The following is a 57671-nucleotide window of genomic DNA, read 5'->3' on the forward strand; positions in this document are numbered from 1 at the left end:
TACTGTTCTACGGTGTCCTTCGAGACACTACCCGCCGTTCCGACGTAGTACGAGCGCGTCCATTTGATACGGTCGTCGTATCGCTGATTGTAGTACCGCGCGGAGATGCCCTTTAGCCAATTGACGAGCAACGACGGTTCGTTGCGCGGCGGACTTCCCACGAACAGGTGTACGTGGTCGGGCATGATTTCGACCTCTACGAGTTCGAGGTCTTTGTCGTCGCATATCTCCGCGAAGATGGTTTTGAGACGTTCTTTGGTTGCGCCCATCAGACGTGGCTCCCGGTACTTCGGGATGAACACTATGTGGTAGTAGAGTTCGTATTTCGCGTGACGGGTACTCTTCACCATCTATGCATACTATAATCAGATTGATACTTAAACGTGCCGACAGAACCCCGGCAGTGCTTTCGACGGCGGAAGATTAACGAGAATTACGGCGCGCATCCCCGCCCTGAAGGGCAAGGCTTTGCACCTGTTTCACGTAACCACGTGTTTCCCGACTCGGCCGGGTGATTCGACGACTGATTCACTAGCTGTTACCGTGTTGAATGTTACCGCTATTCAGAAAAGTAATATTACCCGCTACGCTTATTGAGTGGGGCTCACAGTGGCGAACATGGGCGACGAGTGGCGAGCAGTCGAAACCGAATCCGAGGTGATCTCGGACGAGCGGAGCGAACTCGAAGACGCGTTCGCCCGCGTCTCCGACGCCGTCTACACGCTGAATTCCGACCTGCGGTATACGCTCGTCAACGAGCGAGCCAGGTCCCTTTTCGACCGATCCGTGGCCGACGCAGTCGACGAACCCGCGGACGCAGATGGGGCCGAGGACGGTGTGGGGACTGGGCCCGTGACCGACCGCCTCGAGTCGCTGTTCGGCGATGCACACCAACGCGCGTTCGAACGCCAGCGACAGGTCACCGTCGACGCACACGACGAACGGATCGACCGCTGGTTCGAAGCGCGGTGTCATCCCGACGAGTCCGGCGTGACCGTTCTCGTCGCCGACGTCACCGAACGCAAGCGGCGCGAGCGGCAACTCGAGGAGGACAACCGGCGGCTCCGATCGATCTTCGAGGACGCACACGACGCGATCCTCGTCGGCGACGAGAACGAGATCGTCGCCGCCAACCCGGCCGCAAGCGACCTGTTAGGGATCGATCGGTCGGAAATCGCCGGCCGTTCGCTCAAGGAGTTTATCCACGCCGATCACGACGTCAGTTCGGCCTGGGAGACGTTTCTCGAGCAGGGGCGGCTCCGCGGTTCGTTCTCGCTGGTCCGACCCGACGGGACGGAACGGATCGTCGAGTACAACTCCGTCGCGAACGTGTTGCCCGGAACGCATCTCTCGATTCTCCGGGACGTTACCGAGGCCCGACGACGCGAGGGGGAACTCGAGCGCCATCGCGAGCGGCTGGCGGCGCTCGATCACGTCAACGGCGTCGTTCGCGAGATCAACGACGCCATCGTCACCGGATCCACGCGGGCCCACCTCGAGCGCGTCACCTGCGAGTCGTTGGCCGACTCGCCGTCCTACGAGTTCGCGTTCATCGCGGACGTCGACGCCAGATCGAAGTCGATCACTCACCGCGTCGAAGCGGGGATCGACGGCTACGTTCAGTCGATTCCCCTTTCGACTGCGTCCGACGATCCCGCCGGCCGCGGTCCGGCCGGAAAAGCGATTCGAACCAGGGAGATACAGGTGTCGAACGACGTCTTCGCGGACCCAGATTTCGAACCCTGGCGCGAGGACGCCCGCGAACACGGCTACGAGTCGGCCGCCGCAATCCCGATCGCGTACGACAGCGTGCTGTACGGCATCCTCGGGATCACCAGCGCACGTCGAAACGCGTTCAGCGACGAGGAGCGCGACGTCGTCGCCCAACTCGGCGAAATTTTGGGCCACGCCATCGCCGCTCTCGAGCGCAAACGAGTCCTGCTCGGCGACGAGCTGATCGAACTCGAACTCGTCATCGACGACGCCGTCGCGATGTTCGACGGCCCGGACATGACCGGCCACTCGGTCTGGTTCGACCGGGTCGTCCGGACCGGCGACGAACAGTACCTCGAGTACGGGAGAACGGCCGCCGAGACGTTTCCGCTGCTCGAGGAGATCGTCGAGCGCGTTCCCCACTGGAACGAGGTGTCGGTGCTTCAGCGAACAGCCGGCGACGTGAAGTTCGAGTTATCGATTACGTCTCCGCCGATGTTCGGGGTTATCGACGCCTACGGCGGCTACGTCGAGGCGGCGGCGATCCACGACGGCGAGTATACCACGACGGTCCACTTTCCGACCGGGACGGACGTCGGCGCCGTCATGGACGAGCTAACGGACGTCTATGCGAGCATCCAAACCGTCGCCCGGCGCCAGATCTCCCCCTCGAGCGAATCGCTGGACCAGCTCCAACACCAACTCGCCGAAGCGTTGACGGATCGGCAGCGAACCGCCCTCGAGATGGCCTACTACGGCGGCTACTTCGAGTGGCCTCGCGACAGTTCGGGTGAGGAGGTCGCCGACTCGATGGACGTGACGGCCGCCACGTTCCACGAACACCTCCGGGCGGCCCAGCACAAACTCATTGCGATGATCCTCGACGACGCGGAGACGGCCGGAGAACGGTCGACCGACGATCGCTGAGCGTCGCGACCGCGGCACACGTCGGCCGCGACGTACCGGGATTGATTACGTCCCCGTTCCACGTCCCACACATGCAAACCCACATCGTCCCGGTCGGCTTCGACTACGACCGGTTGATCGCGCCGCTGGTGCGCGATCAGATCGACGTCGACAGCGTCATCCTCCTCGAGGGTGCCGTCGGGAGCGAGGCCAACGTCGAGTACTCCCGGCACCTCTCGGAGAAACTCGAGACCGACTTCCGGAACCTGCTCGGGGCGAGCACGGAGCGATTCGTCCTCGAGGACGTCTACGACTACGACGCGGCCTTCGAGCAGGCCTACGAACTCATCACGGGCGAGCTCGACGCCGGGAACGAGGTCTGGGTGAACGTTGCCGCGATGCCCCGAACCGTGAGCTTCGCGTTCGCCAACGCCGCCCACTCGCTGATGGTCGAACGCCAGGAGGACCGCGAGGGGATCCACACCTACTACACGGCTCCAGAGAAGTACCTCGAGACGGAACTCGCCGAAGAGCTTCGCGAGCAGATCGCCATTCTCGAGGATCTGGGGGCGCAGGAAGCGGCTGTCGACGGCGATCGGATCGACGATCGGTTGGAGAGCGCCCGCGACCTCCTCTCGGAGTTCGACGAGCGAGGAACGACCATCGGGGCCAAGGAGATCGACGGTCGTCACATCGTCGAGCTACCGGTCGCCTCCTTCTCGAACGTCAAGCCCTTCGAGGAACTCATTCTCTACAAACTCGGCGAGGACGGCGAGTTCGACTCGGTCTCCGAACTGGCGGAATCGCTCGCCCGCGAACTCAACGAGGAGTACACCGACAGCTTCCGCTCGAAGGTCATCTACAACGTCGACCGGCTGGGTCCCGGCGGCAAGGGCTACATCGAGCGCGAGGAGCACGGGAAATCCTACCGAACCAGGCTCTCCCGGATCGGCGAGCTGTGGGTGCGAGCGCACTCCGACAGCGGTTCGGAGTCGTAGTACTGCGCGAAGTCGGGCGCTTTCGCGACCGTTCTCGAGCGCCAATGAGTGTCGATTGCCGTCGCGGACGAGCGGGTCCCCAACCCGGTTTCGGCCACGATACCTCAAGTAGATCGACGACGAAGGGCGTGGTACGGGACCATCCACCGATGACAGCAATCGACATCAACTGCGACATGGGCGAGAGTTTCGGCAACTGGACGATGGGACGCGACGACGAGGTGATGCCGTACATCACCTCCGCGAACATCGCCGGCGGCTACCACGCGGGCGACCCCCACGTCATGCGCGAGACCGTCGAACTCGCGGCGGAACACGACGTGGGGATCGGCATCCACCCCGGTCTGCCAGATAAGATGGGATTCGGCCGGCGAACGATGGACGCGACGCCCGAGGAGGTGCGCGATTACGTCGTCTACCAGTTAGGCGCCCTGCTGGCGTTCGCGAGACGCCACGGAGCGACGGTCCAGCACGTCAAACCCCACGGCGCGATGTACTCGATGCTCTCCGAGAGCGCGGACCACTGTCGGGCCGTCATGGAGGGCATCCTCGAGGTCGATCCCGATCTCGTCTACCTGGCGACCGATATGAACATCTACGAAGTCGCCGAGGAGTACGACGAACTGGACGCCGTCTTCGAGGGCTACGTCGACCTCGACTACAACCCCGATCGTACGCTGATCGTCGAGAAATCGGTCGAGCCGAAGGATCCCGAACTGGTCGCGGATCGCGTCGTCTCCATCGCGACCCGCGGCGAAGTCGAGGCCGTCGACGGCACGATGATCGACGTCCCCGCGTCGTCCATTTGTATTCACGGTGACGGACCGAATGCGGTCGAACTGCTCGAGTCGATCCACGAGCGACTCGAGGCGGAAGGAATCGAACTCGCACGCCTCGACGAACTGGTCTGAGACGGTTGGTGTAACGATACGCCGGCGGATCAGGCCTCGTCCAGCCCCTCGAACTGCTCGTCGAGGTACTTCGTCGTGTGCTCGCTGTCGACGAACGCGTCGTCCTCGAGCACCGCGAGGTGGAACGGAATCGTCGTCGAGATGCCCTCGATGTCGGTCTCTTCGAGGGCCCGTTTACTCCGTTCGAGCACCTCCGTTCGATCCTGGGCGGTCACGATGAACTTCCCGACGAGCGAATCGTAGAACGGACTGATCCGATCGTCCTGATTGACGCCGTCGTCGACGCGGACGCCCATTCCCGTTGGGGGTCGGTACGTCTCGAGGGTGCCTGGCGTCGGCGAAAAGTCGTTGTACGGGTCCTCGGCGTTGATTCGGAACTCCATCGCCGCTCCGCGGGTCTCCACCTCGTGCTGTTCGAACGAGAGTTCCTCGCCCGCGGCGACGCGGAACTGTTCTTTGACGATGTCGATTCCCGTCACCGCCTCGGTGACCGTATGTTCGACCTGAATCCGGGCGTTGACCTCGAGGAAGTAGAACTCGCCGTCCTCGTAGAGGAACTCGACCGTCCCGGCGTTACTGTAGCCGGCTTCGGCGACGCCGGATCGGGCGGACTCACAGAGCTCTTCTCGCGTCTCCTCGTCGAGCACCGGCGAGGGCGTCTCCTCGATGAGCTTCTGCTGGCGGCGTTGCACCGAGCAGTCCCGTTCGTAGAGGTGGCGGACGTTCCCGTGCTCGTCGCCGATGACCTGCACCTCGATGTGGCGCGGGTTCTCGAGGAAGCGCTCGACGTAGACCGCGTCGTTGTCGAAGTAGGCTTCTCCCTCGCGTTTCGCATTTTTGAAGGCTTCCTCGGCCTCCTCGGGAGTATCGACAACTTTCAACCCGCGGCCGCCACCGCCGCCGTCGGCCTTGATGGCGACCGGGTAGCCGTGTTCGTCGCCGAAGGCTTTCACCCGTTCCGGGTCGTCGATCGGTTCGTCGGTTCCGGGAACGATCGGGACGCCGGCGTCGGCCATGATGGCGCGCGCTTTCGTCTTCTCGCCGAAGTCGGCCATCGCGTCCGCCGGCGGCCCGATCCAGATGAACTCCGAGTCCTCGACGCGGCGGGCGAACGACTCGCTCTCCGCGAGGAAGCCGTAGCCCGGGTGGATCGCGTCGGCGCCGGTCTCGCTCGCCGCCTCGAGCAGCGACTCCTGGTCGAGATAGCTCTTGCCGGCGACGGAGGAGCCGACGTGGACGGCCTCGTCCGCGCGCCGGACGTGTTTGGCCGTCTCGTCGGCGTCGCTGTAGACGGCGACGGTGTCGATTCCGAGTTCGGTCGCCGCTTGCATCACGCGGACCGCGATTTCGCCGCGGTTCGCAACGAGTACTTTGGTGATCATTTATTGACAAATCCGCACTACAGCGACTCCTGAATGTCCGTAAGCAGTTCGTCTCGCTCGCGACGGATCTCGAGCGCCTCCTCGACGTCGACCGCGTTGAAGTCGACGGTGCTGTGGGTTCGACACTGCGAGAGCGCGCCGCGGTCGGGGCTGACGATCGTTCCGACGGTGGTGTAGCCGCCGCCGGTAACGGCGTCTCGCATCAGGATGATCGGCTGGCCGGCCATCTGGATGGAGCCGACGGGGTAGCCGAGGTCGACGACGTTGGTGACGTCCGTCCCGGCGCCGAACGGTTGCTCGCGCTCCTCGAACATATCCCTGATATCGGGCCCCTCGAACCGGTAGCCGACCCGGTCGGCCTCGTCGGAGACCTTCCAGTCGGCGTCGAGGAAGCGCTGTCGTCCCTCGTCGGTGAGCCGGTAGTCACAGAGCCCCATCACGACGTTGATCTCGTTGGTCGAGTAGTCCGGACGGTCCGCCTCGTCGATCGAGTTCCCGATCACGTCGTCGACGTCCGCCGAGGGCTCGCCGATGGGCAGTTCGTCGCCCGCCTCGAGCGATCGGCCTTCGTGACCACCGATGCCGATCAGGGTGTACGTCGATCGACTCCCCATCACCGGCACGATGTCGACGCCGCCGGCGACGGCGAGGTACGTTCGCGCGCCTTCGGTCGCGAACTCGAGACTGAGCGTGTCGCCGGCGTCGGCCTGCACGGCCGTCCACATCGGGACCGGCTCGTCCTCGAGTGTGGGCTCCATCTCCGCCCCCGTGACGGCGAAGACGGCGTCGTCCTCGAACTCGACGTCCGCGCCCATGTAGGTCATCTCGAGGGTCGCGTCGGATTCGTCGTTGCCGACGAGCCAGTTGCCCACTTTGTGTGCGAACTGGTCCATCGCGCCGGAGGGCGGCATGCCGATGTGATAGTGGCCGTGGCGGCCGGTGTCCTGGACCGTCGTGACGAGTCCGCCGTCGAGAATCCGCATTACTCGAGCACCTCCAGGAGCCGCTCGTTGTAGCCGTCCGGGTCCTCGAAGAACGCCTGGGGCTCGAAGTCGACTCGATCGTAGTTGTACTCGTAGCTGCCGTCCTCCACCTCCTCGCGGATCGCGTCGTACTCCTCGCGGTCGATCTGCCGGAAGTTGAGGATGTCGCCCGGGTTGGGGAGCACCATCGACTCTTCGAACGCCGACAGCTCCTGGTCGACGTCGAGCACTTCGACGGGCGTTCGACCGTAGAGCTGGTAGCCGCCGGCCCCGGGGACGGGGTAGATAGCCGTAAATGCGCCGCCGAAGCCGATCGCTCGACTCGGCGTCGCGGTTCGGGGCTGTTCGTACTTCGGCACCTCGATCTGCTCGTCGCGGGGGACCATCTGGAAACAGAAGGGCAGTCCGGGGACGAAGCCGATCATCGTCACCATGTGCGGCGCGCCCGAGTGGTGGTCGACGAACGCCTCGACGGAGTCGAAGCCGTTGAGTTCCGCGGAGTACTCGAGGTCCGTTGCATCCGGATCCTGGTGGCGCTCCCGGAAGTCCATCAGCGTGTCGTGGGTCCACGGATCGTCGTAGAAGACCGGTATGTCGAACACGCGGGCCTCCCACTGGTAGTCGGAGACGTCGATCTCGTCCTCGAGCGATTTCAGCTCCTCGATCAGTTCGTCGGGGTGCAACACGGCCGGATCGAACTGGATCAGATAGGAGGCGTTCGACGGTGCGACTTCGACGAGTCCCTCGAGACTGTTCTGGCGGATCTCCTGCGTGATCGCCTGCGCCTTGAAGTTCGCGTCGAAGCTCATCGCCTCGTCGAGTTCGACGAACACCCAGTCGTCCCCGCCGTACTCGTACCGCGGCGACGGAAGCTCTTGCCTCGTTATCGTTTGCTCGCTCATCCTATTTCCCAAGAGAACGGTTACCACTGTATAGATGCCGACTAGAGTCGGACGAGAAACGTACTAAAACAATTACACGAGTTCGTAAACTATGGTGACTGATGTGTTTACAATGATGTTCGGGGAGGTATAGGTTTGTCAAAACCTATATGCTCGGAGACCCTATCGAATAGTAAGATTTCATAAATGACGACAGAACACATCCAGTCACCGATGCCCGGCGTCTTCTACACGCGTCCCGATCCGGACGACCCGACGTTCGTCGACGAAGGCGACGAGGTTTCGGAGGGGGACGTCGTCGGGCTGGTCGGCGTCATGAAGAACTTCCACGACATCACCGCGCCGGCGGACGGCACGGTCACCGAGTTCGTCGCGGAGAACGAACAGGAAGTCGACGCCGGCGACGAGCTGCTGGTTCTCGAGACCAACTGACGCCCGTTTCCATCGGTGGAGACCTACACACCGTCGTCGCCGTGTCTTCGGTCACAGTCGCCCATTCTCGAGCGAACGCAACACTACCGAACGGCACTCACTGACCAACGTCTAGCACGTCGTACAGCGCGCGCTCGGTATCGATCGTCAGCAGGTGCTCGCGATACTCGGCGCTGGCCTGTACGTCCGAGACGAACGCGTCGGCGTCCAGCGCGGTGCCCGCCTCGGCCGCCGCCGCGGTGATCGTCTCCTCGCTCACCGCACTCCCCTCGAGTTCGTCCTCCACACCCGACAGTCTCGCAGGCGTCGTCGTCGCACCGGTGACGGCGACTCGAGCCGCCTCGATCGTCTCGTCGTCAGTACGCAGCCAGACGCCGACGCCGACCATCGCGTAGCCCGAGAGCGGGTCTCGGCGCTTGCGGTAGCCGCTCACGGCGTCGTCGTCGGTCGGAATTCGAACCGCAGTGACGATCTCGTCGTCGGCGACCGCCGTCTCGAACGGCCCCTCGAAAAGCTCGGCGGCGTCGATCGTTCGCTCGCCGTCCGAGCCGCGAACCTCGAGCGAGCCCTCGAGCGCGAGGAGGGCGGCCGGCGGATCCGAGCGCGGATCGCCGTGGGCGAGATTGCCGCCGATCGTGCCGCCGTTTCGGACCGGCGGATCGCCCAACTCGGAGGCGGCGTCGGCGAGCGCGGCCGCGTGTTCGCGGACGATTTCCGAGTCGGCGATCTCGGCGTGGGTGGCGAGTGCGCCGACCGAAATGCTTCCGCCGTCCGACGATTCGATCGCGTCGAGCCCGTTCAACTGTCCGATATCGACGAGCGCCGGCGGCGACTCGTCCCCGGTCTTCATCCGCGGCAGCAATCCGTGCGCGCCGGCGACCAGTTCGGCGCCGTCGTGGTCGCCGAGCAGTTCGACCGCCTCCCCCACGCTGTCGGCGCGGTAGTAGTCGAAGTCGTTCGTGTACATCAGTTGTCACCCCCGGTGGCCCGCCAGACCGACTCCGGCGTGATCGGCATGTCGAGGTGGTCGACGCCGAACGGCTCGAGCGCGTCCGCGACGGCCGAGACGATCGTCGGCGCCGCCGCGATGGTCGCCGACTCGCCGACGCCTTTCACCCCGATGGGGTTGTGCGGGCTCGGCGTCACCGTGTTGTCCGTCTCGAAGTCGGGCAACTGCGTCGCGTGCGGGACGACGTACTCGTCCATCCGACGGGTTCGGAGGTGACCGTCGTCGTCGTACGCCGCCCCTTCGTAGAGCGCGGCGCCGATCCCCTGTGCGATCCCGCCGTGGACCTGCCCCTCGACGATCATCGGGTTGATGATCTCGCCGCAGTCGTCGACCGCGACGTAGCGTTCGATCTCGATCTCGCCCGTCTCCGGTTCGACCTCGACGACCGCGACGTGCGTACCGAAGGGGTAGGTGAAGTTCTCCGGGTCGTAGAAGTTCGTCTCCTCGAGCCCCGGATCCATCCCCTCCGGCAGGTCGTGGCCGAGGTAGGCCTCGTGGGCGATGGTCTGGATGTGCAGCGAGCGATCCGGCGCGCCGGCGACGTGAAACTCGCCGTCGTCGAACTCGATGTCGTCGACGCTGGTCTCGAGTTGGTGTGCCGCGATCCGACGGGCCTTCTCCCGGACCTCGCGCGCGCCGCGGGCGATGGAGCCGCCGCCGACCGAGGCGCTGCGACTCCCGTAGGTGCCCATCCCCTGTGGAATTCGATCCGTGTCGCCCTCGACGACCGTCACGTCGTCGACGGAGACGCCCAGTTCTTCGGCCGCGACCTGGGCGTATGTCGTTCGGTGGCCCTGTCCCTGATCCGCCGTTCCCGCGAGGACGGTCACCGATCCCGTCGAGTCGAAGCGCACGATCGAACTCTCCCAGCCGCCGGCCTGCGCGCCGAGGTCGCCCGCGAGTCCCGAGGGCGAGAGCCCGGCCGATTCGATGAAGCTGCCGATCCCGATGCCGATGTATCGGCCCTCGTCTCGAAGCTCACGCTGGCGCTCGCGTAACTCCTCGTAGTCGACGTGCTCGAGCGCCAGATCCATCGCGCGCTCGTACTCGCCGCTGTCGTAGACCAGCGCGGCCGCCGATTCGTAGGGAAACTCGTCCGGTGGGACGAGGTTTCGCCGACGCAGTTCGGCCGGGTCCATCTCGAGTTCCCGCGCGGCGACGTCGACGAGCCGTTCGATCACGTAGATCCCTTCGGCTCGCCCCGCACCGCGGTAGGCGTCGACGGGCGTCGTGTTCGTGAACGCGCCGACGACGCGGCAGTGGATGGCGGGGATCGTGTACTGGCCGGAGAGGACGGTCGCGTACAGATAGGATGGCGTCGCCGTTCCGAACTGCGAGAGCTGCGCGCCCAGTCCGGCGTGCGTTTCGACGCGAACGCCGCGAATCGTCCCGTCGTCGTCGAGCGCGATTTCGCCGGTCGTCACGTGATCGCGACCGTGGCAGTCGGTCAGGTAGCTCTCCGAGCGCGTCGCCTGCCACTTCACCGGCCGCCCGAGTTGCATCGAGCACCAGGCCGTCACGGCCTCGTCCGGGTAGTGGTAGATCTTGCTCCCGAAGCCGCCGCCGACCTCGGGGGCGATCACCTGAATCTTGTTCTCCGGGAGTCCGAGCGTCCCCGCCGAGAGCAGCATTCGATGCAGGTGGGGGTTCTGACTCGTCATCCAGAGACGGAGCTTCCCCGTCGCCTCCTCCCAGTCGGCGAGGGCCGCTCGCGGCTCCATCGCGTTCGGGATGAGACGCGGTTGTCGAAGGTCGACGCTCGCGACGCGGTCGGCGTCGGCGAACGCCTCGTCGGTCGCGTCCGCGTCCCCGAGTTCGAAGTCGAACGCGACGTTGTCCTCGGCCTCGTCGTGGACCGGCGGAACGTCGCGCTCGACGGCGTCGACCGGATCGGTGACGTGCTCGAGTTCCTCGTACTCGACGTGAATGTGCTCGAGGGCGTCGGAGGCCGCGTGTCGAGTCTCCGCGACGACGGCGGCGACGGGGGTCCCCTCGTGGCGAACTTTGTCCGTGGCGAGCATGCGGTACTGGGGCTGGACGAGCCCGGGGAGGTCCCACGCGGTCGGGATCGTGTTCGGAACGCCGCTTTCGACGACGTCCTCGCCGGTGAACACCGCGAGCACGCCCTCCATCGCTTCCGCGTCACTGGTGTCTATACTCTCGATTCGCGCGTGAGCGTGGTCGGAGCGCCGAATCGCCAGGTGGGTCGTTCCGCGCAGGGAGATATCGTCGGTGTACTCCCCGGACCCGGTCAGCAGCGGAACGTCCTCGCCGCGTTCGATCGCGGCGCCGAAGGCCCCGCTGCCATCACCGTCGGATGCTCCGCTCGCGTCCGCGTCGCTCATCGTTGCTCACCCAACTGGTCCGCCGTGGCTTCGATCGCGTCGACGATGTTGTGGTAGCCGGTGCATCGACAGAGGTTCCCTTCGATGGCGTCCCGGATCTCCTCGCGCGACGGATCCTCGTTCTCCCGCAGGAACGTGTCGGCGGACATGAGCATCCCAGGCGTGCAGTAGCCACACTGGAGCCCGTGATTCTCCTGAAACTGCTCCTGCAGGGTCGACAGTTCGCCGTCGTCGGCGAGTCCCTCGACCGTCTCGATCTCCGCGCCGTCGGACTGGACGGCAAACCGCGTACAGGATTTGATCGTCTCGCCGTCGACTCTGACGGTACAGGCGCCGCATCGCCCGGTCTCACAGCCGACGTTCGCCCCGGTGTAGCCGAGTTCCTCTCGGAGCGCCGAGACGAGCAGCGTTCGTGGTTCGACCGTCAGTTCGTGGTGTGTGCCGTTGACTGTTACAGAAATATTGTGTTCTGACATTATTACTCCCGGAGCGTTCGGTCGGCTCCGTCCCGAGTATTGTTTCCAACCCTCGCGTTAGAAACTCACATGCTATGCACACCGCATCGAGGTAAATAGGTTTGTGACCGAAATCACCGCCTCCGACCGTCATCGAACCGGACATATCACTCGCGAATCTCGTACCACTCGTGAATTGCACCACTCGGCGCGCGGTCGATGGTGCAGACGACACCCGAACCGTCAGTCGCCGGCGACGGGCCAGTTGGGGGCGATCGAATCTTTCGAACTGAGTCGAAAAAGCGCTCCTTAGCGTGCTCGAGCCAGTACGCGCTCCCGGAGTACGAGCAGACACGGCAGGACGGTGAGGCAGGCGACGAACGCGAAGACGATACTCAGCCCCGTCACCAGCCCGAACCGCTGAAGCGGCGGTGCGAGCGCGAGCGCGAGGACCCCGAAGCCGGCCGCCGTCGTGGCCGCGCTGCCGAGGAGCGCGCCGCCGGTACCCGTAATCGTCGCGGCGAGGGTCTCCTCGAGCGACTCCCGCTCTTCTCGTTCCGCAATAAACCGCTCGCCGACGTGGATGCTGTAGTCGACCCCGAGACCGATCGCGAGACTGGTGATGACGGCCGTCTCGCTGTTGAACGGCAGGTCGAGCAGCGCCATCGCGCCGAGCAGCCACGCGAGGGCGGCGACCACGGGCGCGAGCGTGACCGCGCCCAGCGAGAGCGCACGGTGGCGAACCCAGTAGAGGACCGTCAGGAACGTCAGGATGACCACGAGCGTGACCGCAAAGGCCTGGACGAGCGTCTCGAGGAGGGCGTCTTGGACGACGGCGGTCGTCACGGGGCCGCCAGCCGCGACTGCGGTGACTGGCCCGTTGCTTTGGATCGCGGCCGCGAGGTCACGAGTGTCGTCGGCGACGGTCTGTGCGGCCGCGTCACCCTGGACGCTGACCAGCAGCCGGGACGTCTCGTAGCTCCCGTCGTCGGTCCGGTAGATTACCTCGGAGGCACGGTCCGGATCGACGTCGAACAACACGTCGTAAAAGCCGTCGACGTCCTCGTTTGGCAGGTCGTCGCCGGTCGTATCGCGCTCCTCGAGGGCGGCCGCGACGCTCTCGTTCTCGCTCGCGAGTTCGCGGATGACCGATGGCGGCCCCTCGATCGCTGCAGCGCCGCCCGGTCGAACGATGATCGTACTATCGTCGCCGACCCCGCTGATCGCGTCGTCCATCGCGACGAGCGCGTCGGGATCGGTCACGTCGCCACGTATCAGTATCTGTGTTTGACTTCCCTCGCCGCGTTCGGCGAAGTTCGCGCCGAGGTAGGCGGCGTCGTCGCTGATCGTGTACGTGTCCGGCGCCAGCGGCCCGGGGAGGGACTTCGCCCACTCGGGGGCGTCTTCGGGGAGGAAATCGGCCTGATTGAATTCCGTATCGATCGTCGTCGCGCCGTAGGCGCCGCCGGTCGCGAGCAAGAATCCGACCAGCACGACCGCAAGCGGCGCGCGGCGAGCGAGCGCCACGAATCGCGATAGGACGCGGTTGACGACGCTCGTGCCCGTTCCGAACGGCTGTTTCGCTCGATTTCGTCCGAACCGACCCTCGAGCACGTCGTCGACCTCGACCTTGAGCGCCGGGACGAGGACGGCGAAGGCGACGAACGTCGCGAGAATGCCGCCGGCGCTCAGTACTGCGAAGTCCTGAATCGCCGGGAGCGGACTGACCACGTTCGAGAGGAAGCCGACGCCCGTCGAGACCGTCGCGGCTCCGAGCGCGAGGACGACGCCCGACAGTCCGAGCGTCATGCCGGCCCGCGTCCCGACGAGGCCGCCGTCCGACTCTCGTGGGTGTTCCGTTTCCGTCCCGTTTTCGCCGTTCTCCGCCGCCAACGCTTCCGTTTCCTCGAGTTCCCCCGCTCTGGCCTCCCGATACCGCATCACGACGTGGAGCGCGTAGTCGATGCTCAGCCCGATCAGGAGGAAGGGGACGGCGATGAGCAGTTGACTCGAGGGGACCTCGAGCCAGCCCTGAATACCCGCGAGCCAGGCCATGACGACAGCGATGCCGAAGACCGCGATGAGTACGTCGACGACGTCCCGGTACGTGACCGCGAGGACGCCGAGGACGAGCACGAGCGCGACGGGCGTGATGATCGCGAAGCTGTCGCCGACGGCGCTCGCGGAGGCCGCGTCCGTAACTCCCTGGCCGAAGAGGAACGCGTCGTCGAAGCGCTCGTCGACGAGCGCGTCGATTTCGACCTGCGCGTCGTAGGTCGCCTGTGGCACCTCGTCAGGGCCGCTCTCGTCGACCTGGAAGATGAATGTGATCCGCGACTCGGCCTCGGTCTCGCCCGGCTCGTAGCTGGTTGGGAGGAACTCGTAGGCGTCCTCACCGCCCTGATCGCTGTCGGGATCGAGCACGTCCGCGAGCAACGCTTCGACCTCTTCGTCCGAGCGCGACTCGAGGGCCTCGATCCCCTCCTCGAGCGTCGGCTGGCTCGTATCCGGCGGGCCGTTCGCCGCCGCGGCCCGATCCTCGAACACCGCGCCCGTCGCGACGATGTTCTCGAGCCCGACGAACCCTTGGTCGTCGAGCGTCGCGTTCAGGTCGTCGTCTTCGCGTACCTCCTGCTGAAGGTATAGTCCCTCGAGCAGCGAGTCGCGAGTCAGCACGTCGCCGCCGTCGTCGCGGACGACGAGTTGTGCGATGACGCCGTCGTCGGTGCCGTAGGTTTCGTCGATCTCTGTCAACGCCTCGGTCTCTTCGGAGTCGGTCTCGAAGTCGCCGATTTCCCCGTCCTCGCTCTCACCGATCACGGCACCGGCCGCGACGACGGCGGTGAGCAACAGGACCAGCACGACGACGAGGCGGCTGTGAGAGACGACGAGATCAGCATACCGCTGCCCCAATCCTCCGCTCATCGACTCTCCGTCCCTCCCCTTCCGTCACGCCACGCGACTCGGTGATAACGTGGAGCGGCGACCCGCGGTCTCGCGTTCATTGCAGCATATTCGAACCGGGAGAGCCATAGGGGTTCGGATCGAAACCGATGTTGTATAATCCGATACCGATTATGAACACGGACATCGACCGCGAACGCGGCGTGCTCAGCCCGGCCGACCGAGCCTACCTGCTGGGCGACCGAGAGATGAGCCACGAACAGTCGAAGCGAAACGCCGAGGCGCGCATCCGACGCCGGATTCACGCTTCCACGGTCGATTTCGACCTCCTCCTCCACACGTTGCCCGAGAAGGACCGGAAGCAGGTGTTCGAGCGGACCACGACCGACGCGGCGTTTCTGGACGGTCTCCGGGCAATGGTCGCCTTCGTCTACCTCGGCACCGAGCGGTACGGCGTCGACTTCGAGGAGATCCTCACACCCGCCGTCAGGAGTTCCGAGGAGTACCTCGCCGCGACCGACCGGGACGAAACCGTCTCCGTCGACGTGACCTTCGACGTCGAGACGACGGTCGAATCGTCGCTCGAGGGGATCACCGAACGACTGGACGCGGGCGACCCGGTGACGCCGCGAGAGCTGTTTTCGATCGTCATGCAGGGGACGTACGACGCGACCCGGCACGACCGCATTCGCGTGGTCAGCGTCGACGGCGACGACAGCGGACCGTCGCTCGAGCGACTGGCGACGTACCTCGACGGCGACCTCGAGCGCGTTTCGGACGGGATCGCGGTTATTCGTTTGAGCGAGTAGGGTCGTCTGTGGCTTCCGCCGGAGGGCCGAGTCGACGGACGACGACCGCGAAGGGGTCGTAGCCGTCCTCGAGTGCGAGTCGCGCGAACCGGCCCCAGAGACGAGCGAGCGCGTTGAGGGCGTGGAACGTGCCGAACAGCAGACCGATTCCGAGTACGGCGACCGCGAGCGCCTGCGGGAGGGTCGAAATCTCCCAGTAGCCGACGGTGAACACGGCGTCGACGCTGACGAGCAGATAGTCCCAGCCGAGATGCAGCGTCTGGTGAATCTCGGGCGCACGATCCGACACGGTACCGACGTACAGCCCCGGCTGGTCGTAGTAGAGCGGGACCGTGAGCATGGCAATCGCGGTCGACAAGCCGGTACCGACGAGCACGAACGAGACGACACCGAGCGCGAATTTTACGGGGAGATACAGCACGGCCGTCCACGTCTTTCGGTGAGTCGCGAGCGAGCGAATCCGCTCGGTGTGCGTGTCCCCATCGGGGCTCGTCCGCGGCTCGATTTCGACGTTCAGCAGCGTAGCCGTCAACCACCGATCGAAGCCGGCGAGCGCGAGCGAAGCGACGACCACGGCGGCCAGCAGCGGAATCCCGACGAGGATAATCGAGAGTCCGACGCCGAGTGAAACCCCCGTCACGACGAACACGAAGTAGGCGATGCCCAGCGGAAAGGCGAGCAACAGATAGGCCAGATTCAGGTACGTCCGGCGCCGGAACGGCACCGCGACGAATCGCTTGAGCCCCGCCGCCGCTCGTCCGAGGTGGCCGTCGGCAAGTGTCGTCGCGGTGCGCGCCATTCGGCCGTGAGTGCTCCCCGCGAAAAAATAAACGTTCGCCATCTGACGAAACGGGATCGGACGTACCGCGATCCCCGCCGTTTTCCTCCCGGTTAGGACAGCGACGACACGTCGACTCCGCCCGTCGTCGTCTCGAGTCGCAGCGTCGGCCCGCCGTCGCCCAGCGTTCCCGTCACGAGGTCGTCCTCTCGCGTCTCGTCGGTCAACTCGAGGCCGGCGACGTCGACCTCGCCCGTGCCGGTACTCGCGTGAAGTTCGGCGTCGAGATTCGGATCGACGGCGGCGGAGACGCCGCCGGTCGTCGTGCTGATCGTCGTATCGCCGTCGATCGCGGGCACGTCGGTTGCGACCCGGCCCGTGGTCGTGTGGACGTCCGCGACCCCCTCGACGTCGCGGATCTCGATCTCGCCGGTACTCGCCCGCGCGCCGACCGTTCCGTCGACGTTAGAGACCTCGATCTCCCCCGTCGTCGCCTCGATCGTCGGATCGCCGGTCACCTCCGCCACCCTGACGCGGCCGACGCTCGCTTCGATTCGCTCGACCGTCAGCGCCTCGGGAATCTCGAGATCGAGGTTCATCGTTGGCTGGCTCTCGAACCAGCCGACGCTGCCCGTCCACTCCGAGCGGATCTCGAGGGTTCCGCCGTCGGTTTCGGTTCGGAGTTCGAGCTCCTCGAGGTCGGTTCGAATCGAACTCGCCTGCTTTTCGATATCGAGATCGATGTCGTCGCGGTCGGTACCGACGACCGTAATTTCGCCCACGTTGCCGTAGACGGCGAGTCGGTCCGCGTCCGCCGACGAGAGCGTTTCGTGCGCCTCGATCCGCCGGCCGACCAGCGGTGTCATCCCGCTACAGCCCGCGAGTGCCGACAGCAGGCCCGCCCCCGCGGCCCCGAGCAGCGTTCGTCTCGACGTCTGCGCGCTCATAGTATCATCCAGAACGTGATACCACGTTAACCCGATCGGTCGACTGTCGGCGGCCCAACCGGACCCCGGAATTTTTATACGAGAACTGGGACGCCGATTCGACTACTCCGGAGCGGCGACGGTCGCGACGAAACACCTAACACCGTTCCCCGCAGTACAGCTACATATGTCCGACACCGTCGCGAGTACGGCCGGCACGCTCGACGGCCCGTCCGACGCCGTTTTCGTAGGGGCACCATAGCCCCACACCACCCACCCCGTTTCGACGGATGTATTGTCGGCGACCAGCATTCACCGAGCAACGACCGGTATCTCCAATGAACGACCACAGTTTCGACGACACGACGACGCACGGCCGACGCCCGAGACGGGCGGTGAGAGCATGAGTACGGACGCGCCGGAGCAGGAGGGTGAGGACGTCCGAGATGGCGAGCCGAGCCTCGAGGGCGGCTACGACCCCGCAGCGGTCGAATCACGTTGGCAACGTCGCTGGATCGACGCGGACGTCTACGCGTACGACGGCGATCCGGGTCAGGATCCGAACACGACCTACGCGATCGACACGCCGCCGCCGACGGTCTCGGGCAGCCTGCACATGGGCCACCTCTACGGCTCCACGCTGCAGGACTTCGCGGCCCGTTTCCAGCGAATGGCCGACGGCGACGTCCTCTTTCCGTTCGGCTACGACGACAACGGAATTGCCTCGGAACGGCTAACCGAGGAGGAACTCGACATCCGCCACCAGGACTACGAGCGACGCGAGTTTCAGGAACTCTGTCGCGAGGTCTGTGCGGAGTACGAGGCCGAGTTCACGGAGAAGATGCAGTCGCTCGGGACTTCGATCGACTGGAACAACACCTACAAGACGATCGAACCCCGCGTCCAGCGCATCTCGCAGCTCTCCTTCCTCGATCTCTACGAGAAGGAGCGCGAGTACCGCAAGAAGGCCCCCGCGATCTGGTGTCCCGAGTGCGAAACCGCCATCTCGCAGGTCGAGACCGAAGACGACGAGCGCCACTCGCACTTCAACGACATCGCGTTCGAACTCACCGGTGACGATGCACCCCGAGAGGAGTTCGTTATCTCCACGACCCGGCCCGAACTGATTCCGGCCTGCGTCTCCGTTTTCGTCCATCCGGACGACGAGGAGAACCAGGATCTGGTCGGCGAGACCGCTCGAATCCCGCTCTTCGGCCACGAGGTGCCGATCATCGAAGACGAGCGCGTCGACATGGAGAAAGGCAGCGGCGTCGTCATGTGCTGTACGTTCGGCGACCAGAACGACATCGAGTGGTACCAGGCCCACGACCTCCCGCTGCGCGTCGCGATCGACGAGTCCGCGACGATGACCGACCTCGCCGGCGACTACGAGGGGCTCTCCACGGAGGAGGCCCGCGAAGAGATCGTCGAGGATCTCGAGGAGGAGGGCTATCTCCGCGACCGCTGGGAGATCACCCACGCCGTCGGCGTCCACGAGCGTTGTGACACGCCCGTCGAGTACCGCGTCTCCAAGCAGTGGTACGTCGAAATTCTGGATCACAAGGAGGAATACCTCGAGGCCGGCCGGGAGATGGACTGGTACCCCGAGAAGATGTTCACCCGCTATCAGCACTGGATCGAGGGCCTCGAGTGGGACTGGCTGATCTCCCGCCAGCGCGACTCGGGGATCCCGTTCCCGGTCTGGTACTGCGAGGAGTGTGACAACGAGATCATGGCCGAGCGCGAGGAGCTGCCAGTCGACCCGCTTTCGGACGAGCCGCCGGTCGACGCCTGTCCCGAGTGCGGCCACGACGAGTTCGTCCCGGAAGAGGACGTCTTCGACACGTGGGCGACCTCCTCGCTGACGCCCCTCATCAACGCGGGCTGGGACTGGGACGCGGAGACCGAGGAGTTCGCCATGGACAACCCCGAACTCTACCCGTTCGATCTGCGTCCGCAGGGCCACGACATCATCTCGTTCTGGCTGTTCCACACGATCGTCAAGTGTTACGAACACACCGGCGAGGTGCCGTTCGACGCGACGCTGATCAACGGCCACGTGTTAGACGAGAACCGCGAGAAGATGTCCAAATCGCGGGGGAACGTCGTCGAACCCGATGCGGTGCTCTCGGAGTATCCGGTCGACGCCGTCCGATTCTGGGCCGCCAGCGCCGCCGTCGGCGACGACTTCCCCTACCAGGAGAAGGACCTGACCGCCGGCGAGAAGCTCCTGCGAAAGCTCTGGAACGCCTCGAAGCTCGTCGACACCCTCGCTCCCGCCGAGCCCGAGGAGCCGGCCGAACTCGAGGCGATCGACCGCTGGCTGCTCGCAGAACTGGACGACGCCGTCGAGACGCTGACGACCCACCTCGAGAACTACGAGTTCGCGAAGGCTCGCGACCGACTGCGAACGTTCTTCTGGAACACGTTCTGTGACGACTACCTCGAGATCGCGAAGGGCCGCGAGGATAACCCCTCGACGCAGTACGCGCTTCGAACCGCCCACCGCACGTTCCTCGAGCTGTGGGCGCCGTTCCTGCCACACGTCACGGAAGAGATCTGGCAGGCGGTGTACAGCGATACCGAGGGGAGCCTCGCCGAGACCAGCATCCACACGCGCGACTGGCCCGCACCACGGGGGTACGAGGCCGATCTCGAGGCCGGCGAGACCGCGATGGAGGTCATCTCGGCGCTGCGACGCTACAAGAGCCAGAACCAGCTGCCGCTGAACGCCGATCTCGAGTCGGTGTCGGTCTACGGTCCCATCGAGGGCTTCGAGGACGCCATCCAGAACGTGATGCACGTCCAGGAACTGACCGTCCTTGAGGACGAACCCGAAGTGACGACCGAGGTCGCGAACATCGACCTCGACTACTCGACGCTCGGACCCAAGTTCGGCTCGAAGGTCGGCGAGATCGACGCCGGGATCGAGAGTGGTGAGTACGAAATCGACGATGGCGCTGGTGTACTGCGAGTCGCCGGCGAGGAACTCGAGGATGACCTGTTCGAGGTCGAACTCGAGCGCACCTATTCCGGCGAGGGCGAAATGATCGAGACCGAGTCGGCGGTCGTCGTCCTCGAGTAACGCCACGGCTCGTTACCGCTCTTCGTTCTGCCGTATCCGCGTCCAAAAGCGTTGACTGCGCGGTGGTTCGCGTATTGGACACTTCGCTACCCGTGTAGGTCCCAATTCCAGATACTAACGAAATTCGTGGGTACCATAGCACATTACCCGAAACATTCTGGAAATTAGTACGGTAGTAACAGAACGTTTATGTCATCGTTCACCCATTCGTGATGTGTGCTCTGCTGAAGTTGCCGTTCGACGACAAGTCGTGAGTAGCCGTGTAAGCCGAGTACAGAGCACTATGAAGACAGAAACCTCGAACGTGAAATCTTCGAACAGCACCGCATCCCTCTCCACGAACGCCGTCTTCGACATACTACTCGAAGAACAGCGACGGGACGCGTTGTCGTACCTCTCACAGAAAGTTGGGGCTGTGTCAGTCGACGAACTCGTCGAAGGGATCGCCCACCGCAACGGTGACCTGACACCGGAACGACTCGAGGCGATCTCGACTCGATTCCACCACGCCCACCTGCCGAAACTGATCGACTCGGCCGTCGTTCGATACGATCCGGCGACCGGGACGATCGAGCGTCGCGATGCGGCTCGAATCCTCGATCCGTACCTCGAACTGGCCTCGCTCGAGGACGGACGACAGCCACGGTCGGCGTAGTGTCGCTTGGGGGATTCAGGTCGCACGCGACGATTGGACCTTTTTGGCGCAGGTCGCGAGCGCGAGAAACAGCGCGAGCAGCGTAAACGTCACTTCCCCGGCGGCGACGACGCCGAGCGCGTCGGCCCCGAGATACATCGGTTCGTCTCGAGCGACGGGGATCGAGGTGTGATGCGGGTCGCCGACGATCGGGACGAAGTAGTCGACGATCAGGTTGCTCGCGTACCAGACGAGCGCGACGGCGACCGCCCAGACGGGGAAGTCGGTAATCCGGTGGAGGACGAACGCCTGGACGACCATCGCGAGGTGGCTCCAGAAGAGGAACTGAAACATCAGCGGATGCAGGTAGCCGTACGCGTCGGAAAACGCGAGCAGCGTGTACGGCGTCCAGAGTCCGAGGATGATGTTTCCGAAGAACGCCAGCGACGTCAGCCACGGCTGCTCGTAGCCGAGTTTCCACGCGGCGACCGCGAGCGCGATGAACAGCGTCGCCATCGGGCTGTCGGGCACCCACGGCCACATCACCGCCGGCGTCTCGGCGAACTGCCCGGAGTAGTACCAGAAGCCGAAGGCCGTCCCCGCGAGGTTGATCGCCACGACGAGCCAGGCGAACCGAAGGCCGAGGTCCTCGAGTCGCTTCGGAACGGGTGCGAGATACGTCGGCAACGGGTCACGGTCAGGCAGCCGGGTCGTCGCGGACATCGTTTCACCTGTCGTGACGGTCGACACTCGCAAAACAGTAGCGGTTGTCGAGTATCACTCATGCACGGAAAGACAAGTACGTCACGTCGGCCCCGTCCGAGTTCGCTACACCGACCGTCCGTTACTCGGTCGGGTCGTCCGCGTCGCCTCGTCGGCGCAGCCACTCGAGGCCGAGGGCGCCGCCGACGAGTCCCGCACCTGTGGTGAAGCCCGGAACGCCGTCTGTATCTCCGTTGTCCTCGGCGTCGGTCGTCCCGTTCTCTGTCTGATCACCGGTGTCGGTATCTCCGTCGTCACCGCCATCATCTCCGAGAGACCCGTCGTCGGAACCGGTGAAATCGTCGCTCGAATCGTCCTCACACTCGGAGTCGGACTCCGTGTTCGGGCAGTCGGAGTCACCATCGTCCGCGTCTCCGTCGTCTTCCTCGCCCGCATCGCCGTCCGCGTCGTCGGAGGCTTCCTCGTCACCGTTCGCGTCGTCGCTCTCGCCCGCGTCTCCGTCGCCGGAGTCGTCGGAATCCTCATCCTTCCGCTCGTCATCACCGTTCTCATCGCCTTCGTCAGCCGCGTCTTCGTCGTCTACTCGCTCGCGGAGCGCGACGAGTTCGCCGTCGTTGTCGACATAGATGGTTTCCCCGCTGATCGCACGAATGTGTCCGATCGGTGCGTCGTCTTTCGAGATCGTCCACTTCTCGCTCCCGTCGCGTTTGTCGAGCGCGACGAGTGTCTGATCGTACTCACGGTCTCCATAGTTGTGGCCGTCCACCTGAAAGTAGACGTAGATGGTCTCGCTACTGATAACGGCCTGTCCGTAGGTGTACGTAACGTCGATTGTCCAGTCGTACTCGTCGCCGTGGATCGAGTGGCTGCCGTAGCCTTGATCGTTTCCTCCGATCACGGATTCGTTGCTGAGTGTCGGTCCGGATCTCACCGTGGGTAGATTCATCATCTCGCCGGTTTGTGCATCGTAGAGCGCGAGTTCAGGGCCCGACCTCTCGCTGAGAACCCCCGTCTCCGTCGCGTAGATACTTTGGTCCGTGATACCAGAGTACCACGTTTCGTCTCGCCAGACGGTCTCTCCGGTCGTGGGGTCGAAAGCGAACGTTCCTGTCTCCGTTCCGGCGTAGACGACGCCGTTCGCCGCGGCGGCTCCGGTGACGAATTCGGACTCCCGTTCGTCACCGTCGGTCGACTCGACGACGGCCGATTCTTTTCGCCACTGGACTGACCCGTCGTCGGTCTCGAGCGCGTAGAGTGTGCCGTCGGCGACGACGAAGACGCCGTCGTACGCCACCGTGTGGCTGCTCGTCCACTCTTCGGGATCGAAGTCACTCTCCCAGCGGACGTTGCCGTCGTCCCGGTCGAGCGCCACGATTTCGTCGCCGCCAAGGTAGACTCTCTCGCCGGCTACCACGGGGTCGCGCGCGTCGATGTCGGTGTTCTCCCAAACGAGCGCGCCGTCCGCCGCGTCGAGGGCGACGACCCCATCCGCGGTCGTCGTATACACGATGTCGTCGGCGACCGCGACGGTGCTGTCGTGATTAACGGACCAGGCTGCTTCGAGGGATTCGCCGTCGAACTCGTGGCCGTCTCGGACGAATCTGGCGTGTCCAGCGCCGCCGCGGTACGACGCCCAGTCTTCGTCCGCCCCTGGATTTGGATCCAGGTCCGGATTTGGAAGGTCATCGACGCGGTCGTCGGCTTCGGACGCACCCGCTGTGATCGACGCCAGCCCACCGGCCGAAAGTGCTGCACCAGTTGCCAGTACCGAACGGCGATGCCATTCTTCCATACCATCGCCGGTGTCGAGTACTGTCGTTGCTATACCGTTTCTAATCCGAATTGTTACCCATACAACTGTTTCAGATACCTTCCCCCCGCGCTTTAGCGGGTAGGGGACGTCGATGGTCACATGCACTGCAGGTCCGACGGCCGAACTCGAGTCACCCTCTCGACCGGCCACGAGATCGCTCTGCCGCTCGAACTCGAGTTCGCGCTCGGCGGCGTCACGGTCCCGGCGCGGCGTGATCGGCTCGAGGCGCTGTTGCCGCCAGGGCTCTCTGCGCTCGCGATCGCACCCGGGATCGGTTGCGTGACGTTCGTCGGGATTCAGTACCACCGCGTCGGTAGCGGACGAAGCGACGGCGAGGATGCGAACGACGGCGAGGCGGGTCTCGAGCCCTACGACGAGTTCGCGGTCATCGTCCCGGCCGTTCGCGGGAGTCGGACGGCGCTTCCGTTCGCTCAGTTGGCCGACGGCGAGGTCAGTGGCTACGTCCACTGGCTGCCGGTGACGACCGACGCGTCGGTCGCGCTCGGGCGCGAGATCTGGGGCTACCCGAAGGAGCGAGCCGATATCACGGTGACTGACGGGCCGCGAGGGCTGCGAGCCGTCGTCGGAGGGACCGAGACGCCAACCGTTCGCCTCGAGGTCCCGCGCCCGCGAACTCGAGCGACCACTCGCGATCGCGACTGGACGATGTGGAGTTACACGACGAAAGACAGCGACCTGCTGCGAACGCGAGCCGAGATTCACGGCGAGATCGCGCTCGGCTCGCCGATCGGGACGGAACTCGAGATCGACTCCGAACTACGAGCGACGCTCGGCTGTTGGAATCGCCCGCTCGCGCGTCTGTACGGCTCCCGGGCCCGGGCGCGACTCCACGCGGGCGCTCCGGTCGATGCATTGTGAGTCTTCAGTTAGTCTTGCGAGAGCGATTCTGCTGATCCACCTCGCAGCGTTTCGGTTCGTCAACCAGTCGTATCCGGAACGGATACGCGTAAGTGTGGTGGCTCCTAACGGCGCAGTATGTCCGAGACTGAGACTGATCTCGAGGAGCTCCGACGCGGGACCGACCTCGTCAAGCGCGGATTCGCCCGGATGCAGAAAGGCGGCGTCATCATGGACGTCGTGAACAAAGAGCAGGCCCGAATCGCCGAGGACGCCGGCGCCGTCGCCGTCATGTCGCTCGAGGCCGTCCCCGCGGATATCCGCAAGCGCGGCGGCGTCGCTCGGATGGCAGACCCCGCGGACGTCGAGGAAATCGTCGACGAGGTCTCGATTCCGGTGATGGGCAAGTCCCGCATCGGGCACACGAAGGAGGCCCAGATTCTCGAGGCCGTCGGCGTCGACATGATCGACGAGTCGGAAGTGCTCACCCCCGCCGACGACGCCTACCACATCGACAAGCGCGACTTCACCGCACCGTTCGTCTGCGGAGCCCGAAACCTCGGTGAGGCCCTGCGACGGATCGACGAGGGCGCGGCGATGATCCGAACGAAGGGCGAAGCCGGCACCGGCGACGTCAACCAGGCCGTCCACCACCAGCGCACGATCAAGGGCGCGATCCGCGAACTCGAGGGCATGAAACACGAGGAGCGCGAGGCCTACGCCCGCGAGATCGAGGCCCCCGCGGAACTGGTCCACGAGACCGCCGAGATGGGGCGACTGCCGGTCGTCAACTTCGCGGCGGGCGGGATCGCGACGCCCGCCGACGCCGCGCTCATGATGCACCACGAGTGCGACGGGATCTTCGTCGGCAGCGGCATTTTCGGCGCGGAGAATCCGCCAGAGATGGCCGAAGCGATCGTCGAGGCGACGAACAACTGGGACGACCCCGAGACGCTCGCCGAGATCTCGAAGCATCTCGGCAAAGGGATGAAAGGCGACGCGAACGCCGATCTCGCCGAAGAGGAGAAGCTGCAGGGCCGCGGCGTCTGATCGCTCGCAGGCGAAAAATCGTTTCTCCGTTACTCCCGATTCGCGACCGTTCGGCAAGCACCTCCGTTTTCTCCGTACGCCGCCTACAGTTCGTATGAGCCAGGCATCGTCTTCGTCCACGTTCGAGCAACTGTCCGAGAACCTCAAAATGGGTGCCATCCGGTTACTCGAGGAAACCACCACCGACGAGTCGGACGAGACGCTGTCGACGACGGCGGCCGAACTCTGGGACGTCGTCGAGGAAGTCGAGGACCTCTTCGGGACGATCGACCTCGAGAAGTTACCCGACGTCGTCGAGGTGTCGGCACTGCCGGATCTTCTCGACCTGGACGAACTCCCGGAGGCAATTCGCGAGCGGGATCCGGACGTAGCGTTGGATCTCAGCACGATCCGGCACGTTATCCACCTCCGAGAGCTCTGGAACACCGTCGACCTCGTCGATTTTCAGAAGGAACTACGACAGCTCAAAGCCGAACTCGAGGACGTCGTCGGCCCCGACGCACTCGACTCCTCCGGCGACTCCGAAGCGGCTGCCGACGTCGAGTCGTTCGTCGACGAAGTAAAAGCCGACGCGCCGGATGCAGCGCTCCAGCAACAGGCGAAGAAGGCGGCGAAAGCGGCCCGAAGAGGGGTTCTCGAGGGCCACACGAAGTTCGAAGAGCTGTACGAGTCGAAACAGCGCGGCTCGGGCTACGCCGGCCGACGACCGGTCTCGAACAATCCGACGACGGTGTCGTCGGTTCCCGCCGGTCCGCTGCCAGCCAGCGTCTCCACGCGCGTGTCGACCGTCCCGAGCAACGTTCGCGGGGCGAAGGTCGATGCGCTCCCGCGGATCTACGGCCGGCGCTGGAAGACGGCCCGCGGCTCGAAGCGGTGAGCCGCGACCAGCGGGCCTCACCACCACGTCCGCGGTGGCGGAACGAGCCCCACACCGACGAGTCCGAGAAACGCGAGGTACGTTATCGCTCCGCCACAGAACAACGATAGCACCACGGTTGGCGCGATCGAAGCGCCGACGGCCACGACGAGCAACGCGAGGACGACGGACGCTGCCTGTACTACCGGTCGTTCCCAGTACTCTCGAACGGTAGCCACGTCTCGAGCGGCGACGAGTTCGAACGCAATCGTCCCGAGTCCACCCAGGGCGAGCGCGAGCGGCGACAGCGACGCGTCGACCAGAACGAAGGCGATACCGACGGCGGCGAGAACGAGTATCGTGAGTGCGGCGTCGGTTCGGGCTCCCATCGGTGGCTACTCGAGGCGACGGTGACGATCAGTCCCGGTACAGCCGCGCACCCTCGCCGACGTGAGTCTGATAGGCGCGGCAGTCGATACCGCTCGCCTCGAAGGCGTCGACCATCGCGCCGGCGATGTCCCGTTGCTCTTGCTGGTGACAGACCGCGAGGATACCCGGGCCGGCCCCGCTGACCGTGACGCCGGTCGCGCCTGCCTCGAGGGCGGCCTCGCGGACGTCGTCGTAGCCGTCGATCAGCGCGGTGCGCCGGGGCGTGACGATGGCGTCGTTCATGCCGCGGCCGACGAGCTCGGGATCGTCCCGGGTCATGCCGACGGTGAGCGTAGACGCGTTGCCGACGGTGTCGACGACGTCCGCGAGTTTGGCGGAGTCGGGAACGACGCCGCGCGCGTCGCGCGTCGACACGGACTGTTCTGGGAGACAAGCCACGACGGGGATCCGCGCGTCGACCTGCGTGACGTCGTCGTCGGTGACGACGGTAAAGCCGCCCAGCAGCGACGGGGCGACGTTGTCGGCGTGGGCCTCGCCGGAGACGAGCGCCTCCCCTTCGGCGGCGATCGGGACGAGTTCCTCCCGCGAGAGGCCGCGGTCGTAGAGCGCGTTGAGCGCGACGGCCGCCGCGGCCGCGCTCGCGGCGGACGAGCCGAGCCCCGAGGAAGGGCGGACGCCCTTGTCGATCTTGATGTGGGCCGGTGCGTCGAGCGCGTCGGCGACCGCGCCGACGGTGTTCTGTTTCGGGTCCTCCGGAATGTACTGGCTGCCGGCGCCGGTGATCGAGATGCGCGTTTCCGGCGCGCGTTCGACCCGAACCACGTCGGCGGGCGTCTCGAGGGCGACACCGAAGACGTCGAAGCCACTCCCGAGGTTCGCGCTCGTCGCCGGTGCCCGCACGGTGAGCATGCCGATTGCTTCCGAGACTGCAGGCAAAAAGGTAGCGGACCGCGACGGCCCGGAAGCGCGCGATCCGCCGACGACGGTCCGATCGAATGCGAGTGACTCGAGGCGCTGGCGAATCTGTTCGCCGGATTCGACCGAAACGATCTCGCTGCCAACACCGTTCTACAGCGCTCGGAACGATCTCGTCTCAGTAACTGACGGCGAAAACAGAGAAAACGGATTCGAGACGTCTTCGATGGATCGTCGACGGTGGGCCCGTGGACGATCGGCTATCGCGATTCGGCCCGGCGCGAGAGCGGGACCTTATTCGTCGTCCGTGTTCCCGAACGTGAACACGTCGTCGTCGTTCTCGACGGTGTCGTCCGCGTCGTCCTGGGTATCGGCGTTCTCGGTATCGGCCGGTACTGGCTCGGCGTCGGTTTCTGGCTCGTCGTCGGTCTCGGTATCCTCGACCGGCTTGAGCGGCTCTGCAGCGTTCTCTTCGACCGGCTCCGTAGCGCCCTCTCCGAGCGGATCGGTCGCGTCTCCGTTCGGTTCTCCTGCATCGCCCGCGAGCGGATCCGCGTCGTCGGCGGATTCGGTCTCCGGCTCGGCTGCCGGCTCGCCAGCCACGACGTCGGCGTCGCGTTCGTCGTCGATCCCGAGAATCTCTTCGGCACCCAGTTCGGTGGCGTCGCCCGATGACTCGCCGATGTTAGGCACGTGCGCATCCTGCTCGGTATCGGGTGCTGGTGCAGGTTCGGCGTCGGGTTCCGGTGCCGCCGCCGGCTCTGCATCCGTCTCCGGTGCGGGATCAGTGGATCTCCCCTCGCTGAATCCCGACTGCGACGTCGTTCCAGTCTCCTCGGCCTGGAAACCGGTCGATTGCGGCGTCTCCGAATCGCGCGTCTCGGCAGGCTCGCTCGTCTCGGGCTGGCTCGACTCGAGCGTGATTCCTTGACCCTGCCTCTGGTCGTTCGCCTCTGGTGTCTGCTCCTCGGACGCTTCGTCGCCGGTCTCGAGACCCGGCAGATCCGGATCGTCGTCCTCGTCGAAGTCCAGTTCGAGAGCCGCGCGGTCGGCGTCGGTATCGAACCGGTCGAGCGCCTCGGAGAGCTCTGCGGCCTGCCCGGAGAGGTTCGAAGCGGACTTCGTCACTTCGGTCAGTGCGGTGGTCTGCTCTTCGGCCGCTGCGGCGACGTTCTCGGCTTCGGAGGTCGTTTCCTCGGAGACTGTCGCGGCATCGTCGACCATCGCGACGACTTCCTGCGTCGAGGCGGCCTGCTCTTCGGTCGCCGCGGAGATTTCCTGGACACCGATGTTGGTCTCCTGTGCGAGATCGGCGATCTCCTCGAGCGCCTTCACGGCCTCTTCGACCTGTTCGCCGGCGTCTTCGATGTTCTCGCTGGTACCTGCGACTTCGTCGGCGGACTGTTCGGTCCGCTCGCGGATCGCCTCGAGGCGGTCTTCCGCCTCGTCGGCCGCTTCCGCGACGTCCTCGGAGAGGGCCTTGACTTCCTTCGCGACGACGGAGAAGCCTTCGTCGTCCTGGCCGCCCGCGGAGCGAGAGGCCTCGATGTTGGCGTTCAGCGCCAGCATGTTCGTCTGTCGAGCGATCTCGGAAATCGTCGCGATCAGCTCGTCGATCTGCTGGACCTCCTCCTCGAGCCGGCGGATCTCGTCGACCGCGCCGCCCGCTTCCGTCTCGATCTCGTTCATCGCGGCGATGGCTTCCTGGGCCGCCTGCTGACCCTCTTGGCCGGTGTCGACCGTCCGTTCCGCGATGTCTGCGACCTCGTTCGACGAGGCGGCGATCTCTTCGGTCGTCGTCGAGAGCCCGCTCATCTCCTGGTTGACCGACTGGAGCGACTCGTTCTGTCGCTCCGCACCGTCGGAAATCTCCTGGATCGACTCGGTGACCTGCTGGGAGGCGGATCGGACCTCCTCGCTCGAGGCGGTCACCTGTTCAGAGGCAGTCGCGACGTCGGTCGCGAACCGGTTGAGTTCGGCCACCGTCTGCTCGATCTCCTCGAGCATCTGGTTGAACTCGTCGGCGATCTCCGCCATCGCCTCGTTGTCGCTTTCGGCGTCCATCCGAGCGGTCAGATTACCGTCGGCGGCCGCCTCCATGACGTCGCTGTACTCGTCGGCTTTCTCCTCCAAGTGGCCGTTGATCTCTTCGACCCGCTTGCGTTCGCGTTCGGCGTCCTCGCGGGCAGCTTCGGCCTCCTCGATCTGTTCGCGGAGGGCGTCGCGCATCGAGTCGAATCCGTTGTAGAGTCGGCCGATGTTGTCGACCCGTTTGGTCTCTAAGTCGACGTCGAGGTCTCCCTCCTCCATCTTGCTCGCCTTGCCGGTGAGCCGATCGATCGAGACGGCCGTGTTCCGACCGAGCACGGCGCCGATCAGCCCGATCATGAGCACGCCGGCGAGCGTCGCGTAGATACCCCAGTCGTTGACCGTGTTGACGAACCCGTAGGCCTGGCTCTCGGGTTCGTGGGTCACGACGACCCAGTCGGTCCCCAGTACGCGCGCGGAACTGACGACGTAGTCCTCGTCGTCGCTGAAGTCGTATGCGGCGGTGTCGAAGCTCAGCGCGGAGCCAGGGACCTGATTCGTCCCGGCGCCCTCGGTTCGTGCCGGCTCGACGATGGTGTCGGCGTTCTGATCGCCGTAAGCGAGGCCGAGCGTCTCGTGGTCTTCGCCGTAGCCCTCGTTGTCGGCCATGACGTTGTTGTCACCGTCGACGACCATCGTCGTGATCCCGTCGTCGTCGGCGAGCCGGTTCGCGTGCGCCTCGAGTTCGGCCGTGTAGACGATCGCTCTGTCGTCCGCGTTCGGGACCGACAGCACGTAGGTCATCACGGTAACTTGCTCGTCGCCGAGTTCGCGGTCGACGGTGTAGGCGTCAGAGACCCACGGAACGCCCTCCGATTCGGCGGCTTCCTCGTAGGCTTCAGCAGGGACGCCATCGATCTCGTCGACCGTCGTCGGCTCTTCGCCCCCGGTGTCGAGGTTCGTACTCGCGAGGACCGTCTCGTCGTCGGTGTCGACGTAACTGATCGCGTGCGTGTCCGCATCGAGATGTTCCTCCCAGTCGAGGAACCGTTCTTCGATCGCGTCCGGCTCGTCACTGGCGACGACGTCCGACCAAGCGATCACCCCGATGGTATGTTCGTTTTGTTCGTTCCACATCTGCAGGTTCTGCGCTTCCTGACTGGCGAACGACGTGTGGTCGTCCTGCACACGATCCTCTACCTGATTCGTGATTCCAGCGGTCGCACCGAACCCGACCAGCCCAACCCCCAGACCGAGTATCAATAGCACGATCCCGAACTTGACCGCGTATCGACGGCGGATAGCTGATGGTACCAATCGTCGAAAGACGTCCATAGATACAGTAGGGGTGAGAGTGTCCCTACATAAATTGTCAGCCGCCGTTATCGGTGCTGATAATCGGTTATGGAAGTGGTATTTTCACCGAACGGAAAGATAGTTTCCCGTTCGGTCGAAAAACGCTCCTGCTGTGGTGAAATTTACTCTGAGGCGTCGTATCCGGGAACATCTTCCAATCCGTGCGATTCGTCAAAGCTGTGTTCACGCCGTTCGACCGTTGTGAGACACTCTCCACAACTGTTAAGAAACGGAGGTCGAAATCTCGGGTTAGTATGACCGAAGAGAGGTGCAGGGATGCACGTACTTTGTCGACCGCGTCTTCTACACTGGAGCGCCGGACACTCCTCAAAGCGGCAGCGGGTGGGGCGGCCGGTGTCTCGGTAGCAGGATGTCTCGATGCGTACGAAACCGTCGCCGGCTCGAGCGACGACGAGGAACCGATCACGATCGGGATACTGACGCCGGATCCGAACAGCGACTTCATCGGTCGATCGATCGAACAGGGAGTCGAACTCGCCGTCGACCAGCTCAACGACGAGGACGGCGTGCTCGGTCGAGAGATCGAGACCGTCGTCGGCGATACGAACGGCAGTCCGCTCGAGGCCCGCCGCCAGTACGATCGCCTCGTCCTCGAAGAGGGCGCAGATGTCACGATCGGAATGTTCGCGACCGAAGCGCTGCAGGGGATTATCGACAAGATCGCCGAGCAGGAGACGATCCACATCACGGCGGGCTCCGCGACGTCGTCCGTGAGCCGGCTCGTCCACGAACAGTACGACGACTACAAGTATCACTTCCGTGCCGGACCGGTCAACGACGTCACGCTGGGTGAGGTGCAACTCGACTTTCTGGACGAGATGGGGCCCGAGATCGGGTGGGATTCGGTCGCGATGCTGGCCGAAGACTACGCCTGGAACGACGGCGTGTGGGAGACGTTCGAGGAGAGCCTGCCGACCGACACGACCGACGTGACGATGTGGGACCGGTACTCGCCGGCGACCAACGACTTCACCGACATCTACGACGCCGTCGCGGAGTCGGGTGCGGACGCCGCCTACATTTCGACTGCACACACCGGAACGGACGCGATACTGGACTGGGCGACGGACCAGCGAGAGTTCGCCTTCGGCGGGATCCACGTGCCGATGCAGCTTCCGGAGTACTACGGCATGGTCGGCGGCGCCTGTCGGTACGGGGTCGGGTACGCCAGCGCGACGGCGACGAGCGAGCTGACCGAGCACACCCAGCCGTTCGTCAGCGACTACGAGGCGTTCCACGACGGGAGCACACCGGTGTACACCGGCTACATCGCCTACGACGCGGTCAACCTGTTCGCCGAGGCGGTCGAACGGGCCGACTCCCTCGACAGCGACGTCCTCGTCGAGGAACTCGAGGCCACCGAACACACCGGAACGACCGGGACGATCGAGTTCCACGATCGGGATCACCCGCACGCTCACGACGTCGTGTACGGTGAAGATAACGTCCACCCGGTTTTCTTCCAGTGGCGAGAGGACGGTGGGGAGGGAGTTCAGGAGACGATTTGGCCTCACGATCAGGCAACCGCAGACTACGTCGACCCAAGCTGGCTCTAACGCTGCGCCCCCCGTTTCCGCTACTTATTTCCATCGCGTATTGGCGATCATCGAAACTGTCGAATTAAACAGAAATAAACCGGACACCCGTTCTTTCACTTACCGATGGTGGCTACGAAGTCGACGTTCGTATACTAGTGTGAGTAAGTCACGCGGCATTCGCCCACAACTGTTAAGCAAGCTAGGAAATAATGACTGTTTGATATGCATGAACGAGAGTGCCATGGGAGGCAGGCGGGATCCAGGGTACGATCGAAGCCGGTAGATCGACGGACGGTTCTCAGAGCGACCGCCGGCGGCGCAACGGGGGTCGCTCTCGCAGGCTGTCTCAGTTCGTACGAGACGATTACGGGTAGCAGTAGCGACGACGAGGAGACGATCACGATCGGGATGCTGGCTCCCGAGCCCGAGAGCAACTTCGTCGGCCGCTCGATGGCCCAGGCGGCCGCGGTCGCCGTCGACGAACTCAACGAGAACGGCGGCATCGACGGCAAGGAAGTCGAGCTGGCGGTCGGCGATACGAACGGGAGCCCGCTCGAGGCCCGTCGCCAGTACCAGCGGCTCATTCTCGAGGAAGGTGCGGATGTCACGGTCGGCATGTTTGCGAGCGAGGCGCTCGTGAACATCTTGGACGATATCGCCGAGCAGGAGACGATCCATCTCACCGCCGGCGCGGCGACCCAGATCGCGAGTCGACGGGTGCACGAGGAGTACGATCGCTACAAGTATCACTTCAGGGTCGGGCCGACGAACGACGTCGACCTCGGTCGGGCACAGATCAACTTCATGAACGATATCGCGACCGATATCGGCTGGGAGTCGATCGCGGTGCTCGCGGAGGATTATCCGTGGGCCGACGAACCGTGGCGCATCTATCAGGAGCAACTCGCCGACACCCCCGTCGACGTCGTGATGGACGAGCGCTATCCCCCGGCGACGAACGATTTCTCGGAGATGTACGACGACGTCGTCGAGGCGGGCGCCGACGCGGTGTTCATCTCGACCGCACACACGGGTACCGACGCACTCCTCGACTGGTCGTATCCGAACCGTCCCGATCCCCAACCGCAGCCCCAGCCGTTCGCGTTCGGCGGGATCCACGTCCCGATGCAGTTGCCGACGTACTACGAGGACACGAACGGCGCGTGTCGGTACGGGCTGGGGTACTCGGCCGCGACGGAGGAAAGCGAAATCACCGAAGTGACGCCGCAGTTCGTCGATCGCTATTACGACACGTTCGGCACCTACCCACAGGATATGGGCTACTACACGTACGATTCGGTCGCGCTGTTCGCCGAGGCCGTCGAACGCACCGGGACGACGGAGACCGACGAACTGATCTCGGAACTCGAGGGAATCGAGTACACCGGTGCCACTGGGGCGGTCGAATTCTACGATACGGACCACGTTCACGCACACGATCGAGTGTACGACGTGGGCGACGACTCGACGGTCGGTATCTACTTCCAGTGGCAGGAAACCGACGACGGCGAGGGCGTCAGAGAGGTTATCTGGCCCGAAACGTACGCGACCAGCGAGTACGTGACGCCACCGTGGCTCGCGGACGGCTGACGGCCACTCCGCCGCTTCCGTCTCCGTCACCCCTGTGAGTCCGTCGACGGCCGGTATCGGTCGTCGCCCTCGAGACTCGCTTTCCAGTGGCGACGCTCAAAAAATCAGTTCTGATAGTCGCTTGCCAACAATTATCATAGGCGTCTGTGAACGGGGTGCAGTATGACCGGGGCCGAGGGCCACGATACGACGGGACGGACGCACTCGAGCGCGAGCGGCGGACGGCGACGATTGAATCGGCGGACGCTGCTCAGAACGACAGGGGGGACCATCGCCGGCGTCTCCCTCGCAGGCTGTCTTAGCTCCTACGAGACGGTCGTCGGGAGCAGCGCCGAAGAGGAGTCGGTGACCATCGGGGTGTTGGCCCCGGATCCGGACAGCGACTACATCGGCCGGTCGATCGTTCGAGCCGCGGAGGTCGCCGTCAGCGAACTCAACGAGAACGGAGGTATCGACGGCCAGGACGTCGACATGGTCGTCGGCGACACGAACGGGAGCCCGCTCGAGGCGCGTCGACAGTACCAGCGACTCCTCCTCGAGGAGGGGGCCGACGTAACGGTCGGCGTCTTCGCGAGCGAGGCGCTCATGAACATCATGGACGACATCGCCGACCAGGAGACGATCCATCTCACCTCCGGCGCGGCGACGACGGCGGCCAGCGGACTCGTTCACGACGAGTACGACCGGTACAAGTACCACTTCCGCGTCGGGCCGAACAACGACTCGGATCTCGGGCAGATGCAGGTCGACTTTATCGACGACATGGGCCCGGATCTCGGTTGGGAGTCCGTCGCGCTCCTTGCGGAGGACTACCAGTGGACCGAAAAGCCGTGGGAGGTCTACCAGGAGCAGCTGGCGAGTACGGGCGTCGAAATCGCCATGGAAGAGCGATACTCTCCGGCGACGAGCGACTTCTCGGATCTCTACGACGAGGCCGAGGCGGAGGGAGCCGACGCGGTCTTCATCACGACGGCCCACACCGGGAACGAGGCGCTCCTGGACTGGTCGTACCCGAATCGACCCGACCCCCAACCCCAGCCGCGGCCGTTCGCGTTCGGCGGCATCCACGTGCCGATGCAGTTGCCGGCGTACTACGACCTGGTCGGCGGGGCCTGTCGATACGGCGTCGGTCAGACGAGCGCGACGGCGACCAGCACGATCACCGACAAGACCCAGCCGTTCGTCACGGCCTATCAGGACGCCTTCGACGGTGCGAACCCGGTCTACACGGGCTATCACACCTACGACGCCGTCATGCTGTTCGCCCACGCGGTCGAGGAATCGGGGACGCTCGACGCCGACGACCTCGTCGGGACTATCGAGGACGCCTCGTTTACCGGCGCGGCCGGCACCGCCGAGTTCCACGACCCGAGCCACGAGTTCGCACACGACCTCGTCTATCAGCGGGAGGATACCCTCTACTTCCAGTGGCAGGAAACCGATGACGGCGAGGGCGTCCAGGAGGTCGTCTGGCCCGAGGAGCAGGCCACCGCCGACTACGTAACGCCGCCGTGGCTCGAGTAATTCCGCGGCAGACTGCGACGCTGAACCGGCTGTTCTCCGACGGACCGCTGTGTGTCTCGTAATGACGGACGCGAGCGACGGCGGAAGCAGGATAACTGCGAGATCGGGGACGATCTCCGCGTTAGAACAGGTAGTGCTCCTCTAGATCCTGCGGGAGAATAATCTCGATCTCGCCGTTCGATTCGTACTCGTGGACCGTCTCGACCAGCGTCTCGAACGCCTCGAGATCCTCGTCCTCGAGGCGGTGGTAGAACATCGACGTGATGCCCCTCATCTCGGCCGTCCGCTCGAGCGCTCGTTCGACGCGCTCGACGTCGGGTTCGCCGATGCGGGAAGCCAGCCGCGTGTTCGTGTTGTACCCCTGGACGGGCGGGCCGCCGGCGAAGCCGATCGAATGATACTCGTCGACGAGTTCGATCGTCGTCTCGTCGTACTGGCCGAACGGGTACGCGAAGTACTCGGCGTCGTCTTCGAACCCCTGGTCGATGAGCCACTCCTTCCCGTCGCGGATCTCGGCTTCCTGCTCCGCCGCGCTGAGTTCGGGCAACTGGGGGTGGCTCATGGTGTGATTCGCGACGCACCAGCCGGCGTCGTGGAGTTCGTGGAGTTCGTCGGTCGTCACCCGCGGGTCCCCGCCGGCTTCGCCGCGTTCGACGTAGTTGGGGTTGATGAACGTTACCGCCGGATAGCCGTATTCCTCTAAGATCGGCAGCGCCTTCGTGTAGTCCGTCTTGTGAGCGTCGTCGAACTGGATCATCACTTTGCCCGTCTCCGGACGGGGGGTGAAGTGGAAGTCGTCGAACCAGATCGTCCGATCCTGGCCCTCGCCCGTACTTATCTGGAGGTGCACTTCGTCGACGCTTCCCGCGTCGAACCCGTCGTCGACGTCTGTCACGCCGAAGTTGTACCGCTCGAGCGGTAGGTCGGGGGTGATCCCGCGCCGATACTCGATCGAGTTGCGTTCGCTGTCGACCAGCCGAAGCCACGGAACGACGAGGTCGTCCGACGCGACCGCGACGCCGGGTACGACCTCCGTCAGCTCACGCGACTCCGAGAACGTTTTTGAGAGTCTAGCACTCCCCGCCGTCACCTCGAATCGAGCGCTCTGCGAGCCGACGAGCGCTCGGTTCTCGTCGGCCGTCAGCGTGCCACCAGTGACGTCCCAGCGGTCGAGGTCCTCGAAATCGTCGTCGGTTCCCGCGGCGTCGGGGTAGTCTCGCGACTCGTCGCCGTTGCCGGTCGAGGACGATCCGTCGTCGCCGTTCCCCGAACTCGAGTCGAGAAACGTGGCGTCGGTACAGCCGGCGAGTCCAGCCGCCGCTGACGTTGCGACGGCGAGGTACGTTCGTCGTTTCATTGACGAGAGAACAGGTCAGCTACCACTATTGTTACGTAGCCGTTACTGTCCCTTTCCGAAAAGAAATCAGAATGTAAACGCTCGTTTGGCGACCGTTTCGCTCGCCGAACGGTCGGCCGAATGGCGGCCTACAGCCGTTGTACGGCCGGTTCATACGTACTGCTGGAAGTTATTTCCGGCGCAACCGCGAGCAGTCCTGCGGTTGCGCCGGGGAATCGGTACAGCAGGCCGTATCAGTCCTCGAGATCGTCGTCGTCGACTCCGACGGCCTTCGAGACGTCGGCGTCGTCGGGTTCAGCCCGTCCACCGACGACGAGCTCGCCGTCTTCGGTTTCGACGTAGACGTCGTCCGCGAACCCGCCCTCCGCGTGGGGGTGTTCGGGGTCCTCGAGCCGTTCGGGCGTCGACGGTGCCTCGGGGAGCCCCTCTGGCGGTGCGAACTGGCCGAGCGGGTCGTCGATCGTGATATCCCAACGCTCGAAGAACTCCCCGTAGCGGTCGTAGTGGGCCTCGAGTTCGTCAGTAGGAATCTCCATCATCTCGGTCCAGCCGTGGTTGTAGAAGTCGAAGTTGGCCTGAATGTGGGTGATTTCGCGCGCTTCAGCCTCCGAGTACCCCTCCTGGAGTGCCTTCAGATAGCTATCCATCGTCGCGTCGAAGAGCGCGTCGAGTCGCTCTTTTCGGTCGTCCGCGTGCTCGGGGTCGGCTTTCCCGAGGAAGATCTTGGTGTGCATCCGAACCAGTCCCGACGTCGCGACCGAGCGGACGACCGGCGTCTCGAGGGCCTTCCGAGAGGCGAAGTGACGGGCGTTTTGACGAAGTTTCATATGCCGGGTTAGGGTGGGGGAGGTCAATAACGGTTTGGCTAACGACGTACCCCGGTCGGGCGATCGGCGGGCACCGCTCGTCTGAGACGAAACTGTCAGCGATAACAGCAAACCTTGCAATATTCAGAATTGGAACGAAGGCGACGCGGCCCCGCTACCAATCGTTACACTATTCGGCCGATATGTCACGATCGTTGTCTTCAGTCTGGCGGCTGGACGAAATAGACGAGATAGCAACCCACTTTAACCCGCATTACGAACGTTCCGGATATGACCCAGTACGTGATCATCGGTGACGGGATCTCGGGCAGTTCGGCTGCCGAGACCCTCCGGGAAGAAGACCCGGATGCGAAGATTACCGTCATCACCGATGAGGGGGAGCCACTGTACAATCGGATTCTCATCAAGGAACACGCGAAAGGAAAACTCCCCGAAGCCCCCATCTCGATCCACGAGGAAGAGTGGTACGAGGAACGCGACATCGAACTCTCGCTCGACACGCACGTGACGAGCGTTGATACCGACGAGAACGTCGTCCACACCCACGACAGCGGCGACATACCCTACGACAAGCTGCTGGTCGCGACCGGCGGGACGCCGACCCAGCTGCCCGTCGACAACAGCGATGCAGACGGGATCCACCACTTCTGGACGTTCCAGGACGCACGCGGGATCCGCGAGAGCGCGGAAGCGGCCGACAACGCCGTCGTCGTCGGTGCCGGTCTCCTCGGCATCGACTTCGCCGCCGTCTGTGGTGCACAGGGCGTCGACGGCAAGTATCTGATGCGCGGCGACCGCTGGTGGCGCTACGCGCTCTCGGGCGAGGGCGCGGAGATCATGCACGAGGGTATGCGCGACGTCGGCGTCGAACCCGTCTTCGACAGCGGGGTCGACCACTTCGAAACCGACGACGACGGTGCCGTGACCGCGGCCGTCGATCCGAACGGCGACCGGTACGACTGTGACTTCGCCGGCGTCGCTATCGGACTGACGTTCAACACGGAGTTCCTCCGCGGAGCGGGTCTCGAGCAGGACAACGGCATCCTCGTCGACGAGTACATGCAGACCAACGTCGACGACATCTACGCGGCCGGCGACATCACGCGCTTCTACGACGTGTTGCTGGGCGAGCAGGCACAGAACGGCTCGTGGGGCTCGGCCAAAGAACAGGGCCGCGTCGCCGCGGTGAACATGGCGGCCGACGCCGAGGAAGAGGAGTTCCAGTGGGTCTCCTCGTACTCGATCACCCACTTCGACTTCCCGTTCCTCTCCTTTGGCCACCCGACCCTCGGCGACGAGCACGCCGAGCGCAAGTACAGCGACACCGAGTGGCGCCGCGTCGCGTTCAAGGACGGCAAGATCGTCGGCGGCGTCCTCATCGGCGATCTCTCGCCCCAGAGCAAGTTCAAACAGCTCATGCGCAACCAGCGCGTCGTCGCCGATCAGGCCGAGGTCCTCCTCGAGAAGCAGGTCGATCTCGACAACCTCGCGCCGGAACAGGAGCAGTAACGGCGACGTCGGTCGTTCGACGCCGTCGATTGTCACCGATTTTGCCGCCCGGTTTCCCGTCGATACCGTCCGAAGAGCGTTCGATCTCCGCGTTGGCACTTCGTTTCACCGATCTGTCCGCAACGGTTAAATAGTAAAACGACATTCGCTAACAATGAGCATGGCATCTTGTGACATTCTCCGGAGATCGCGACACCTCGAGCGAGTCGAGTCAGTGACGGCTGAGACGACCGTTCGTCACGTCGATCAACTCGATACGGAGACACTGGACGCATTTTATCGCGCACTGACGGCCGACCGGCCGGTTTCGGAGGCCGACGTCGACCTCGAGCCGGGCGAAGTGATCGTCTTCACCGACTACTACCGCGTTGCTCGCACCTGAGCGTTCTCGCGTCGCCCTCCCGACTAGTCGGAAGTATCGAAGCCGTTTTCCCCCGTGCGCGTCTTCGCTCTGGTATGAACGGCGGTAGCGACATGACCCTGGCGTTCGAACTCGAGGCGCTGAAAGAGCTCGCGTCGCCCGAGAGCGTCTTCGAAGACGCGAGGGGCTGGACCGAGTACATCGGCGTCGTCTCCGAGAAGCCCACCTACGTGGTGACGAACTTCACGCGCAAGAACCGCATCCGACAGGACTTCTTCTCCGGGCCGCGCGGCAAAGCCGAGAGCCTGGAGGGCGTCAAAGATCAGTTCGACACCGACCGCTACGTCCTGATCGCCTCGAGCGAGGAAGACGAACAGCTCGCCGAGGAGGTCGGCTGGGAGTACCTCGACGTCGAAGACGCCGCCGAGGCCGCCGACTGGATCGTCGCCTCGAGCGCCGACGACGAGGCGGACGACGCCGAACCGGTCCGCGACGACTGGCCCTGAGCGCCGCCCGGTTGCGATCCCACGGCCGCTAAACGTACCGCCCGATCGACTGCCCGTAGCGAACGGCTATCGTCCCGGACGTCCTCTGGAGCCTGTTGACCAATGAGCCCACCAGACGATACTCGAATCGACGGGGAGGTCGTCGAGGCGTTCGGCTCGCTCGGCAACCGAACCCGCCTCGAGATTCTGCTCGCGCTCGTCGAGGAGGAACGCGAGCGTCAGGAGCAGTGGCTCTCGCTGTCGTTTACGGAACTGTACGACGCGGTCGATCTCGAGAGCACGTCACAGTTTTCCTACCACCTCGACAAGCTGGTCGGCCGGTTCCTCGCCGAGACGGACAAGGGCTACCGGCTGACCTACAGCGGCGACAAAATCGTCCGAACGGTGCTCTCCGGCGTCTACGAGAGTACCCGGGCGTTCGACGACGTCGAAGTCGCCGGAGTCTGCGTCTTCTGCGAGGAATCCGCGCTCGTCGCCACGATGGATACGGAACGGTTTGTCGTCCGATGTGGGTCGTGCGAGGCGACGCTCGTGACCGACATGCTCCCTCGGAGTCAGACCAGAGCTCGGTCGGCGGCGGCCGTCGTCGACAGCGTCGGCTACCGGATCTGGAGCACCTACGTCCTCGTTCGGGGCGGTGTCTGTCCGGAATGCTACGGTCCCGTCGATACCGTCGTCGACGACTACGATCCGGACCGAGACTCGCCCAACGGTCGAACATTTCACACACTCAGTCACACCTGTCGCGAGTGCTGGCTGGCAATCCACATGCCGATCGAAGTGTCCGCAGCGTTTCACCCCGTAGCCGTCGCTTTCTTCTGGAACCACGACATCTCGCTGCCGGACTGTCCGATCTGGGAGTTCTTCGAGTACATGGTGACGGACGCGGTGACGACCGACGTTGCAAGCGTCGATCCCCTCGAGGCGACGGTTACCATCGTGCTGGACGACGAGACCCTGTGTCTCGGGATGGACGAGTCGCTGACCGTCACTCCCGAACCCGTGGACGTCGGCGCCGAACTGACGGTCGCCGACGATGAACCGAGAGATGCGGCCGACGACTCGCTCGTGGACGACTGATCTTCGCCGCTTCGTGAAGAGGTGACCGACTCAAACATCTTTGAGTAGTTCCGCTGTCAATATGTTTCAAAACAGACAATTATATCCGGGATGGCTGTCTGAGTGCCGTATGGTTCGAGTGATCGATACTGACGGACGCGACGGCGCGACGGAGGGTGGAGTATGAACGCGATCGAGCTCGAGGGGCTGACAAAGCGCTTCGGTGACGTCGTCGCCGTTGACGACCTCGATCTCACCATCGAAGAGGGCGAAATCTTCGGATTTTTGGGTCCGAACGGCGCCGGCAAGTCGACGACGATCGACATCTTGCTGGACTTTCTGCGTCCAACGAGCGGCACCGTGACCGTCCTCGGCCACGACGCTCAATCGGACGGGCTCGCCGTCCGGGATCGAATCGGCGTCCTGCCCGACGCCTATCACGTCTACGACCGACTCACCGGCCGTCAACACGTCAAGTTCGCCATCGAGATGAAAGGCGCCGACGACGACGCTGAGGCGCTGCTCGAACGGGTCCGGGTCGCCGACGCCGCGGACCGGAAAGCCGGCGGCTACTCGAAAGGGATGCGCCAGCGGATGGTCCTCGCGATGGCGCTCGTGGGCGATCCCGACCTGCTCGTGCTCGACGAGCCCTCGACGGGACTGGACCCCAACGGGGCCCGCGAGATGCGAGAGATCATCCGCGAGGAGAACGAACGCGGGACGACCGTCTTCTTCTCGAGCCACATCATGGAGCAGGTCGAGGCGGTCTGTGACCGCGTGGCGATCATCAACCGTGGCCAGCTGGTCGCCGTCGACACGATCGACGGACTCCGCGATTCGACGGAAACCGGCGAGACGCTGTACGTCTACGTCGCGGACCTCGACGAGCGTGTTCTCGAGTCCGTACGGGCCCTCGAGGGCGTCGGTAGCGCGTCGATCGACGATGGCCGCTTGCGGGTATCCGTCGACGGCGTCTCGAAGTTCGCCGTCTTGCACGCGATCGACGAAGTTGCCGCCGTTCAGGACTTTTCGGTCGTGGAATCGTCGCTCGAGGACCTGTTCGTCCGCTACACGAACGCGGGCCAGGAGGTCGAAGCGTGACGTGGCTCACCGTCGCGAAGAAGGACTTCCGCGACGCCGTCCAGTCGCGGGCGCTGTGGTCGCTCGTCGGTATCTTCGTCGTTCTCTCGGTCGTCTCCACGTACGCGTACGTCGAAGCGCCGGCGTTGTTGGGATCGCAGGCGGGGGCGACGTTCGGCGGCCTGATCTTCTTCACGATCGGGCTCACCGGGCTGTTCGTTCCGCTGGCGGCGATCGTCGTCTGTTACAAATCCCTCGCGGGCGAGCGCGAACTCGGGAGCATCAAGCTCTTGCTCTCCCTGCCGACGACTCGCGGCCAGGTCTTCGCCGGAAAGGTGATCGGCCGAGCCGCCGTTCTCGCGTTCGGGCTCAGCGTCGGTCTCGTGGTCGGTATCGGCTTCGGCTCCGTCTTGCTGGGCGAGTTCGACGCCCTCGCCGTGCTGGTGTTCGTCCTCGTCACGCTCTCGTTCGCGGCGATCTACGCGACGATCGTCGTCGGGATCTCGGCGACGACGGGATCGACTTCGCGCGCGACGACGCTGGCCCTCGGCTTCTTCGTCGTCTTCGAACTGCTCTGGGACGTGGTTCCGATGGGGATCCTCTACGTCGTCGAGGGCTTCTCGCTCCCGGCGACGATTCCCGACTGGGTGTATCCCGTGATGCAGCTTTCACCCTCGTCGGCGTACTTCACGACGGTCGTCGCCTTGTTGCCAGACCTCGCGGAGACGGTCGGTGCCGACCCGTCCGGTGCCGGAGCCGGCGTCGAGGTGAGCGCGACCGAGGCCGAACCGTTCTACGCGACCCCCGAAATCGGCCTCCTCGTCCTCGCTCTGTGGCTCGTCGTCCCGCTCGCCGTCGGCTACTATCGATTCGACGCGACCGACCTCTGAGACCTGAGCGTCGTCGGGTTTTCTCGAGTCGTCGCGCTTATGCCCGGGCCGGCCGAAGGGCGCCCAATGGCAGAGCCCCGCGTCCCGGGTTCCGGCGGCGATCGAACGCTCGAACTTCCCTGCGGGAAGTCCCTCGATCCACACCAGATCGACCTCGGCATGCGCGAGTACTCTTGTAGCTGTGGCGACGCCCACGCCGTCGTCACCGACGTCCATCCCCCCTCTCGATTCTTCCCCGAGTCGCTCGTCGAGATTCTTCAGGAGACGATCGAACCCGCCGACGAGTTCGAGGAGTTCGGCACGCCCCACCTGCTGGGCGTCGTCATGGAGGAGTTTCCCGAAAAGGTCGTCACCTACGACGCGAGCGACGACGGGAACGTCGGCTACGCGATGCTGTGGGTGACCGACTTCGACTCCCGCCGGCTCCACGAGATCGTCGTCGAACTCGTCGTCGAACTCATGGATCACGCGATCAGTCACGCCGAAGACGACAACGCCGTCACCGACTTCGAGTCACAGATGCTCGAGTTCGACGTCAGCGAGTTCGTCGAACAGTACCGTCGCCAGCGCGACTTCGAGAGCGAACACGACCGCGCATTATAACCGCACGTATCCGACGAGTACGACCCGCGAACTGCTGACCGTCAGCGCCGACTGTCGACGCCGCGGAACTCGAATCGCGCGCCACCGGCGTCGCTGTCGGTCACCGTAACGCTCCAGCCGTGGGAGGTGGCGATCCGGTCGACGATCGCGAGTCCGAACCCGGTTCCCTCGGTCGCGGTCGAGTAGCCGCTCTCGAGGACGCGCTCGCGCTCGTCGCTCGGGATTCCGCGGCCGTCGTCCTCGACGAAAAACCCCTCCCCGTCGGGGAGGTCGCCGACCGTGACGGTAACGCTGACGTCGATGGGGTCGCCACCGTTAGCAGTGGGTTGCCCCCGTTGGTCGGCACGCACCACGCCGTGTTCGAGAGCGTCCTCGGGAGCGTCAGCGACCGAGGGCTTGGAAGACGCGGAGCGTCTTCCGGCGTCCTGGTGAGCTTGCGAAGCAGGACTCGTGGAGCTGTGCTCGACGGCGTCCTCGGGAGTTTGCGACCGAGGGATCGTGGAACCGTGTTCCACGGCGTTTCGAATCAGGTTCTCAAGCAGCCGTTCGAACCGGCGCCCGTCGACCCGAACAACGGCGTCCGTCGGCGTCTCGAGGGCGGCGGATCCCGTTTCGACGTGTCGCCAGCACCGTCTGGCGAACACCGCGAGTTCGATCGGGTTGTAGTCCGTAATCGGTTTTTCCTCGCGTGCGAGCGTCAGAATGCCGTCGATCAGTCCCTGCATCCGATCGTGCGCCTCGGCGACGGTCTCGAGGCGGTCGTCGTCGCGTCCCTCCTGCACCAGCGAGAGCTGTCCCTGGGCGACGTTCAACGGGTTCCGAAGATCGTGAGAGACGACGCTGGCGAACGACTCGAGGCGCTCGTTCTGTCGTTCCAGCGTTCGTTCGCGCTCCTTGCGTTCGGTGATATCGCGGAGGACGCCGACGGTCCCTCGAAACTCGCCGTCCTCCATCGGGAGGAGTGCGAGGTGATTTTCGGTCGGAACCCGGTCGCCGTCTTTCGTGTGGAGCGTGATCTCGTAGGAGTCCCGCTCGCGGTCGTCGTCGGCCAACAGCGCCGCGATTATCGATTCGCCCGCCTTGATATCACCGTCGTCGATGACGAGCGAGACGTGTTCGCCGATCTGTTCGTCGGGGCTGTAGCCGATCGAGGTCAGATCGGCGTCGACCGGCGGAATCACGTTCGTGAACCGGCCGTCGGCGTCCAGTACGTACACTTCGTCGGGGATCGCCTTCAGAATCGTCTCGTACTGCTCGAGTTCCCGCTCGCGTTCCGTCCGAACGGTGATGTCGCGAACGACGCCGGCGGCACCGCGATACTGGCCGTCCTCGAGCGGGAGCAAAGAGACGTTGTCCTCGCACTGAATCCGCGTCCCGTCGCTCGTTTCGACCGTGATCTCGTAGGTCTGTTGGGTGCGGTCGGAGCCGCTGGACAGGAGCTCTCGAACGACGTCCGTCCCGCGCTCGACGGACGGTTCGTCGAGCAGAAACGAGACGGGTTGCCCGATGATGTCGCGCTTCGCGTAGCCGGTTATCTCGGCGTAGGCGTCGTTGACGAACGCGTAGCGGCCGTCCGAATCGATCGTGTAGACCGGATCGCCGAGCGCTTCGACGATCGTCTCGTAGCGTTCCAGATCGCGTTCGCGATCCCGGTGATCCGTGACGTCTCGAAGGGTACAGATGAGTCCGTTCCGGTCGGTCGTCGAGAGCGTGTGATCGACGACGATCCGGCTGCCGTCCGCTCGAACGCCGGTCGACTCGTCGTGCCAATAACCCTCCGCACGCACCGTCGGGAGCACCTCCTCGCGGACGGTCGCGGCGTCCTCGTCGGTGTACAGCAGTTCCCAGTGCTCGCCGATCAGCTCCGCCGGCTCGTAGCCGAAACACTCCGCGTACGCCCGGTTCACGTAGACGAACGTTCCGTCCGGATCGAGCAGACTGATCCCCTCCCGCGCGGTTTCGATCGCCCGCCGCTGACGTTCGTGGTGGCGCTGGCTCCGCGCCGTCTCGACCGCGTTGACGAGTCGGTTGGCGAGCACCGGGTACTCGTCGCTTGCGGTCTCCTTCTGCACGTAGTCCGTGACACCCGCCGCGATCGCGTCGCTGGCGAGCGCTTCGGACCCGGAGTCGGTACACAGCACGAACGGCACGCGCTCGTCCCGATCGCGAACGCGTTCCAGCAACGCGAGCCCGTCCGTATCGGCCAGATCGTACTCCGAGACGAGGCAGTCGATTCGATCGGTCTCGAGCCGCGCGAGCCCCTCCCGTGCGGTCGTCGCGGTGGTCGTCTCGAACCGGTCGTCTTCCCGCTCGAGTCCCGCGGCGAGCTGCGCCGCAAACGCCGGGTCGTCGTCCACATGTAAAACGCGGATTCGCTCCGGCCGGTCGTCCGCGCGTGGTGAGTCACCGGTCGGTCTCATGACCCCCATTTTGCCAGTACGGAGAAATAGATTGGGTCCGCTCTCACGGACAGACCGCGTTACGATACTGTCTCCGGCGACTGAATCAACTGGAACGGAGCCGAACGAATCTACCAGGCAACTGAATACCCCCTGACGAACCGGTTGGATCACGGCTACGGCGTTTCGACCGAGACCGCGATCCGTAATCCGCCGCTTGCGCTCTCCTCGAGCGCGATCGACCAACCGTGAGCCTCGACGACCTCGGAAACGATCGCCAGTCCGAACCCGGTTCCCTCGGCCGCCGTGCTGTACCCCCACTCGAGAGCAGCGTCGCGCTCGCCGGCCGAGATTCCTGGCCCGTCGTCCTCGATCGCGAACCCATCCCCGGTCGCGGTCACCGTCACTGTCACGTCGTCGCCGACGTGTTCGCGGGCGTTACGCAGGACGTTCTCGAAGAGCGCACGGAGTCGACTCTCGTCGCCGTCGACCGTCGGCAGCGAGCCCTCTCGGTCGACCTCGAGCGTGGGATCGACCGCACGGTGAGCCTGATCGAGGACGACGTCGAGATCGACGGTGGCCGTCTCGGTCAGCCGCTGGCCGCTCCGGGCGAGCGCGAGCACGTTCTCGACGAGTTCGTCCATCCGGTCGAGCGCCCACGCGATCTCTTCTACGTGTCGGTTCCCGCCTTCGTCGACGTGTTCCGCGACGTTTTCGAGCTGGCCCGTCGCGACCGTGAGCGGATTCCGAAGATCGTGGGAGACCGTGCTCGCGAACGCCTCGAGGCGATCGTTCTGGCGCTCGAGTTCGCGGCTTCGATCGGCGAGTTCGCACTCGCGGGCGGCGCGGTCGAGGGCCGCCTCGGCGTTCGCGGCGAGGATTCTGGCGAGCGTTAACGCCTCGGGATCCAGGCCGTTGACCGCGAGCGAACTCACGATGAAGATTCCGTGCTCGCCGAGGGGAACGTGGGCCTCGCTTCGGACCGGCGTCTCGGGGTTGCGAACGTTCGACGCGCGACGGACGTCGCCGTGGACGATCGCCTCGCCGGCTTCGTAGGCGTCCCAGGCGATACCGCCGCCGGATTCGATGTAGCCGATGTTTCCGAACAGTTCGACGGCTCGGTCGCTCATCGCCGCGGGAACGAGTCCGTCGTTCGCCTTATCGAGGGGTGCAGTTTCGGTGTCGGGAGTCGATCCGCCGTCCGAGCGGTCGTCCGTCACCTCGGCCGCCGACCGTGTGTCGCCCGTCGCCTCGGCCGCCGACCGTGTCGTGATCTCCGGTTCGTAGAGAAACACCGAGTTGAGGTCGAGATCGAGCGCCTCGCTGGCGATATCGGTCATGATGCGTGCGATTTCGTCGCTTTCGGTCGCTGCCATCAGTCGTCGCGTTCCGTCGTGCAACCGTCGGATACGGCGCTCGTGTTCCTTCCGGGCCGTAATGTCGCGTATCGCGCCGACGCTGCCGAGCAACTGGCCGTCGTCGTCGAGCACCGGCGCGATGTTGTCCTCGATGTGGTGTGTCGATCCCGTCGGTGATTCGACGGTCGTTTCGATGGTGGCGCTCCGTCGGTCGTCGCTCGCCTGAATCTCCTCGATGAGCGTCCACCGCTCCTCGAGTTCGGCCTCGGTGATGAACTCGGTGGCGTGCTCGCCGACGATCGCGTCGCGCGGTTCGCCGAAGTAGTCGGCCATCGCCTCGTTGACGATCTCGACGCGTCCGGTGGAATCGAGGACGTACATCGAGTCGCTGACGGTCTCGACGAGCGTTCGGTACCGCTCGAGTTTGCGCTCGCGACGTTTCTGCTCGCTCGTATCCGTGTAGATCGCGTACTCGTGGATCTCGCCGTCGATTTCGGTCGCAAAGCCGCGAAAGAGGAAGTCCCGGGGACCGTCGGTCGTACAGCGCTCGACCTCGGCCGTGACGACGGACTCGAGACCGACCGACTCGTAGACGTCGATCTCTTCGCTTCCCTCCGGGACGAGCAGTTCGTCGATACCGTACTCGGTGAGCGCCTCGCGATCGTATCCGAACAGTTCCTCGAACGACGGGTTGACCGCGACGACGCGGACGCCGTCGGTACGGTCCAGCACTAAGACCGCGTCGGGGACGCTCTCGAACAGCGCGGCGAAGCGCTCGCGCTCGTTTCGGCGCTCTCGTTCCGACCGAATTCGCGAGACCGTCGAGGCGACGGTCGCGGCGACGAGTTTGACGATGCTGACCGCGCGGCCGTCGAACGCGTTCGGCGTCGTCGAAATCGTCTGTAAGACGCTATCGGCGTTGACGGGAACGCTCACGACCGAGCGAACGTCGGCTGCGGTCGGCTCGCCGCTGCCTGCGTACGTCGTCGGATCGATCACCCCTGTCGTATCGGTCCGAAGCGCTTGCTCGACCAGACCCTCGCAGGTCGGTTCTCGAAAGGCCGCCGTCGCCTCGTCGCCCCCGGTAACCGCAACGGGGGCGAAATCGGCGCTGATCCGGCTCGTGTCGGGGTCGTCCCGTTCGACGAACATCGCCGTTGCGTCGGTCTCGAGCAGCCGGTCGACGGCGTCGATCGCCAGTCGGTACGTCTCCTCGATCGACGAACAGGACTCGAGCGCGTGGACGGCGTCGCGGGTCTCCTCGAGACCGAGCCCGAAGTCGTCGGTCTGAGTCGTCGGGAGGGCCTCGTCGTCGGCCCGCAGAATCGCTCGCAACTGCTCGGCGAGCAGGTCGCTCGAATCGGTCCGCCCTTTCGGGACGTACCCCGAGAGTCCGGTCGTAATTGCGTCGCTCGCGACCGTCTCGTCGCCGTCGGCGGTGTAGAGTACGATCGGGACGGTTGCGAGACCGGCCGCTCGGAGCGAGTCGTACAGCGAGAGCGCGTCGGTTTCCTCGAGGCGGTACTCGGTGACCACACACGCGTATTCGGTCGTCTCGTCGGCGAGCGCGTCGCGAAGGGCCGCGGCCGTCGGCACTTCTTCGACCGTGAGCGCGCTGCCGTCCGCCTCGAGTGCCCTCGCGGTCCGTGCTCGATCGGTGGGGTCCGGATCGAGGCACAGAACGGGACCCAACGCCGCGTCACCGCAACTCCCGGACTCTGGCATTTCGTCGTCTTTCATCAGTATCGGCGTCCTGATAAGATGTTCGGCCGTTTTCGAAACGCGTCTGTAGCCGACCGAGCGTCGAAGCGAGCGACTCATGGGAGTCGTTCCGCGGCGTGTGTGCGGTCTCGCGACGGTTCCGGTTTTCGCGCCGACGGATCGCACCGCCAGTTCGAATTTCGAAAAGCGATTTCGAGATTCGTACTGTATCGTGGGGCTTATTACGATGTGCGAACTCCGATTCGACAAGCAAAATGAGCACGGACCATCAGGGCGAGGGCGACACAGGGGACGGACGCACGATCCTGTTGATCGGTAGCGGACCGATCCAGATCGGACAGGCAGCCGAGTTCGACTACTCCGGTGCGCAGGCCTGCCGAGCGCTCCGAGAGGAAGGTGCTCGCGTCGTGCTCGTCAACTCGAACCCCGCGACGATCATGACCGATCCGGAGATGGCCGACGAGGTCTACATCGAGCCGATCACCACCGAGGCCATCGCCGAGATCATTCGCAAAGAGCAGCCAGACGGCGTTATCGCCGGTCTCGGTGGCCAGACCGGCCTGAATGTCACCGCGGAACTGGCAGAAGAGGGCGTCTTAGAGGAGTACGACGTCGAGATCATGGGGACGCCCCTGGACACGATCTACGCGACCGAAGACCGCGACCTCTTCCGCCAGCGCATGGAGAAGATCGGCCAGCCGGTTCCCCGCTCGACCACGATCTCGCTCGAGGAGGGCGAGAAGGTCTCGGAACTGACCGAAGCGGACCTCAAGGAACGTGTCGAAGCCGCCGTCGACGAGGTCGGCGGCCTTCCGGTTATCGCCCGCACGACTTACACCCTCGGCGGGTCGGGATCGGGCGTCGTCCACGAGATGGACGAACTCCTCGCCCGCGTCCGCAAGGGGCTGCGCCTCTCGCGTAACAGCGAGGTCCTTATCACCGAGTCCATCGCGGGCTGGGTCGAGTACGAGTACGAGGTCATGCGCGACGCCGACGACTCCTGTATCATCATCTGTAACATGGAGAACATCGACCCGATGGGGATCCACACCGGGGAGTCGACGGTCGTCACCCCCTCACAGATCGTTCCCGACGAGGGTCATCAGGAGATGCGCACCGCAGCCCTCGACGTCATCCGCGAACTCGGGATTCAGGGCGGCTGTAACATCCAGTTCGCCTGGCGCGACGACGGCACTCCCGGCGGCGAGTACCGCGTCGTCGAAGTGAATCCGCGCGTCTCCCGCTCCTCGGCGCTGGCCTCCAAAGCGACGGGCTACCCGATCGCCCGCGTGACCGCGAAGGTCGCACTCGGCAAGCGCCTCCACGAGATCACCAACGAGATCACCGGCGAGACGACCGCCGCGTTCGAGCCGGCGATCGACTACGTGGTGACGAAAGTTCCGCGCTGGCCCAAGGACAAGTTCGACGACGTCGACTTCGAGCTGACGACGGCCATGAAGTCGACCGGCGAAGCGATGGCCATCGGCCGCACTTTCGAGGAGTCGCTGTTGAAAGCGCTCCGTTCCTCGGAGTACGAACCCGACGTCGACTGGGCCGACGTAAGCGACGAGGAACTCGAGGAACGCTACCTCGAGCGCCCCTCGCCCGACCGTCCCTACGCGCTGTTCGAAGCCTTCGAACGCGGCTACACGGTCGACGAGGTCGTCGAACTGACGGGTATCTTCGAGTGGTACACCGAGCGCTTCAAGCGCATCGCGGACTCGACGCTGGCCGCACAGGAGGGTGACTTCACCGAGGCCGCTATCGCCGGCCATACGAACGCCACGATCGCTGCAGCGGCAGGCGGCGAGGTCGACGTCGACACCGTCGAGCAGCAGGTACCGGGTCGCACGTACAAGCAGGTCGACACCTGCGCCGGCGAGTTCGAGGCCGAGACGCCGTACTACTACTCTTCGCGTAAGAACGAGTTCGAGTCCGGTCCGCTGGTTGGCGACGCCGCGTCGGGCGAGCTCGAGGTCGATATGGACTTAGAGAGCGTGATCGTCGTCGGCGGCGGTCCGATCCGCATCGGGCAGGGCGTCGAGTTCGACTACTGTTCGGTCCACGCCGTACAGGCCCTACGCGAGATGGGGATCGACGCCCACGTCGTCAACAACAACCCCGAGACGGTCTCGACGGACTACGACACCTCCGACGGGCTGTTCTTCGAGCCGATTACCGCCGAGGAGGTCGCCGACGTGGCCGAGGCGACCGGTGCCGACGGCGTGATGGTCCAGTTCGGCGGCCAGACGTCGGTCAACATCGGCGAACCGCTGCAAGCGGAGATCGACCGCCGCGGCCTCGAGTGTTCGGTCATGGGAACCAGCGTCGAAGCGATGGACTTAGCGGAGGACCGCGACCGCTTCAACGCCCTGATGGACGAACTGGGGATCGCCCAGCCCGAGGGCGGCACCGCCTTCTCCAAGACGGAGGCGCTCGAACTCGCCCACGACATCGGCTACCCCGTCCTCGTCCGTCCCTCCTACGTGCTGGGCGGCCGCGCGATGGAGGTCGTCTACGACGACGAGGAACTCGAGAAGTACATCGAGGAAGCCGTCCGCGTGAGCCCGGAGAAACCGATTCTCGTCGACGACTTCCTCGAGGACGCGGTCGAACTCGACGTCGACGCCGTGTCCGACGGCGAGGACGTCCTGATCGGCGGCATCATGGAACACGTCGAGGCCGCCGGAGTCCACTCCGGCGACTCCGCGTGTATGATCCCGCCGCGCTCGCTCGACGACGACACGCTTGCTCGCGTCCGCGAAGTCACCGAAGAGATCGCCGACGCACTCGACACCGTTGGCCTGCTGAACGTCCAACTCGCCGTGCGTGACGGCGAGGTGTACGTTCTCGAGGCGAACCCGCGCTCTTCCCGTACCGTCCCCTTCATCTCGAAGGCCACGGGTGTCCCGATCGCCAAGATCGCCGCGAAGGTCATGGCCGGCACCTCGCTCGCCGACCTCGAGATCGACGAGCAGATTCCCGAGCAGACCTCCATCAAGGAGGTCGTCCTGCCGTTCGACCGCCTGCCCGGCTCGGACCCGCGTCTCGGCCCGGAGATGAAGTCCACCGGCGAGGTCATGGGTAGCGCTGACAGCTTCGGCAAGGCCTACGACAAGGCACAGGACGCGACTAACAAGCCGATCCCCGAGTCGGGAATCGCCATCGTCGACCTCTCGGCGGACAAGTTCCCCGACCCGGACACCGAGGCGGGCGACGCGCTCGTCGACGGCTTCACCGACCACTTCGACCTCTGTGAGGAGGTCGACCTCCCGCAGGCCGTCCGCGAGGGCAAGGTCGATCTCATCGTCTCCCGCGACCGCGACCTCCTCGAGGTCGCCGTCGAGGAGGAGATCACCTACTTCTCGACGCCAGCGAGCGCGTCGGCCGCGCTCGAGGCGCTCGAGGCCAAAGCCGAACCGATCGACGTCCAGTCGATCACCGACCGTCCCAAACGCTCCGGCGAGTGGGGCCGTTCGGACTGAGTTGGCTATCGGTAGACGCCGAACGTTCGGTCGGATCGATCACGCGGTCCCGGCGAACTGGGCGACCATCGATCCCTGATCGGCGGCGCCGCCCAGCGACGTGCCGACGAACTCCATCGCCCCCTCGATCTGATTGCCGCTGTGGAACTGTACGTCGACGACGCCGCCTCCAATTTCGTAGAGCGGCGCGACGATTCCGCCTCGAGGCGTGAAGATGTTGACCTGCAAACCAGCGGAGACACCCGGCGGGAGGTCGACGCCGAGATCGGCGATGTGTTCGGCCCGGAGCAGCCCCGACGCGTCATCCGTCTGTACGGAGCCGATCGGTACCGCCGCATCGTTGAGCGTTGGGTCGCCCCCGGTGTTCAATGCGGTTCGAAGCGCCGTGTTGGTGTAGAACGCGATCGCTCCGCTCTCCGGTGCTCCCAGCGGATTTCCGGAGATGATGGCGACGTCTCTCGGCCCGGCCGAGGTCTGTCCGACGGGCGGAGTGACGAAAAACTGCCCGTCCCGGTCGAACGCCTCGAATGACGTCTCTCCGACCATACGGAGCCGGTAGAGCGTCGGCTCCGTCGGGATGACCGATTCCTGTGCGCGTGTTCGATCTGCGATACCGACGCCGCCGAGACCGAGTACACCCGCCGCTTTGAGCACGGTTCGACGCGAGAGTTCACTACCGACTCCTGTGGCTGTCATTCTCTTTCACTATTCCACGAGGAACGAGGAGAATAGGTCGTCGACCGGCTTAAAATACCGTCACGAACGACTGGAACCTCCATCGGACAGGAGTCTCCTGTTCCACGCTCACTCGAGCGTGTACCAGTCGAACTCCTCGATGGCGAACAGATACGAGACGGGGGGTGCGAGGAGCCCGACGACGAGGACGGTCCACGCGGAGATCGTGATGCCGCGAGCGGAGACCGCCAGTTCGGGTCCGGGCGTCCACGCCGTGACTGCCGTAAACAGGTCGGCGATCAGGCCGGGCGCGTCGGCGTAGAGGACGGCAGCGGCGATCGCCGTGAGGATGATCGCGGCCGAGTAGACGATGAACGCGGTCTTGCTCGGCATCACCGCCTCGCGGTTGTTCGTTACCTTGACGCTGCCGTATCGGGGGAAGGCGGCGCCGACGCCGGTCGCGAGCGCCGGCGTCGCGATCGCGCCGACGGTGGTGGCGACGACCAGGACGGCGGTGTGCTCGAGCGAGAGCGGACTGAGCAGGCCGAGGGTGAGCGAGCCGAGGAGGGCAACCGGCCCGGCGACGAGGGCGCCGGCGACGACCAGTCCCGTGATCGCCTGCCGGCCGGCGAGGGGCGAGGCGACGACGGCGGGCAGTGCGCGCCCGAGGTCGCCGAGCGGGTTGAGGGTGAACAGCGCCCCGGCGGCCCAGACGACGTACAGCGAGAGGATCACGGCGACGTGAGTCGGCACGGCTCCGGTTCGGGCGATCTCCTGGACGAACGCGATCGATCCCAGCAACGGATAGCCGACGTACACCAGTCGGATCGGCGCCCGTTTCGTTCGGCGAATCGCGGTCGTCGCCACCGTCCGAACTGGGCGCGAGAGCCCGTACGAGAGCAGTCTCGAGAGTCGATCCGCCGAGTCTGTCGCCGACTCTTCCGGCTCCTCGAACCGCGCCGGGTCGGCGAACCAGTGTCGTCGCGCGGAGGCGATACCGACGACGACAGCGACCGTGGTCAGCCCCGCTGCGCCGAGCAGCGCCCCGAAAGCGGTGGGACTCGAGGCGGCGACGTTCGGGACGCCGAGCAACAGAAGGTGGCCGGGCCAGCCGAGAGGGCTGTCCTGGAGCGCATAGAACAGTTGGTCGATGACCAGGTTGAACCGCCCCGTGGCGATGGCGCCGAAGTAGAGCACCCAGAACGCGATGAAGATCACCATCCGGTAGCGGGCGATCGGTTCGTAGACGGTGACCAGGTGGCGGACCCAGACGCCGACCACGAAGCCGACGGGAACGGCGGTACAGAGAGCGATGACGACGACGAGCGGCACGAGCACCACGGGAAGTAGCGTCCCCGCTCCGGAGGCGAAGGCGACGGAGAGAACGACAGCCGGCGGAAGGAGCCAACTCCCGAACAGGAGTATTTCAGCCCCGACGACGCCGATGACGACGTTCCGCAGCGGCGTCGAGGTGAGCAGAAAGGCCGGTTTGTCGACGGTTGCGGCCGCCGTAAACGCCCGGATTCCCGCCATGAACACCAGAAACAGCCAGGCGACGGCGACGCCGCCCGTGACGAGTTCGGTCGCCGTCGTCGCCTGGGACTGGGTAATTCCCTCTGCGAACTGCTCGCCGAGCATCGGCAGGAGGTAGCCGCCGGCGACGATGATCGAGCCGAACATGACCGCCGCGAGCAGCCCCATCATGAACAGCTTCGAGCGCTCGTTCGACACCGCTCGAACCGTGCGACGGAACTCCATCGTGGCGACGAGGAGGGGAACGCGCGACATCACCGAGCACCACCGCAGCGGTGACGACTGCACGCCGGCAGGGCGAGACACGGCAGTTCGGGAACCATACTCGATAGCGCGTCATCCATCCAGTAAATCATTTGGATCCTGTCATTCGCGAGGTCGATATCGTTCGACGAACGCGTGGTTACTCGTCGGCACCTCAAGCAGCGCCGAATATGTCACACATTTACATCGAGGGCGACGAAACGAGACGGTATGAGCCCCACCGACGCCCCCGCGATCGAAACCGAGGCCCTCACGAAACGATACGGCGAGACGACCGCCGTCGCCGGGCTGACGATGACCGTCGATCCGGGGACGGTCTACGGCTTCCTCGGGCCCAACGGCGCGGGGAAGACGACGACGATGCGGATGCTGACGACGCTGACGAAACCGACCTCCGGGACGGCCCGGGTCGCCGGTCACCCGATCACCGACCGCGAGGCCGTCACGCCCCACATCGGCTACCTGCCCGAGGAGCCGCCGATTTACGACGAGCTGACGGGTCGCGAACAGCTCGAGTACGCCGCCGGCCTCCGAGACCTCCCCGACGCCGACGCCACCGAGCGCATCGAGTCGCTGCTCGAGCGGTTCGACCTTCTCGAGGACGCCGACAGGCGGATCGAGGGCTACTCGAAGGGGATGCGCCAGAAGGTTGGCGTCATCCAAGCCGTCCTCCACGAGCCGGCCGTCGCCTTCCTCGACGAGCCGACGAGCGGGCTGGATCCCCGGGCCGCTCGAACCATGCGCGAGACCATCGCCGACCTCGCGGACCGGGAGATGACCATCTTCCTCTCGACGCACATCCTCCCCGTCGTCGACGAACTGGCCGACGAGATCGGGGTGCTTCACGACGGCAAACTGGTCGCCCAGGGCGAGCCCGAGACGCTGAAGTCCCGCGCCGAGACCGGCGAGGCGCGGAGTCTCGAGGAGGCGTTCCTCGAGGTCACGCAGGAACACAGCGACGAGGAGCCGGACCGTTCGGCCGAGCCGCCGATGAAGTAACGTGTGCGCTGTGAGTCGGCGAGCGTCCGCACTGTCGCTGTCGATCGCGCGGCGGCGATAGCTCACCGTTAGAGCGGTTCGTAGACGTACGAGTGACGGATATTCACGTCGTACAGGAGCGTCTCACTGGGCATCCGTCGGAACCGGAAGACGGCGTAGATATCTCCAACGGCGCCTGCGGTGTTTACTATCAGCACGAATCCCGCCGTGATCGCGATAATCGGTATCGGAACGGCGAGCAACGGAACGCACGCTGCCGTTATGACGACGAGCGGCGCGAGGGCGACGCGGAGTAGGTCGTTCCGGCGTTGAAATTCACCGAAGACTGCGGCGTAGAACGCTCCCATCGCCGGAACCGCGCCGTACACTGCCGTGTGGCCGTACAGTCGGAAGACGACGCCGTGAATCAGTTCGTGAACGACGGTCGTCACAACCAGCGCCACGAGGAACGGAACGGCGATCGCGGTCAGATCCATCGTCCACGTCGTCGCCGATCCCTCGACCGTCACTTCGTAGAACGTGAACAGTTCCGGCCCGTGAAGCAGCGACAACAGAGCTACAACGGCGACAGACGAGAGGAGACCCAACAGTCCAGATCCGATCAGGAGCGCTATCATCGGGTACCGAAATTCGTACGGCTCGGCGTACCCCTCCGGGGTTGGAGGCAACTGGTCCGTCGCGACGGAATCCGAATTAGCCGATATCTTCTTAGCCACGGCGCCACGTCCGCTGTACGGTCGTAAGTAGTTACATTGTTTGGCCGGACGGAAACGTGATTGTCCGTCGACGATGGGTCGGGGACGCGGACGGGCCGTGCCGCCAGCGGCGAGTCCGACATTCCTAAGCGCGCGGACTCTGTGGTTCGGGTATGGAGTATTACGAGGCGGCGGACTTTTTATTCGATCTGCGGCGGTTCCGCCCGAAACCGGGAACGGAGTCGACGGCGCGGCTGCTCGCCCACCTCGAGAACCCCCACGAAGGCGTCGAGTTCGTCCAAATCGCCGGCTCCAACGGGAAGGGAAGTACGGCGCGGATGGTCGAACGGAGCCTTCGCGAGGCCGGGCTTTCGGTTGGCCTCTACACCTCACCACACCTCGAGGACCTGCGCGAACGCGTCCGCGTCGACGGCCGCAAGATCCCCCGGTCGGCGGTCCGTGACTACGTCGAGGCCGTCCGCGAGTACATCACCGAGCGCGGGGCCGACGGCGAA

45 protein-coding genes (1 of these 45 running past the window's edge) are annotated in these 57671 nt (G+C 64.8%); 23 read left to right on the forward strand and 22 right to left on the reverse strand.

Going from position 1 to position 57671, the window contains the following annotated elements; genetic code table 11:
* The coding region (tnpA, locus tag BLT08_RS00005) for an IS200/IS605 family transposase (protein ID WP_090302767.1) at nt 1–350 on the reverse strand (350 nt) is incomplete at its 3' end.
* Between the two features lie 268 nt (nt 351–618).
* Here tnpA and BLT08_RS00010 point away from each other — a divergent pair.
* The 3 genes from BLT08_RS00010 to BLT08_RS00020 all read left to right on the forward strand — a co-directional run bounded on the left by BLT08_RS00010 (nt 619) and on the right by BLT08_RS00020 (nt 4528).
* Nucleotides 619–2640: a bacterio-opsin activator domain-containing protein gene (locus tag BLT08_RS00010; protein WP_090302768.1), complete on the forward strand. Its 2022-nt coding sequence runs from the start codon at nt 619–621 to the stop codon at nt 2638–2640.
* A gap of 71 nt (nt 2641–2711) precedes the next feature.
* The gene (locus BLT08_RS00015; RefSeq protein ID WP_090302769.1) at nt 2712–3617 is read left to right on the forward strand and encodes an HFX_2341 family transcriptional regulator; all 906 of its coding nucleotides are present in this window, start codon (nt 2712–2714) and stop codon (nt 3615–3617) included.
* A 149-nt stretch (nt 3618–3766) separates the two neighbouring features.
* Nucleotides 3767–4528, forward strand: coding sequence for a LamB/YcsF family protein (locus BLT08_RS00020; RefSeq protein WP_090302770.1), 762 nt, complete (start codon nt 3767–3769; stop codon nt 4526–4528).
* Nucleotides 4529–4557: 29 nt separating this feature from the next.
* Here BLT08_RS00020 and BLT08_RS00025 read toward each other — a convergent pair whose 3' ends face one another.
* From BLT08_RS00025 to BLT08_RS00035, 3 genes are read right to left on the reverse strand one after another with little or no spacing between them, the layout of a single operon-like run.
* Nucleotides 4558–5910 (reverse strand): acetyl-CoA carboxylase biotin carboxylase subunit, encoded by a 1353-nt coding sequence (locus tag BLT08_RS00025; RefSeq protein ID WP_090302771.1) that lies wholly within the window; start codon nt 5908–5910, stop codon nt 4558–4560.
* A gap of 17 nt (nt 5911–5927) precedes the next feature.
* A complete protein-coding gene (locus BLT08_RS00030; protein ID WP_090302772.1) occupies nt 5928–6893 on the reverse strand; it encodes a 5-oxoprolinase subunit C family protein in 966 nt (321 codons plus the stop codon).
* A complete protein-coding gene (locus BLT08_RS00035; protein WP_090302773.1) occupies nt 6893–7795 on the reverse strand; it encodes a 5-oxoprolinase subunit B family protein in 903 nt (300 codons plus the stop codon). Before BLT08_RS00035 ends, BLT08_RS00030 begins: the two co-directional genes overlap by 1 nt.
* 186 nt (nt 7796–7981) lie before the next feature.
* Here BLT08_RS00035 and BLT08_RS00040 point away from each other — a divergent pair, with 186 nt between their 5' ends.
* Complete coding sequence (locus tag BLT08_RS00040; RefSeq protein ID WP_090302774.1) at nt 7982–8227, forward strand: acetyl-CoA carboxylase; 246 nt, start codon at nt 7982–7984, stop codon at nt 8225–8227.
* 97 nt (nt 8228–8324) lie between these two features.
* Here BLT08_RS00040 and BLT08_RS00045 read toward each other — a convergent pair whose 3' ends face one another.
* From BLT08_RS00045 to BLT08_RS00060, 4 genes are all read right to left on the reverse strand, one after another.
* Nucleotides 8325–9194, reverse strand: coding sequence for an FAD binding domain-containing protein (locus BLT08_RS00045; RefSeq protein ID WP_090302775.1), 870 nt, complete (start codon nt 9192–9194; stop codon nt 8325–8327).
* Nucleotides 9194–11581, reverse strand: a complete 2388-nt coding sequence (locus tag BLT08_RS00050; protein ID WP_090302776.1) for a xanthine dehydrogenase family protein molybdopterin-binding subunit — start codon at nt 11579–11581, stop codon at nt 9194–9196. Before BLT08_RS00050 ends, BLT08_RS00045 begins: the two co-directional genes overlap by 1 nt.
* Nucleotides 11578–12057 (reverse strand): (2Fe-2S)-binding protein, encoded by a 480-nt coding sequence (locus BLT08_RS00055; RefSeq protein ID WP_090302777.1) that lies wholly within the window; start codon nt 12055–12057, stop codon nt 11578–11580. Before BLT08_RS00055 ends, BLT08_RS00050 begins: the two co-directional genes overlap by 4 nt.
* 288 nt (nt 12058–12345) lie before the next feature.
* Nucleotides 12346–14961 carry an efflux RND transporter permease subunit gene (locus BLT08_RS00060; protein WP_090302778.1) on the reverse strand — a complete coding sequence of 872 codons (2616 nt, stop codon included), beginning with the start codon at nt 14959–14961 and terminating at the stop codon, nt 12346–12348.
* A 152-nt stretch (nt 14962–15113) separates the two neighbouring features.
* On the opposite strand from BLT08_RS00060, the gene BLT08_RS00065 reads away from it, so the two are divergent.
* Nucleotides 15114–15749 carry a DUF8102 family protein gene (locus BLT08_RS00065; protein ID WP_090302779.1) on the forward strand — a complete coding sequence of 212 codons (636 nt, stop codon included), beginning with the start codon at nt 15114–15116 and terminating at the stop codon, nt 15747–15749.
* On the opposite strand, the gene BLT08_RS00070 is transcribed toward BLT08_RS00065, so the two are convergent.
* Nucleotides 15730–16548 carry a sensor domain-containing protein gene (locus BLT08_RS00070; protein WP_245724116.1) on the reverse strand — a complete coding sequence of 273 codons (819 nt, stop codon included), beginning with the start codon at nt 16546–16548 and terminating at the stop codon, nt 15730–15732. The two genes, BLT08_RS00065 and BLT08_RS00070, sit on opposite strands and share 20 nt — an antisense overlap.
* 92 nt (nt 16549–16640) lie before the next feature.
* Complete coding sequence (locus BLT08_RS00075) at nt 16641–17474, reverse strand: DUF4097 family beta strand repeat-containing protein (RefSeq protein WP_090302781.1); 834 nt, start codon at nt 17472–17474, stop codon at nt 16641–16643.
* 274 nt (nt 17475–17748) lie between these two features.
* Between BLT08_RS00075 and BLT08_RS00080 the strand changes: the two genes are divergently transcribed.
* Nucleotides 17749–20538, forward strand: a complete 2790-nt coding sequence (locus BLT08_RS00080) for a valine--tRNA ligase (RefSeq protein WP_090302782.1) — start codon at nt 17749–17751, stop codon at nt 20536–20538.
* A 283-nt stretch (nt 20539–20821) separates the two neighbouring features.
* A complete protein-coding gene (locus BLT08_RS00085; RefSeq protein ID WP_090302783.1) occupies nt 20822–21193 on the forward strand; it encodes a DUF7344 domain-containing protein in 372 nt (123 codons plus the stop codon).
* Between the two features lie 15 nt (nt 21194–21208).
* On the opposite strand, the gene BLT08_RS00090 is transcribed toward BLT08_RS00085, so the two are convergent.
* Together BLT08_RS00090 and BLT08_RS00095 are read right to left on the reverse strand one after the other, a co-directional pair.
* Nucleotides 21209–21895 (reverse strand): DUF1405 domain-containing protein, encoded by a 687-nt coding sequence (locus BLT08_RS00090; RefSeq protein ID WP_090303877.1) that lies wholly within the window; start codon nt 21893–21895, stop codon nt 21209–21211.
* A 121-nt stretch (nt 21896–22016) separates the two neighbouring features.
* The gene (locus BLT08_RS00095; protein WP_090302784.1) at nt 22017–23687 is read right to left on the reverse strand and encodes a PQQ-binding-like beta-propeller repeat protein; all 1671 of its coding nucleotides are present in this window, start codon (nt 23685–23687) and stop codon (nt 22017–22019) included.
* Between the two features lie 120 nt (nt 23688–23807).
* Between BLT08_RS00095 and BLT08_RS00100 the strand changes: the two genes are divergently transcribed.
* From BLT08_RS00100 to BLT08_RS00110, 3 genes are all read left to right on the forward strand, one after another.
* Nucleotides 23808–24587 carry an acetoacetate decarboxylase family protein gene (locus tag BLT08_RS00100; protein WP_090302785.1) on the forward strand — a complete coding sequence of 260 codons (780 nt, stop codon included), beginning with the start codon at nt 23808–23810 and terminating at the stop codon, nt 24585–24587.
* A gap of 117 nt (nt 24588–24704) precedes the next feature.
* Nucleotides 24705–25616, forward strand: a complete 912-nt coding sequence (gene pdxS, locus BLT08_RS00105) for a pyridoxal 5'-phosphate synthase lyase subunit PdxS (RefSeq protein WP_090302786.1) — start codon at nt 24705–24707, stop codon at nt 25614–25616.
* Between the two features lie 94 nt (nt 25617–25710).
* On the forward strand, nt 25711–26493 hold the full coding sequence (locus tag BLT08_RS00110) for a hypothetical protein (protein ID WP_090302787.1): 783 nt from the start codon (nt 25711–25713) through the stop codon (nt 26491–26493).
* Between the two features lie 17 nt (nt 26494–26510).
* On the opposite strand, the gene BLT08_RS00115 is transcribed toward BLT08_RS00110, so the two are convergent.
* The 3 genes from BLT08_RS00115 to BLT08_RS00125 all read right to left on the reverse strand — a co-directional run bounded on the left by BLT08_RS00115 (nt 26511) and on the right by BLT08_RS00125 (nt 31140).
* Nucleotides 26511–26861, reverse strand: coding sequence for a hypothetical protein (locus BLT08_RS00115; RefSeq protein WP_090302788.1), 351 nt, complete (start codon nt 26859–26861; stop codon nt 26511–26513).
* A 28-nt stretch (nt 26862–26889) separates the two neighbouring features.
* Nucleotides 26890–27771 (reverse strand): homoserine kinase, encoded by an 882-nt coding sequence (locus BLT08_RS00120; protein WP_090302789.1) that lies wholly within the window; start codon nt 27769–27771, stop codon nt 26890–26892.
* 300 nt (nt 27772–28071) lie between these two features.
* Nucleotides 28072–31140, reverse strand: coding sequence for a methyl-accepting chemotaxis protein (locus tag BLT08_RS00125; protein WP_175529197.1), 3069 nt, complete (start codon nt 31138–31140; stop codon nt 28072–28074).
* 275 nt (nt 31141–31415) lie between these two features.
* Here BLT08_RS00125 and BLT08_RS00130 point away from each other — a divergent pair, with 275 nt between their 5' ends.
* From BLT08_RS00130 to BLT08_RS00140, 3 genes are all read left to right on the forward strand, one after another.
* Nucleotides 31416–32738, forward strand: coding sequence for an ABC transporter substrate-binding protein (locus BLT08_RS00130; RefSeq protein ID WP_245724117.1), 1323 nt, complete (start codon nt 31416–31418; stop codon nt 32736–32738).
* 204 nt (nt 32739–32942) lie between these two features.
* Nucleotides 32943–34310, forward strand: coding sequence for an ABC transporter substrate-binding protein (locus tag BLT08_RS00135; RefSeq protein WP_090302790.1), 1368 nt, complete (start codon nt 32943–32945; stop codon nt 34308–34310).
* A 162-nt stretch (nt 34311–34472) separates the two neighbouring features.
* Entirely contained in the window at nt 34473–35834 is a 1362-nt protein-coding gene (locus BLT08_RS00140; RefSeq protein WP_090302791.1) for an ABC transporter substrate-binding protein, read from the forward strand.
* A gap of 121 nt (nt 35835–35955) precedes the next feature.
* Here BLT08_RS00140 and BLT08_RS00145 read toward each other — a convergent pair whose 3' ends face one another.
* Entirely contained in the window at nt 35956–37191 is a 1236-nt protein-coding gene (locus BLT08_RS00145; protein WP_090302792.1) for a polysaccharide deacetylase family protein, read from the reverse strand.
* Nucleotides 37192–37424: 233 nt separating this feature from the next.
* Nucleotides 37425–38018, reverse strand: a complete 594-nt coding sequence (locus BLT08_RS00150) for a DUF6149 family protein (RefSeq protein WP_090302793.1) — start codon at nt 38016–38018, stop codon at nt 37425–37427.
* Nucleotides 38019–38288: 270 nt separating this feature from the next.
* On the opposite strand from BLT08_RS00150, the gene BLT08_RS00155 reads away from it, so the two are divergent.
* The 7 genes from BLT08_RS00155 (at nt 38289) to BLT08_RS00185 (ending at nt 44026) form a co-directional block, all read left to right on the forward strand.
* On the forward strand, nt 38289–39527 hold the full coding sequence (locus BLT08_RS00155) for an NAD(P)/FAD-dependent oxidoreductase (protein ID WP_090302794.1): 1239 nt from the start codon (nt 38289–38291) through the stop codon (nt 39525–39527).
* A 154-nt stretch (nt 39528–39681) separates the two neighbouring features.
* Nucleotides 39682–39909, forward strand: coding sequence for a DUF7979 domain-containing protein (locus BLT08_RS00160; RefSeq protein ID WP_090302795.1), 228 nt, complete (start codon nt 39682–39684; stop codon nt 39907–39909).
* A gap of 74 nt (nt 39910–39983) precedes the next feature.
* Entirely contained in the window at nt 39984–40394 is a 411-nt protein-coding gene (locus tag BLT08_RS00165; RefSeq protein ID WP_090302796.1) for a DUF7124 domain-containing protein, read from the forward strand.
* Between the two features lie 102 nt (nt 40395–40496).
* A complete protein-coding gene (locus BLT08_RS00170) occupies nt 40497–41474 on the forward strand; it encodes a winged helix-turn-helix domain-containing protein (protein WP_245724118.1) in 978 nt (325 codons plus the stop codon).
* Nucleotides 41475–41636: 162 nt separating this feature from the next.
* Nucleotides 41637–42554: an ABC transporter ATP-binding protein gene (locus tag BLT08_RS00175; protein ID WP_090302797.1), complete on the forward strand. Its 918-nt coding sequence runs from the start codon at nt 41637–41639 to the stop codon at nt 42552–42554.
* Complete coding sequence (locus tag BLT08_RS00180; RefSeq protein ID WP_090302798.1) at nt 42551–43423, forward strand: ABC transporter permease; 873 nt, start codon at nt 42551–42553, stop codon at nt 43421–43423. The genes BLT08_RS00175 and BLT08_RS00180 overlap by 4 nt, the downstream gene beginning before the upstream one ends.
* A gap of 66 nt (nt 43424–43489) precedes the next feature.
* A complete protein-coding gene (locus BLT08_RS00185; RefSeq protein WP_090302799.1) occupies nt 43490–44026 on the forward strand; it encodes a DUF5815 family protein in 537 nt (178 codons plus the stop codon).
* Nucleotides 44027–44067: 41 nt separating this feature from the next.
* On the opposite strand, the gene BLT08_RS00190 is transcribed toward BLT08_RS00185, so the two are convergent.
* Nucleotides 44068–46446, reverse strand: coding sequence for a PAS domain S-box protein (locus BLT08_RS00190; protein WP_175529198.1), 2379 nt, complete (start codon nt 46444–46446; stop codon nt 44068–44070).
* 155 nt (nt 46447–46601) lie between these two features.
* On the reverse strand, nt 46602–49523 hold the full coding sequence (locus BLT08_RS00195) for a hybrid sensor histidine kinase/response regulator (protein WP_245724119.1): 2922 nt from the start codon (nt 49521–49523) through the stop codon (nt 46602–46604).
* 236 nt (nt 49524–49759) lie between these two features.
* Here BLT08_RS00195 and carB point away from each other — a divergent pair, with 236 nt between their 5' ends.
* Nucleotides 49760–52990 carry a carbamoyl-phosphate synthase large subunit gene (carB, locus tag BLT08_RS00200; RefSeq protein WP_090302801.1) on the forward strand — a complete coding sequence of 1077 codons (3231 nt, stop codon included), beginning with the start codon at nt 49760–49762 and terminating at the stop codon, nt 52988–52990.
* Nucleotides 52991–53029: 39 nt separating this feature from the next.
* On the opposite strand, the gene BLT08_RS00205 is transcribed toward carB, so the two are convergent.
* Nucleotides 53030–53686: a hypothetical protein gene (locus BLT08_RS00205; protein ID WP_139171238.1), complete on the reverse strand. Its 657-nt coding sequence runs from the start codon at nt 53684–53686 to the stop codon at nt 53030–53032.
* A gap of 108 nt (nt 53687–53794) precedes the next feature.
* Nucleotides 53795–55453, reverse strand: a complete 1659-nt coding sequence (locus BLT08_RS00210; protein ID WP_090302803.1) for a hypothetical protein — start codon at nt 55451–55453, stop codon at nt 53795–53797.
* Nucleotides 55454–55672: 219 nt separating this feature from the next.
* On the opposite strand from BLT08_RS00210, the gene BLT08_RS00215 reads away from it, so the two are divergent.
* The gene (locus BLT08_RS00215; protein WP_090302804.1) at nt 55673–56461 is read left to right on the forward strand and encodes an ABC transporter ATP-binding protein; all 789 of its coding nucleotides are present in this window, start codon (nt 55673–55675) and stop codon (nt 56459–56461) included.
* A gap of 68 nt (nt 56462–56529) precedes the next feature.
* Here BLT08_RS00215 and BLT08_RS00220 read toward each other — a convergent pair whose 3' ends face one another.
* The gene (locus tag BLT08_RS00220) at nt 56530–57129 is read right to left on the reverse strand and encodes a DUF3267 domain-containing protein (protein ID WP_245724120.1); all 600 of its coding nucleotides are present in this window, start codon (nt 57127–57129) and stop codon (nt 56530–56532) included.
* Between the two features lie 200 nt (nt 57130–57329).
* Here BLT08_RS00220 and folP point away from each other — a divergent pair, with 200 nt between their 5' ends.
* A protein-coding gene (folP, locus tag BLT08_RS00225) for a dihydropteroate synthase (RefSeq protein ID WP_090302805.1) crosses the window boundary here: on the forward strand, nt 57330–57671 show its start. The gene runs 2211 nt beyond the window's last position; 342 of the gene's 2553 nt are visible here — the first part of the coding sequence; its start codon is at nt 57330–57332; the stop codon falls past the right edge of the window.

Source organism: Natronorubrum texcoconense (genome assembly GCF_900100335.1).
GTDB lineage: Archaea > Halobacteriota > Halobacteria > Halobacteriales > Natrialbaceae > Natronorubrum > Natronorubrum texcoconense.

Excerpts from the sequence above, each read along its gene's own strand:
- BLT08_RS00010 (WP_090302768.1), top strand. The coding sequence starts at position 619 with ATGGGCGACGAGTGGCGAGCAGTCGAAACCGAATCCGAGGTGATCTCG.
- BLT08_RS00015 (WP_090302769.1), top strand. The coding sequence starts at position 2,712 with ATGCAAACCCACATCGTCCCGGTCGGCTTCGACTACGACCGGTTGATC.
- BLT08_RS00020 (WP_090302770.1), top strand. The coding sequence starts at position 3,767 with ATGACAGCAATCGACATCAACTGCGACATGGGCGAGAGTTTCGGCAAC.
- BLT08_RS00025 (WP_090302771.1), bottom strand. The coding sequence starts at position 5,910 with ATGATCACCAAAGTACTCGTTGCGAACCGCGGCGAAATCGCGGTCCGC.
- BLT08_RS00030 (WP_090302772.1), bottom strand. The coding sequence starts at position 6,893 with ATGCGGATTCTCGACGGCGGACTCGTCACGACGGTCCAGGACACCGGC.
- BLT08_RS00035 (WP_090302773.1), bottom strand. The coding sequence starts at position 7,795 with ATGAGCGAGCAAACGATAACGAGGCAAGAGCTTCCGTCGCCGCGGTAC.
- BLT08_RS00040 (WP_090302774.1), top strand. The coding sequence starts at position 7,982 with ATGACGACAGAACACATCCAGTCACCGATGCCCGGCGTCTTCTACACG.
- BLT08_RS00045 (WP_090302775.1), bottom strand. The coding sequence starts at position 9,194 with ATGTACACGAACGACTTCGACTACTACCGCGCCGACAGCGTGGGGGAG.
- BLT08_RS00050 (WP_090302776.1), bottom strand. The coding sequence starts at position 11,581 with ATGAGCGACGCGGACGCGAGCGGAGCATCCGACGGTGATGGCAGCGGG.
- BLT08_RS00055 (WP_090302777.1), bottom strand. The coding sequence starts at position 12,057 with ATGTCAGAACACAATATTTCTGTAACAGTCAACGGCACACACCACGAA.
- BLT08_RS00060 (WP_090302778.1), bottom strand. The coding sequence starts at position 14,961 with ATGAGCGGAGGATTGGGGCAGCGGTATGCTGATCTCGTCGTCTCTCAC.
- BLT08_RS00065 (WP_090302779.1), top strand. The coding sequence starts at position 15,114 with ATGAACACGGACATCGACCGCGAACGCGGCGTGCTCAGCCCGGCCGAC.
- BLT08_RS00070 (WP_245724116.1), bottom strand. The coding sequence starts at position 16,548 with ATGGCGCGCACCGCGACGACACTTGCCGACGGCCACCTCGGACGAGCG.
- BLT08_RS00075 (WP_090302781.1), bottom strand. The coding sequence starts at position 17,474 with ATGAGCGCGCAGACGTCGAGACGAACGCTGCTCGGGGCCGCGGGGGCG.
- BLT08_RS00085 (WP_090302783.1), top strand. The coding sequence starts at position 20,822 with ATGAAGACAGAAACCTCGAACGTGAAATCTTCGAACAGCACCGCATCC.
- BLT08_RS00090 (WP_090303877.1), bottom strand. The coding sequence starts at position 21,895 with ATGTCCGCGACGACCCGGCTGCCTGACCGTGACCCGTTGCCGACGTAT.
- BLT08_RS00095 (WP_090302784.1), bottom strand. The coding sequence starts at position 23,687 with ATGGAAGAATGGCATCGCCGTTCGGTACTGGCAACTGGTGCAGCACTT.
- BLT08_RS00100 (WP_090302785.1), top strand. The coding sequence starts at position 23,808 with ATGCACTGCAGGTCCGACGGCCGAACTCGAGTCACCCTCTCGACCGGC.
- pdxS (WP_090302786.1), top strand. The coding sequence starts at position 24,705 with ATGTCCGAGACTGAGACTGATCTCGAGGAGCTCCGACGCGGGACCGAC.
- BLT08_RS00110 (WP_090302787.1), top strand. The coding sequence starts at position 25,711 with ATGAGCCAGGCATCGTCTTCGTCCACGTTCGAGCAACTGTCCGAGAAC.
- BLT08_RS00115 (WP_090302788.1), bottom strand. The coding sequence starts at position 26,861 with ATGGGAGCCCGAACCGACGCCGCACTCACGATACTCGTTCTCGCCGCC.
- BLT08_RS00120 (WP_090302789.1), bottom strand. The coding sequence starts at position 27,771 with ATGCTCACCGTGCGGGCACCGGCGACGAGCGCGAACCTCGGGAGTGGC.
- BLT08_RS00125 (WP_175529197.1), bottom strand. The coding sequence starts at position 31,140 with ATGGACGTCTTTCGACGATTGGTACCATCAGCTATCCGCCGTCGATAC.
- BLT08_RS00130 (WP_245724117.1), top strand. The coding sequence starts at position 31,416 with ATGACCGAAGAGAGGTGCAGGGATGCACGTACTTTGTCGACCGCGTCT.
- BLT08_RS00135 (WP_090302790.1), top strand. The coding sequence starts at position 32,943 with ATGCATGAACGAGAGTGCCATGGGAGGCAGGCGGGATCCAGGGTACGA.
- BLT08_RS00140 (WP_090302791.1), top strand. The coding sequence starts at position 34,473 with ATGACCGGGGCCGAGGGCCACGATACGACGGGACGGACGCACTCGAGC.
- BLT08_RS00145 (WP_090302792.1), bottom strand. The coding sequence starts at position 37,191 with ATGAAACGACGAACGTACCTCGCCGTCGCAACGTCAGCGGCGGCTGGA.
- BLT08_RS00150 (WP_090302793.1), bottom strand. The coding sequence starts at position 38,018 with ATGAAACTTCGTCAAAACGCCCGTCACTTCGCCTCTCGGAAGGCCCTC.
- BLT08_RS00155 (WP_090302794.1), top strand. The coding sequence starts at position 38,289 with ATGACCCAGTACGTGATCATCGGTGACGGGATCTCGGGCAGTTCGGCT.
- BLT08_RS00160 (WP_090302795.1), top strand. The coding sequence starts at position 39,682 with ATGAGCATGGCATCTTGTGACATTCTCCGGAGATCGCGACACCTCGAG.
- BLT08_RS00165 (WP_090302796.1), top strand. The coding sequence starts at position 39,984 with ATGAACGGCGGTAGCGACATGACCCTGGCGTTCGAACTCGAGGCGCTG.
- BLT08_RS00170 (WP_245724118.1), top strand. The coding sequence starts at position 40,497 with ATGAGCCCACCAGACGATACTCGAATCGACGGGGAGGTCGTCGAGGCG.
- BLT08_RS00175 (WP_090302797.1), top strand. The coding sequence starts at position 41,637 with ATGAACGCGATCGAGCTCGAGGGGCTGACAAAGCGCTTCGGTGACGTC.
- BLT08_RS00185 (WP_090302799.1), top strand. The coding sequence starts at position 43,490 with ATGGCAGAGCCCCGCGTCCCGGGTTCCGGCGGCGATCGAACGCTCGAA.
- BLT08_RS00190 (WP_175529198.1), bottom strand. The coding sequence starts at position 46,446 with ATGAGACCGACCGGTGACTCACCACGCGCGGACGACCGGCCGGAGCGA.
- BLT08_RS00195 (WP_245724119.1), bottom strand. The coding sequence starts at position 49,523 with ATGAAAGACGACGAAATGCCAGAGTCCGGGAGTTGCGGTGACGCGGCG.
- carB (WP_090302801.1), top strand. The coding sequence starts at position 49,760 with ATGAGCACGGACCATCAGGGCGAGGGCGACACAGGGGACGGACGCACG.
- BLT08_RS00205 (WP_139171238.1), bottom strand. The coding sequence starts at position 53,686 with ATGACAGCCACAGGAGTCGGTAGTGAACTCTCGCGTCGAACCGTGCTC.
- BLT08_RS00210 (WP_090302803.1), bottom strand. The coding sequence starts at position 55,453 with ATGTCGCGCGTTCCCCTCCTCGTCGCCACGATGGAGTTCCGTCGCACG.
- BLT08_RS00215 (WP_090302804.1), top strand. The coding sequence starts at position 55,673 with ATGAGCCCCACCGACGCCCCCGCGATCGAAACCGAGGCCCTCACGAAA.